Raw genomic sequence first — 57671 nt, forward strand, 5'->3', positions numbered from 1 at the left:
GGCCGGCCGCTTGGACGCGGTGGCTCACTGTCCGGTGGTGGCAAGTCGTCATCCGACTCGATGTCGTCTTCGTCATCCATTGGCGACTCGAGATCGAACACCATGCCCTGACCGTTCTCCCGGGCGTAGATCCCGAGAATCGCACTGATCGGCACGTACAAGCTGTGCGGAACACCACCGAAGCGACCTTCGAAGGTCACCACGTCGTTGTCCATGTGCAGATGACGCACGGCGCTCGGCGAGATGTTCAGAACAATCTGCCCGTCACTGGCGAAACCCTGCGGCACTTGCACCGCCGGGAATTCGGAATTGACCAGCATGTGCGGGGTGCAATCGTTATCAACAATCCACTCGTAGAGCGCGCGGACCAGATAAGGTCGACTGGAGTTCATAGCGGCTCCTTAAGCCTTAGCGCATATCGCGTTCGACACCAGACAGACTCGCCTGGAAAGCCTCACGCGCAAACGAGCGCTCCATATAATCAAGCAGCGGCTTGGCTGGCCGCGGCAGTTCAATACCCAGAATCGGCAGACGCCAGAGTATTGGCAATAGGCAGCAATCCACCAGACTTTGTTCCTCACTGAGGAAAAATGGCTTGTCGGCAAACAGCGGCGACACGCCCGTCAGGCTTTCACGCAATTCCTTGCGCGCCACGACTCGCGCGGCCTCTTTGCTTTTCGGATCCAGGATCAGATCCACCAGACCACACCAGTCACGCTGAATACGGTGAATCAGCAGACGGCTGTTGGCACGCGCCACCGGATAAACCGGCAGCAATGGCGGGTGCGGGTAACGCTCATCCAGATATTCCATCACCACGGTCGACTCCCACAACGCCAGGTCACGATCGACCAGCGTAGGCAGACTTCCGTAAGGGTTCACCTCAATCAGTTTAGGCGGCTGGCGACCAGCTTCCACATAAATGATTTCGGCGCTGACACCCTTCTCTGCAAGCACGATGCGCACTCGGTGGGAATAGTGGTCGGCGGGGTCGGAGTAACAGGCCAACCGATTGGTCACGCCCATGGCGATCCTCCTCGCTTGTTGAATTTGTCGGAACCGGAAAAACGCGCGCGCCCAGAGGGCGCCTCCCGCAGCACCTGGCGAACCAGACGCTACGTTATTGGAGGCGCCCTTGGGCGCGCGCGATTAACAGCAATGCTTGAAGCGTATCAGTGCACGTCTTTCCAGTATTCACGCTTGAGCAGGTAGGCGAACACAAAGAAGAACGCCAGGTACAGCAAGACATAAGTACCGATGCGCTGATGTTGCAGCTTAACCGGGTTAGCCGAGTAAGCCAGGAAGGTTACCAGATTCTTGACCTTCTCATCGAACTGCTCTGCATTCAGAGTACCGGTCTTCGGCACGATGGTCAGCTGATCACACGCTTCATGCGTCAAAGGCGTACCGGTCAGCGGATCGTATTGCTTCTTGCCGTCCTCGACGATCTGCACCTGCTTGCAACCGACGACCTGACGACCTTGCAGGCCGACCAGTACGTTCGGCATGCCGACGTTCGGGAAGACCTTGTTGTTCACCCCCCAAGGACGTGCCGGATCTTCGTAGAACGAGTGCAGGTAACCGTAGAGCCAGTCGGTACCACGAACGCGAGCCACCAGGGTCAGGTCCGGTGGCGCCGCGCCGAACCAGGTCTTGGCGTCGGCCGGCTGCATGCCGATGTTCATGTGATCGCCGATCTTCGCGCCGGTGAACACCAGTTTTTCCAGCATCATTTCGTGCGGGATACCGAAGTCATCGGCAACCCGCTCGTAACGCTGGAACTTGGCACTGTGGCAACCCATGCAATAGTTGGCAAAGGTCCGCGCGCCATCCTGCAGGGCAGCCTTGTCGGAGACGTCGATGTCGACTTTTTCCAGTTCCGGACCACCATGCTCGGCAGCGAAAGACAGGACAGGCAAAGCAGCGAAAATCAGAGCAAAAAATAACTTTTTCATCAGCCAGTCACCCTTTCCGGAACCGGTTTGGTCTTCTCGAGCCTGGTGTAGAACGGCATCAGAATGAAGTAGGCGAAGTACAGGAAGGTGCAGACCTGCGATACCAGAGTGCGCTCCGGCGTCGGGGCCAGTACGCCCAGAATGCCGAGGATCACGAACGAAATGCAGAACACCAGCAGCCAGATTTTGCTCATCCAGCCTTTATAGCGCATCGACTTGACCGGACTGCGGTCCAGCCATGGCAGCACGAACAGCACCGCAATCGCCGCGCCCATGGCGATGACGCCCATGAGTTTGTCGGGGATCGCCCGCAGGATTGCGTAGAACGGCGTGAAGTACCAGACCGGCGCAATATGCTCTGGCGTCTTGAACGGGTTGGCTTGCTCGAAGTTTGGTTTTTCGAGGAAGTAGCCGCCCATTTCCGGAAAGAAGAACACAATAAAGCAGAAGATAAACAGGAACACTACGACACCGACAATGTCTTTCACGGTGTAGTACGGGTGGAAGGCAATGCCGTCCAGCGGGATGCCGTTTTCGTCTTTGTGCTTCTTGATGTCGACGCCGTCAGGGTTGTTCGAACCGACTTCGTGCAGCGCCAGAATGTGCAGCACCACCAGGCCGAGAATGACGATCGGCAGAGCGACGACGTGCAAGGCGAAGAAGCGGTTGAGGGTAATGCCCGAGATCAGGTAGTCACCACGGATCCACTGAGTCAGGTCGTTACCGATGACCGGTATCGCACCGAACAGCGAGATGATCACCTGGGCTCCCCAATAGGACATCTGGCCCCATGGCAGCAGGTAACCCATGAAGGCTTCGGCCATCAGAGCCAGATAAATCAGCATGCCGAAGACCCAGACCAGCTCACGCGGTTTCTGGTACGAACCGTAGAGCAAGCCACGGAACATGTGCAGATAAACCACGATGAAGAACGCCGAGGCGCCGGTCGAGTGCAACAAACGCAGGATCGAGCCGTACTCGACGTCGCGCATGATGTATTCGACGGAAGCGAATGCCTCTTCTGCCGACGGCGTGTAGCTCATCGTCAGCCAGACACCGGTGACGATCTGGTTGACCAGCACCAGCAACGCCAGGGAGCCGAAAAAGTAGAAGAAGTTGAAGTTTTTTGGCGCGTAATACTTGCTGAGATGGTCTTCCCACATTTTGGTCGCGGGAAAGCGCGCATCAACCCAATCCATGAACTTGCTCATCACGCTTTCTCCGTATCGACGCCAATGACAATCAGGTCATCGGTCTCATAGGAATGCGGGGGAACTGGCAGGTTCAAAGGCGCAGGTTGCGACTTGTAGACGCGGCCAGCCAGATCGTAGTGGGAACCGTGGCAAGGGCAGAAATAACCGCCTACCCAGTCTTTACCCAGATCCGCAGGTGCCACTTCGGGACGGAAGGTTGGTGAGCAACCCAGGTGTGTGCAGATCCCGATCAGCAGCAGAATTTCCGGCTTGATCGAACGCACTTCAGGATCGACATAGGTGGGTTGCGTGGAGTTTTTGGAATCCGGATCGGAGAGCTGGCCCTCGATCTTTTTCAGATTATCCAGGATTTCCTTGGTACGGCGGACAATGAACACCGGCTGGCCGCGCCACTCAGCAATCATCTGCTGTCCTGGCTCGATCTTGCCGACATTCACTTTCACCGGTGCACCGGCGGCTTTCGCCTTGGCACTGGGAAACCATGACCCCACGAACGGGACCGCAGCCCCCACCGCTCCTGCAGCACCCACCACGGATGTGGCTGCTACCAAGAAGCGACGCCGGCCTGCATTCACGCCGTCATTGCTCATTCAGTCCTCTCCCATCAGCTTTGTGGCCTGTTAAATCAGGCATCTACTAAATAAATCAATGTTACTTATAAAAATTTTGCCGAATGGTAATGAAAAGCCCCAATTCTGACAAGGGAATTACCCGGAGCTCTCACCCTCAAGCCTTGCAGTATAGGGGGTCTACGAATGTGGCAAGTTGTCACAGCGCAATTCTTTTGATAAATCGCAGGCATAAAAAAACGCCCGCTTCCGTGAGGAATCGGGCGTTCTTTTTGAACGTGGAAGCGGAATTAACGCTTCGAGTACTGCGGACGCTTACGCGCTTTACGCAGACCAACTTTCTTACGTTCAACTTCACGGGCGTCGCGAGTAACGAAGCCAGCTTTGCGCAGAGCGCCACGCAGGGTTTCGTCGTAGTCCATCAGAGCGCGAGTGATGCCGTGGCGGATTGCGCCAGCTTGACCACTTACACCACCGCCGATCACGGTGACGTAGATGTCGAACTTCTCGACAGTCTCAGTCAGCTCCAGCGGCTGGCGAACTACCATGCGGGCAGTTTCGCGGCCGAAGAAGTTTTCCAGCGAACGGTTGTTGATGGAGATGTTACCAGTACCCGGACGCAGGAAAACGCGTGCGGTTGCGGTCTTGCGACGGCCAGTGCCGTAATTTTGAGTCGCCGACATAATGTACTATTCCGTTAAAACTTCAGTTCTTGGGGCTGCTGAGCAGTATGTGGGTGTGCAGCGCCCGCATAGACTTTCAGCTTACGGTACATGTCGCGACCCAGTGGGTTTTTAGGCAGCATGCCTTTAACCGCGGTCTCGATCACGCGCTCAGGGGCTTTAGCGATCAGCTTTTCAAAGTTGATCGACTTGATGCCGCCCGGGAAACCGGAGTGGGAGTAGTACATTTTGTCAGTGGTTTTAGCACCGGTAACACGAATCTGCTCAGCGTTGATTACGACGATGTAGTCGCCGGTGTCAACGTGAGGAGTGTACTCAGGCTTGTGCTTGCCACGCAGACGGCTCGCGATTTCGGTGGCCAGACGACCCAGGGTCTGACCAGCAGCGTCGACGACAAACCAGTCGCGCTTTACTGTTTCTGGTTTAGCAGTAAAAGTTTTCATTCTTTATAGCCTCAGGGGCCGCCCTGTAAATTAGACGGCGGATCTTACTGAATAGTGCGTACTTTGACAAGTCAAAGGCAGCCGGATACAGACGCTTTCGGGGGCTCGGGTCGGCGCGTCCGTTCAACGGCAAGATTCTTCGGCGGCGGCGCATCACTTCCACTGCAGAAAGAGGTCGGCAATTATGCAGATTGCGAAAAATATTTCAACCTGCTTTTATGATTGTTTTGCCCAAGGAGCATCCGATGGACTATCGCCAGCTAGGCCGTACCGACCTGAACGTGAGTGCAATCTGCCTCGGCACCATGACCTGGGGCGAGCAAAACACTGAAGCTGAAGCCTTCGCCCAGATCGAACGGGCCAAGGAAGCCGGGATCAACTTCATCGACACCGCCGAGATGTACCCGGTGCCGCCAAAAGCCGAAACCTACGCCACAACCGAGCGCTACATCGGCAATTACTTCAAAAGCCGCGGCGACCGCGCCGACTGGATCCTCGCCAGCAAAATCGCCGGCCCCGGCAACACCATCGACTATATCCGCGACAAAAACCTGCGCCACAATCGCCAGCACATCACAGCTGCGGTGGATGCCAGCCTTGAGCGCCTGCAGACCGATTATATCGACCTGTATCAATTGCACTGGCCGGAGCGCAGCACCAACTTTTTCGGACAGCTGGGCTACAAGCACAAGATCGAAGCCAATCTCACTCCGCTGGAAGACACTCTTGAAGCGCTCGACGAGCAAGTGAAGGCCGGCAAGATTCGTCACATCGGCCTGTCCAACGAAACACCGTGGGGCACCATGCGTTTTCTCGCGCTGGCCGAAGCCCGTGGCTGGCCGCGTGCGGTGTCGATCCAGAACCCGTACAACCTGCTCAACCGCAGCTTTGAAGTCGGCCTGGCGGAAATCGCCATCCGCGAACAATGCGGCCTGCTCGCTTATTCGCCGCTGGCGTTTGGTTTCCTCTCAGGCAAGTACGAAGGTGGCGCGCGTCCGCCGAAAGGCCGCCTGAGCCTCTACAGCCGCTTCAGCCGCTATTTCAACGCGCAATCGGAAGCAGCGTGCAGCCGTTACGTCGCGCTGGCCCGTGAACACGGTCTGGATCCGGCGCAAATGGCGTTGGCGTTTGTGACCCAGCAACCGTTCGTCACCAGCAACATCATCGGGGCGACGACGCTTGAGCAACTGGACAGCAACATTGCCAGTTTCGATCTGCAGCTCTCCGATGAAGTACTGGCAGGGATTGAGGCGATTCACAAGGATCATCCGAACCCAGCGCCTTGATTGACCGCTAAAAGCTTCGCGAGCAGGCTCGCTCCCACAGGTACGGTGCTCCCCTGTGGGAGCGAGCCTGCTCGCGAAGAGGCCAGCCAATGCAGCGAAGATCAAAGCGACCGCGCAATGATCTCCTTCATGATTTCATTGGTGCCGGCATAAATCCGCTGCACTCGCGCATCGGCCCACGCCCGGGCCACCGGGTATTCCCACATGTAGCCGTAACCGCCATGCAACTGCACACACTCGTCGAGGACCTTGCATTGCAGATCAGTGCCCCAGTATTTCGCCATCGCCGCCGTCGGCACATCCAGCTTGCCTTGCAGATGTAATTCGAGACATTTATCGACAAACACCCGACCGATCTGAATCTCGGTGGCCATCTCCGCCAGCTTGAAACGGGTGTTCTGGAAGTCAGCAATCGCTTTGCCGAACGCCTTGCGATCGCGGGTGTAATCCAGCGTCCACTGCAACGCTGCCTCGGCTGAAGCCAGCCCCCCAATGGCCACGGTCAGACGCTCCTGCGGCAACTCCTGCATCAGATAGGCAAACCCTGCTCCCGCCTGCCCCAGCAGGTTTTCCTTGGGTACACGCACGTCCTGGAAAAACAATTCCGAGGTGTCCTGCGCCTTCATGCCGACCTTCTCCAGGCGCTTGCCCTTCTCGAAGCCCGGCGTATTCGCTTCAACCAGAAACAGGCTGGTGCCTTTGGCGCCGGCTTTCGGATCGGTTTTGGCGACGACGATCACCAGATCTGCCAAGAAGCCGTTGGTGATGAAGGTTTTCGAACCGTTGATCACGTACTCGTCACCGTCCAGCACAGCGGTGGTTTTCACGCCTTGCAGGTCGGAGCCCGCACCCGGCTCGGTCATGGCGATGGCCGTGACCATCTCGCCCGAGACCAGTTTCGGCAGGTATTTGTGCTTCAGTGCCTCGCTGCCGTAATGCAGGATGTACGGCGCAACAATGTCCGAATGCAGCGAGAAACCGATCCCGGTCAACCCCAGTCGACCGACCTCTTCGATCACCACGGCGCTGTACAGAAAGTCCGCCCCCAAACCGCCGTACTCTTCCGGCAGGTGCGAGCAAAGCATCCCCGCCTCCCCCGCCTTGTTCCAGAGCTTGCGGTCGATATGGCCTTGTTTCTCCCATTGAGCGTGGAACGGCACAGCCTCTTTTTCGAGGAAGGTTCGTACGCTGTCGCGGAACAATTCGTGCTCGGAGCTGAACAAGGTTCTGGGGATCATGCGGCACCTTTCTTTGTTGTTGGAGGGGGATGACCTTCAGAGACTAAGCGCCACCGGCGATACAGGACACTGGACACATCCGACAAAAAATAAGACGATCCAGCCGTCTGGTGACCACTTCCCCTTATAAAAACAAAACAAAAGTTGAATTATGTCCAAGCAAGTCTCCACGCCCTTGCGGCGCGTCAGCATCCTGGCGATTGACCGGGTTTTCGCATCCACTCTCATGCAGGCCAAGGATTTTTTCCATCTGGCCAGCCTGCGTTACGGCAAGCAACTGGGCCACGGCCTGACTCCGGCGTTTGAAACGCGCCTGGTCAGCCCCGACGGCAAACCGGTGAACAGCTTCAGTGACGTGGTCATGCCGGTCGACGGCGGCCTGGAAAACGCCGACGTGATTATCCTTCCGGCGTTCTGGGACGATTTCGATACGCTTTGCAGCCGTTATCCCCAGGTCTTGCCGTGGTTGCGCGAACAGCACGCGCGTGGCGCGGTGTTGTGCGGCGAAGCCACCGGGGTGTTCTGGCTGGCCGAGGCCGGCCTGCTCAACGGCAAGGAAGCGACCACCTACTGGCGGTTCTTCAATGCGTTCGCCGAGCGTTTTCCGCGGGTTTACCTGAATCAGGACAAACACCTGACCGACGCCGATAACCTCTACTGCGCCGGCGGCACCACTTCAGCCTGCGATCTCTATATCTATCTGATCGAACGCTTCTGCGGGGCAAACGTCGCGCAAGCCGTGGCCCGCGACATCCTCTACGAAGTGCAGCGCAGCTATTCGCCGGGACGCATCGGTTTCGGTGGGCAGAAGCTGCATCAGGATGTGATCATCCTGCAGATCCAGCATTGGCTCGAAGAGCACTTCGCCGACAAGTTCCGCTTCGAAGACGTCGCCCGCGAGCACGGCATGAGCATCCGCAATTTCATGCGGCGCTTCCAGACGGCCACCGGTGACAAACCCCTGCATTACCTGCAACGGCTGCGGATCGAGACTGCGAAAGGCTTGCTGTCCGGCAGCCGCAAGAGCATCAAGACCATCAGTTATGAGGTCGGCTACGACGATGCGAGCTTCTTTGCGCGGCTGTTCCGCCAGCATACGGAGCTGTCGCCGAACCAGTATCGACAGCAGTTTCAGCAGGCTGCCTAAAAACAAAAGATCGCAGCCTGCGGCAGCTCCTACAGAATGGCGTACACCTGTAGGAGCTGGCGAAGCCTGCGATCTTTTGATCTTCAGCGCATAAAAAAGGGCCTGCAATTGCAGGCCCTGTTTATTTGGCGAACTGTTTAAGGCTTGTGCGCCCGCGACAGGAATTCGTGCGATTGCATCTCCAGCAAGCGGCTCAGCGTGCGCTGGAACTCGAAGTTCAAACGGCCGCCGGTGTACAGATCCTTCAGCTCGACTTCCGCCGAAATGATCAGCTTGACGTTACGATCGTAGAATTCGTCGACCATGTTGATGAAGCGACGGGCGATGTCGTCGGTGGTGACGCTCATCTGCTCGACGCCGCTGAGCAGCACGGCGTGGAAGATCTTGCCCAGCTCGATGTAATCGTTCTGGCTGCGCGGGCCGTCGCACAGTTCGCGGAAATCGAACCAGGCCACATCGTCACAAGTACGCAGGGCACGGATCTCGCGGTTCTCGATCATCAGCACGTCGTTCTCGACCGCAGCGGTGCATTCCGGCGTCAGCGCGCGGAAGCTTTTGCGCAGGCTTTCGTGGGACGCTTCGTCGAGCGGAAAGTGGAACAGCTCCGCTTGTTCGAGGTGACGCAAACGGTAGTCGACGCCGCTGTCAACGTTGACGATCTCGGTGTTCTGCTTGATCAGCGCAATCGCCGGCAGGAAGCGCGCGCGTTGCAGACCGTCCTTGTACAGACCGTCCGGGACGATGTTCGAGGTCGCGACCAGGGTCACGCCATTCTTGAACAATTCTTCCATCAACGTGCCGAGGATCATCGCGTCGGTGATGTCGGAAACGAAGAACTCATCGAAGCAGATTACCCGCGACTCATCGGCAAAACGTTTGGCGATAAGGGTCAGCGGGTTTTTCTCGCCACCGAGGGTTTTCATCTCTTCGTGCACACGCTTCATGAAGCGGTGGAAGTGGGTGCGGGTCTTTTCCTTGAACGGCAGCGCTTCGAAGAAGGTGTCGACCAGGTAAGTTTTACCGCGACCCACGCCGCCCCAGAAATACAGGCCCTTGACCGGCGTCTGATCTTTTTTGCCGAACAGCTTGCTCAGCAGACCCGGTTTGTTCTGATCGGCGGCGATCAGATCCTCGTACAAACGCTGTAGATGACGCACAGCAGTTTCCTGCGCGGCGTCATGGAAGAAGTCCGGGCGTTTCAGATCAGCTTGGTATCGTTCTAGGGGCGTCATAATTCGTTAGCAAGGCAACAAAAACGGGCCGTCACTGTAGCGACGGCCCGTGGGAATGGCAATCGGCCCTTGGTCGGACCGTGCCGCCGATTAGTCCTGAACCGGGGTCAGCGCGATGCGCAGCGCCTCGATGGCCGCGTCCCGCGCAACCGTGTCGGCGAACGCCGGGCTATCGCCAACGCAATCACCTTCCAGCCAGACGCTGAAGCTCAGGTCTTCGCTGCGCACGTCCAGCGGCTGGCCGGATTGCAGCTGTTTGGTCACTTGGCCTGCGGTTTTGCCGTCGGCGAAGTTACGCGACAGCAGCAGTTGCTCGCCATCGGCCGCCAGCAGACGGAAACGGAAGCTGCCGTCGTCTTCGCGGAAGCTGACGAAACGTGCGGCTTTCGCGGCTTTCTTCTTGGTGGTTGCGGCAACCTGAACCTGATTGACGAAAGAACGCAGGCCAACGGCTTCGCGCAGTTCGTTAAGGAACGGCGTCGCCACGGCACGGGCCTTTTTCGCACCGATCTGCAGGATGTCTTCCAGATCCGCCGGACGTTCGATCAACTGGTGATACTTGTCGCGCGCCTCGCCGAGATCGTTGTCGAGCAACTGGAACAGACGGTTCTTCGCCTCACCCCAACCCAGACCACCGAGCAGTTCGCTGCGGAACTCACCAGCCTGCGCCGGCGTGGCGAACGCCTGGAACAGGGTGAACAGGTGCGAGTTGTCCGGATCCTTGGCTTCGCCTGGCGCTTTGGAGTCGGTGACGATCCGCGAGATCGCGTCCTTCATCTCCTTGGCGCTGGAGAACAACGGGATGGTGTTGTCATAGCTCTTCGACATCTTGCGACCGTCGAGGCCCGGCAACGTCGCCACGCTTTCTTCGATCAGCGCTTCGGGCATGGTGAAGAATTCTTTGCCCTGACCGAACAAGTGGTTGAAGCGCTGGCCGATATCACGGGCCATCTCGACATGCTGGATCTGGTCACGACCGACCGGCACCTTGTGCGCGTTGAACATCAGGATGTCCGCCGCCATCAGCACCGGGTAGCTGTAGAGGCCCATGGTGATGCCGGCGTCCGGGTCTTCGCCGGTTTCGACGTTCTTGTCTACCGAGGCCTTGTAGGCGTGGGCGCGGTTGAGCAGGCCCTTGGCGGCAACGCAGGTCAGCAGCCAGGTCAGCTCGGGGATTTCCGGGATGTCGGACTGGCGGTAGAAGGTCACGCGGTCGACATCGAGGCCACCGGCCAGCCAGGTCGCGGCGATTTCCAGACGCGAGCGCTGGATGCGCAGCGGGTCATCGCATTTGATCAGGGCGTGGTAGTCGGCCAGAAAGTAGAACGAATCGGCATTGCTGTCGCGGCTGGCAAGGATCGCCGGGCGGATGGCGCCGGCGTAGTTGCCCAGGTGCGGCGTGCCGGTGGTGGTGATGCCGGTGAGGATTCGGGTACGGTTCGTCATGGGTAATCGCTTGTCAGACTGCAATCAATTCGAGAGACGCGGCAGGATCAGATCCTTGAGATCGGTCAGCTTGCCATGAAAAAAGTGTCCGCATTCTGCCACTTTCAACAGCTCATGGGGGCGCTGGAGTTTTTCCGACCAGTCGTAAACCAGCTGAGGCTCGATGACTTCGTCGGTTTCCGGCTGGATCACCGTGAGTTCGCCGTGTTGCGGCAGTTGATCCTGCTCGCCCAGACGCATGACCGCCGGCGCGACCATGAACAGGTGCTTGAGCTGCACGCCTTGCGCTTCAAGACGGCCGCCGAGACTTGCTGCAACAAATCCGCCGAAGGAGAAACCGAACAGGGTCATCGGCAGATCCGGGTGTTTTTCCCGCAGCCATGCGGCGGCAGCCTGGGCGTCATCGACTTCGCCGGTGCCCATGTCATGCGAACCTTCGCTGGCACCAACGCCGCGATAGTTGAAGCGCAAGGTAATCAGGCCGGCGTCGCGCGCGGTGCGCTGCAGGGTCGAGACAACCTTGTTGAGCATGGTGCCGCCCTGCACCGGGTTCGGGTGGCAGATCAGCGCGATGCCGCGCGGCTGCTCGTTATCCAAGCTCTTGTTTTCGAGAAGCAGAGCTTCGATTTGGCCGACTGGGCCATCAATCACAACGGGGGTTTCACGCATCAGCAAGGAAGGAACTCCGTGACCTCGAATCGGGTCGACTCGTCTAGCAAATTGTCTGTGCCAATCTATTGCGAGTGAATCGCGGTATACAGCGCAGGTTCGAGCCGTTAACGTAAAGCAAAGCCGTTTATAGAGGAAGGACTCGTGGAACACTCGCTCTTAGTTTGGTTGTTACCGACTCTTGCCCTGGTTGTGGGTGTCGCCATTGGATTCCTGATCGCGCGCGTTGCGCCGAACGCCGCACCGAGCCGCACGCAGCGTCAACTGGATGATATTCAGGAACGCTTCGACAGTTATCAGAACGAGGTGGTCACCCACTTCAACAGCACCGCGATGCTGGTCAAGAAACTGACCCAGAGCTATCAGGAAGTGCAGGACCATCTCGCCGAGGGTGCCAATCGTCTGGCCCTGGACGAGCAGACCCGCCAGCGCCTGATCGCCGCCCTGCATGCCGACGCGGCAGTGGCACCACGCGAACGCCTGACGCCACCGCGCGATCAGGAGCCGCCACGCGACTACGCACCGAAGACCCCGAACTCGCCGGGCATGCTCGATGAGCATTATGGTCTGAAGAAGTAATCAGCCTTCGCTGAAAACAAAAAGCCCCCGGACAGTGATGTGTCCGGGGGCTTTTTTGTGCCTGATAGTTTTGTGGTGCCGATTTGATCGCCATCGCGAGCAGGCTCACTCCTACATTTTGAAATGCATTCCCCTGTAGGAGTGAGCCTGCTCGCGATGAGGCCATAACCGGCCACACAAAAAAATGCCCGATCACAGGATCGGGCATTTCTTCATTCAGGCAATCGCTTACGGATACTGCTGAACCGTACCCGGCTGCTGTTGCTGCTGACCACCATACTGCTGGCCCGGGATCGCCTTCAGGTTGACTTCAACCCGGCGGTTCTGCGCCCGGCCATTGACGTCACCGTTGCTGGCAATCGGATTATCGGGACCGGCACCACGGGCCGTCAGGTTGGCACCGCCGACACCCTGCGAGGTCAGGTAGGTCGCCACGCTCTGCGCACGACGCTGCGACAGGTCCATGTTGTGCTGGCGGCTGCCAGTGCTGTCGGTGTAGCCGACGATTTCGATCTGGTTCTGGTTGAACTCTTTCAGCGAGTTGGCCAGGTTGTTCAGCGGTTGATAGAAGCTCGATGCAATGTTCGCCGAATCGGTGGCGAAGGTGATGTTGCCCGGCATGATCAGTTTGATCTGGTCGCCCTGACGCTGCACTTCAACCCCGGTGTTGGCCATGCTGGCACGCAGCTTGGCTTCCTGTTTGTCAGCGTAGTAACCGTAACCGGCCGCCGAAGCACCCACCACAGCGGCGCCGATCAAGGCACCCTTGCCGCGATTGTTATGGTCGATGGCAGCACCGGCCAAAGCACCGGCCAGAGCGCCGAGACCACCGTACTTGGCGGTTTTGCTCATGCCTTGAGAGCCACCGTCGGCCTGGCCCTGATTGTCATACGGGTTAGGCGAGGCGCAGCCGGACAGCAAGGCCACGGCAGTAGCGACAATAATCAAACGACGCTTGGTGAACATGGAGAGCTCCTGGTTTTTCGCATTCTGTGGTGCAGCGGCCACTGGGTAAAATGGACCTGCGCGGGCGTTGGATCATGACAATGCACAAAAATTCCGCCGGGCACTCGTGACAAAATATTTACGCCCGCACAAACGGGTTTTCGCGCATTTCGTCACCCAGTCGCGTATCCGGACCATGCCCGGTCACCACCGTTGCATCTTCGTCCAGGGTGTACAACCGCTGCTTGATCGACCGCACGATGGTTGCCTGATCGCCGCCCCACAAATCCGTGCGCCCTACGCCGCGACGAAACAGCGTGTCGCCGGCAATCAACAGCTTAGCCTCGGAAAACCAAAAGCTCATGGAACCGGGCGTATGACCCGGCGTATGCAGCGCCACGCCGCAGCCACAGGCGAGTTCTTCATCGTCGCTCAACCAGCGATCCGGTGCCGGCACCGGGGTGTAGGGCACGCCGAACATCTGGCACTGCATCTCAAGGTTGTCCCAGAGGAACTGGTCCTCCTTGTGCAAGTGCAGGGTCGCACCGGTTTTCTCTTTCATCTGGCCGGAGGCGAGGAAGTGATCGAGATGGGCATGGGTGTGGATGATGCTGACGACTTTCAGACCATGAGCATCGAGGCGCGCGATGATCAGGTCAGGATTGCCACCCGGGTCGACGACAATGGCCTTTTTGGTGATCGGGTCGCCGATGATGGTGCAGTTGCACTGGAGTGGGCCGACGGGGAAGGTTTCGCGGATAAGTTTGGGAGCAATGACGGTCATGAGTGATCCTGGGCAAACACTGAAAAGCTGACTTCAGAAGTCTACTTCAACAGCCGATACAGGTTGCCAATCGGATATCTGACGAACAGCTCATAAAAATGATGGCCATATGATGCCAATCGTATTCATTCTGATGCAAAATCAACATTTTGTAGCGGCCGCATTCAGGAAGGGCCACATCATACCCAGGAACTCAAATGCCCACTCCAACTGGCTCTACGCTTAGCTTCAATTCCTCGCTGACCGGCGTCAAACCTGTAGACAGCCTATTGTCCGGGTCTTATTGGGCAGGATCCAACTGGCCTCTGGGCGGGACCACCAATCTGACCTATAGCTTCGTCGCGTCGGGTACTTCCTACTTCGCGACCAACTACAGTGCCGACAATGAATACAAAGCCATGTATGACCTGTCGACGTCTCAGCAAGGCGGAATAATCAGAGCGTTAGCCACCTGGAGTTCGGTAGCCAATATTTCATTCACCAAAACCACCGACGATATTTCCAACGTCGGCGACTTGCGTTTTGGTGGCTATGCGTTGATGAAAGACCAGGCCGCGGCCTGGGCTTATACGCCATCCAATACGCCCAAGGGTGGCGACGTGTGGATTGGCGATCCGGCCAATGAGTTCCCGATCAATGGCTCCTACGATTACATGACTTACATTCATGAAATCGGTCATGCCATCGGACTGAAGCACCCGTTCTCTCCGAACGCGGTGAACTCGACGATTCTTGATGCGTCGCTGGACGATGTCCGTTACACGGTCATGAGTTACAACAACAATTACTCCTACCAGCCAACGACTCCCATGCTCCTGGACATCCTCGCGATCCAGGCCCTGTACGGTGCCAATACTCAGTGGCAAGCCGGAGACACCGTCTATAGCTGGAAACAGTACGACAAGATTTTCGAGACCATCTGGGACTCCGGTGGCAACGACACCATCGACGCCAGCAACCAGTTGAATTCGGTCAGCCTTGATTTGAACGAAGGTGCGTTCAGCTCGATTGGCATCGGTTTCTTCTACAACTCCACTAATTTTTTCAACAGCGGCCTGGCGATTGCCTATGGCGCCAAAATCGAAAATGCCATCGGTTCGACCTTCAACGACCAGATTCGGGGCAATGCCCTGGACAACGTCATTGATGGTCGTGAAGGTGCCGACTACATGGTCGGTGGCGCAGGCAACGATACCTACTATGTCGACAACAAAGGCGATGTGATCGTCGAGACCGGAACATCGCCGACGGAAATCGATTCGGTTTTTTCTACCGTCAGTTATGACCTGTTCGGCAGTGAAAACGTCGAGAACCTGACGTTGCTGACCAACGGCAATCTCAACGCCTATGGCAACTCGTCGAACAACGTGATCGCGGGTAATGCCGGCAACAACATTCTCGACGGTCGCGGCGGCACTGACCTTCTCATCGGCGGCGCAGGCAATGACACCTACATCGTCGACAACGTCGGTGACGTCGTCGTTGAGTCCAGCACTCTGGCCAGCGAAATCGATAATGTGCAGGCATCGGTGTCTTACACCCTCGGCGCTAACCTGGAAAATCTCACGCTGACCGGCACGGCCAACATCAATGGCACCGGCAACACCCAGAACAACGTGATCACGGGCAACGACGCCAATAACCAATTGAACGGTGGCGCCGGCGTCGACACCCTGATCGGTGGCAAAGGCAACGATGACTACAGTCTCGATCAGTCTGATGAACTGGCTCTCGTTCAGGAAAAGGCCAACGAGGGTAACGACACCCTGCACATCAGCTACGACGCCACCGCGCAGACCAGTGTCATCGACCTGAGCCAGAACAATCTGGTGAACTTTGAAAACGTACAGGTTCTGGGCAGCGGCGCGTTCAATGTGATCGGCAACAGTGCCAACAACACGTTGAGTGGCAATGCCTCCGCCAACAACCTTCAGGGTGGGGTCGGCAACGACTACCTGGACGGCGGCGCTGGTGCCGACACACTGGTTGGCGGTACGGGTGACGACACTTATGTGATTGATCGACTCGACGATACGGTCGTTGAGCTTGCCAACGAAGGTCGTGATCTGGTTCGCACCAGCGTCAGCTACACGCTCGGCGCCAATATCGAAAACGGCGAACTGCTGGGTACTGCGGCGATCAACCTGACCGGCAACGAATACAACAACGTGCTGACCGGTAACTCGGGCAATAACGTCATCGATGGCGGCGCAGGCGCCGATACGATGATTGGCGGCAGCGGCAGCGACACTTACTACGTCGACAACAGCGCTGACGAGATCATTGAAAACTGGTCCTACGACCACGATCTTGTCTACGCCTCCGTCAACTACACACTCGGCAACTACATCGAGACTCTGACGCTTACCGGCAATGCCGACCTGAACGGCACTGGCAATTTCATTGACAACCGTATCAATGGCAACAACGGCAACAATATTCTCGATGGCGGATCCGGGGCGGACTGGCTCTGGGGCCGCGCAGGCGATGACGTTTACATCATCGACGACGTCAATGACCGAGTCATGGAGTTCAACGGTGACGGTCACGATCAGATCCGCACGACGGTCAGCTACACCCTCTCCAGCAACGTGGAGGATGGCGTACTGCTGGGCTCGGCATCCATCGACCTGACCGGTAATGAACTGGTCAACGTGTTGACCGGCAACAGTGGCAACAACGTGCTCGATGGCGGCGCTGGCGCTGACACACTCATCGGCGGCGCCGGCAACGACACCTATGTCATCGACAACATCGGCGATGTGATCACTGAGACCAGCACCCTGGCCACTGAGATCGACACCGTTCGCGCTTCGATCAATTACACCCTCGGCGCCAATCTGGAGAACCTGACCCTCGTTGGGATAGCCAATCTCAACGGCACCGGCAATGCCTTGAACAACGTCATTACCGGCAACGACGGCGATAATGTCCTCGACGGGGGCACCGGTGCCGACACGTTGATCGGTGGAGCCGGCAACGACACCTATATTGTCGACAACGTCGGCGATGTAATCAGTGAAACCAGCATCCTGGCCAGCGAGATCGATACCGTAAAGGCTTCGGTGGACTACGTCCTCAGCGCTAACCTGGAAAATCTCACGCTGACCGGCAACGCCAATATCTATGGCATCGGCAACACCCAGAACAACGTCATCATCGGCAACGACGGTGACAACCAGCTCAATGGCGGCGCCGGCCTCGACACGCTGATCGGCGGCAAGGGCAACGACGTCTACTTCCTTGATCAGGCGGGTGAACTGGCGCTGGTGCAAGAAAACGCCAACGAGGGCAACGACACGCTGAATGTCGTTTACACCGCCACGGCGCAGAACAACCTCGTCGACCTTGGCCTGAATAATCTGCAAAACGTCGAAAACCTCACCGTGCTCGGCAGCGGCGCGTTCAACGTTACTGGCAACAGTCTCAACAACACCCTGACCGGCAACGTCTCCGACAACGTGCTCGACGGTGGCGCAGGCGCCGACACGCTGATCGGCGGTGCTGGCAACGACACTTATGTGGTCGACAACATTGGCGACGTGGTCAGTGAAACCAGCGACCTGGCCAGTGAAATCGACACCGTTCGCGCTTCCATCGACTACACCCTCGGCGCCAACGTGGAAGTTCTCTCGCTGATTGGCAACGCCAACCTCAATGGCACCGGCAATGCCTTGGACAACGCCATCAACGGCAACGCCGGCGACAACATCCTGGACGGCGGCAGCGGTGCGGACCTGATGGTCGGCGGGCTGGGCAACGACACTTACATCGTCGACAACGTCGGCGATGTGGTCAGCGAAACCAGCACGCTTGCCAGTGAGATCGATACCGTCAAGGCCTCGGTCGACTACATCCTTGGCGCCAACCTGGAAAACCTCACCCTGACCGGCAACGCCAATACCTATGGCATCGGCAACGCGCTGAACAACATCATCATCGGCAACGACGGTGACAACCAGCTCAATGGCGGCGCCGGCCTCGACACGCTGATCGGCGGCAAGGGCAACGACGCCTACTTCCTCGATCAAGCGGGTGAACTGGCACTGGTGCAGGAAAACGCCAACGAAGGCAGCGACACCCTGAACCTCACTTACACCGCGACGGCACAGTCCAGCCTCATTGATCTGAGCCTGAGCAACCTGCAGAACATCGAAAACCTCGCGGTGCTCGGCAGCGGCGCGTTCAACCTGACCGGCAACAGCCTCAACAACACCCTGACCGGCAACGCCTCCGATAACGTCCTTGATGGCGGCGCGGGCGCCGACCTGTTGATCGGCGGGGCTGGCAACGATACCTACGTGGTCGACAACGTCGGCGATGTGGTCAGCGAAACCAGCACTCTGGCTGGCGAGATTGACACCGTTCGCACGTCGATCGACTACACCCTCGGCGCCAACGTGGAGATCCTCACGCTGACCGGCACGGCCAACCTCAACGGCACCGGTAACGCCTTGGGCAACGCCATCAACGGCAACGCCGGCGACAACATTCTCGATGGCGGCACCGGTGCCGACCTGTTGGTTGGCGGCTTGGGCAACGACACCTACATCGTCGACAACGTCGGCGACGTGGTCAGGGAAACCAGCACCCTCGCCAACGAGATCGATACCGTCAAGGCGTCGGTCGACTACATCCTCGGCGACAACCTGGAAAACCTCACCCTGACCGGCAATGCCAACACCTACGGCATCGGCAACGCCCTCAACAACGTCATCACCGGTAACGACGGCGATAACCAGCTCAATGGCGGCGCCGGCCTCGATACCCTGATCGGCGGCAAGGGCAACGACGCCTACTACCTCGACCAAGCAGGAGAACTGGCGCTGGTGCAGGAAAACGCCAACGAGGGCATCGACACGCTGAACCTCGTTTACACCGCCACGGCGCAGAACAACCTCGTCGACCTGAGCCTGAGCAATCTGCAGAACGTCGACAACGTAACGCTGCTGGGCGCAGGTGCCTTCAACATTACCGGTAACAGCCTCAACAACACCCTGACCGGCAACGCTTCCGATAACGTCCTTGATGGCGGCGCGGGCGCCGACCAGCTGATCGGCGGAACGGGCAACGACACCTACGTGGTCGACAACGTCGGCGACGTGGTCAGCGAAACCAGCACTCTGAGCAGTGAGATCGACACCGTTCGCGCCTCGATCGATTATATCCTCGGCGCTAACCTGGAAAACCTCACGCTGACCGGCAATGCCAACCTCTATGGTATCGGCAACGCGCTGAACAACGTCATCATCGGTAACGACGGTGACAACCAACTCAATGGTGGCGCCGGCCTCGACACCCTGATCGGCGGCAAGGGCAATGACGCTTACTTCCTCGATCAAGCGGGCGAAGTGGCGCTGGTGCAGGAAAATACCAATGAAGGCAACGACACGCTGAATGTCGTGTATGCCGCCACGGCACAAAGCAGCCTCATCGACCTGAGTCAGGCCAACCTGCAGAACATCGAAAACCTGACGGTGTTGGGCAGTGGTGCCTTCAACCTTGTCGGCAACAGCCTGAACAACACCCTGACCGGCAATGCTGCTGACAACGTACTCAACGGTGGTGCCGGTCTCGATACCCTGATTGGCGGCAACGGCAACGATACCTACGTCCTTGACCAGGCCGGTGAACTCACGCTGGTGCAAGAAAATGCCAATGAAGGTAACGACACGTTGAATGTGGCTTACAACGCCACCGCACAGGAAAACCTGATCGACCTGAACCTGGGCAATCTGCAAAACGTCGAGAACGTAGCGTTGCTGGGCAATGGCACTTTCAACATTACCGGCAACAATCTCAACAACATGCTGACCGGCAACGCTTCCGACAACATCCTCGATGGCGGCGTGGGCGCTGATTTGATGGTCGGCGGGCTGGGCAACGATACCTACATCGTCGACAACGTCGGCGACGTGATCCGCGAAACCAGTACCTTGGTGAGCGAGATCGACACCGTTCGCGCCTCAGTCGACTATATCCTCAGTGCCAACCTGGAAAACCTCACCCTGACCGGCACTGCCAATACCTATGGCATCGGCAACGCGCTGAACAACATCATCATCGGCAACGACGGTGACAACCAGCTTAATGGTGGCGCCGGCTTCGATACCCTGATCGGCGGCAAGGGCAACGACGCTTACTTCCTCGATCAAGCGGGCGAGCTGACACTGGTGCAGGAAAACGCTAACGAAGGCAACGACACGCTGAATGTCGTGTATGCCGCCACCGCACAAAACAGCCTCATCGATCTGAGCCTGAGCAACCTGCAGAACATCGAGAACCTCGCGGTGCTCGGCAGCGGCGCGTTCAACGTGACCGGCAACAGCCTCAACAACACCCTGACCGGCAACGCCTCCGATAACGTCCTTGATGGCGGCGCGGGCGCCGACCTGTTGATCGGCGGGGCTGGCAACGATACCTACGTGGTCGACAACGTCGGCGATGTGGTCAGCGAAACCAGCACTCTGGCTGGCGAGATTGACACCGTTCGCACGTCGATCGACTACACCCTCGGCGCCAACGTGGAGATCCTCACGCTGACCGGCACGGCCAACCTCAACGGCACCGGTAACGCCTTGGGCAACGCCATCAACGGCAACGCCGGCGACAACATTCTCGATGGCGGCACCGGTGCCGACCTGTTGGTTGGCGGCTTGGGCAACGACACCTACATCGTCGACAACGTCGGCGACGTGGTCAGGGAAACCAGCACCCTTGCCAACGAGATCGACACCGTCAAGGCATCGGTCGACTACATTCTCGGCGACAACCTGGAAAACCTCACCCTGACCGGCAACGCCAACATCTACGGGATCGGCAACGCCTTGAACAACGTCATTACCGGCAACGATAGTGACAACCAGCTCAATGGCGGCACCGGCCTCGACACCCTGATCGGCGGCAAGGGCAACGACGCCTACTTCCTTGATCAAGCGGGTGAACTGACACTGGTGCAGGAAAACGCCAGCGAGGGCATCGACACGCTGAACCTCGTTTACACCGCCACGGCGCAGAACAACCTCGTCGACCTGAGCCTGAGCAATCTGCAAAACGTCGAAAACGTAACGCTGTTGGGCAGTGGCGCGTTCAACCTGACGGGTAACAGCCTCAATAACACCCTGACCGGCAACGCCTCCGACAACATCCTCGACGGCGGCAGCGGTGCGGACCTGATGGTCGGCGGGCTGGGCAACGACACTTACATCGTCGACAACGTCGGCGATGTGGTCAGCGAAACCAGCACGCTTGCCAGTGAGATCGATACCGTCAAGGCCTCGGTCGACTACATCCTTGGCGCCAACCTGGAAAACCTCACCCTGACCGGCAACGCCAATACCTATGGCATCGGCAACGCGCTGAACAACATCATCATCGGCAACGACGGTGACAACCAGCTCAATGGCGGCGCCGGCCTCGACACGCTGATCGGCGGCAAGGGCAACGACGCCTACTTCCTCGATCAAGCGGGTGAACTGGCACTGGTGCAGGAAAACGCCAACGAAGGCAGCGACACCCTGAACCTCACTTACACCGCGACGGCACAGTCCAGCCTCATTGATCTGAGCCTGAGCAACCTGCAGAACATCGAAAACCTCGCGGTGCTCGGCAGCGGCGCGTTCAACCTGACCGGCAACAGCCTCAACAACACCCTGACCGGCAACGCCTCCGATAACGTCCTTGATGGCGGCGCGGGCGCCGACCTGTTGATCGGCGGGGCTGGCAACGATACCTACGTGGTCGACAACGTCGGCGATGTGGTCAGCGAAACCAGCACTCTGGCTGGCGAGATTGACACCGTTCGCACGTCGATCGACTACACCCTCGGCGCCAACGTGGAGATCCTCACGCTGACCGGCACGGCCAACCTCAACGGCACCGGTAACGCCTTGGGCAACGCCATCAACGGCAACGCCGGCGACAACATTCTCGATGGCGGCACCGGTGCCGACCTGTTGGTTGGCGGCTTGGGCAACGACACCTACATCGTCGACAACGTCGGCGACGTGGTCAGGGAAACCAGCACCCTCGCCAACGAGATCGATACCGTCAAGGCGTCGGTCGACTACATCCTCGGCGACAACCTGGAAAACCTCACCCTGACCGGCAATGCCAACACCTACGGCATCGGCAACGCCCTCAACAACGTCATCACCGGTAACGACGGCGATAACCAGCTCAATGGCGGCGCCGGCCTCGATACCCTGATCGGCGGCAAGGGCAACGACGCCTACTACCTCGACCAAGCAGGAGAACTGGCGCTGGTGCAGGAAAACGCCAACGAGGGCATCGACACGCTGAACCTCGTTTACACCGCCACGGCGCAGAACAACCTCGTCGACCTGAGCCTGAGCAATCTGCAGAACGTCGAAAACGTAACGCTGTTGGGTGGTGGCTCCTTCAACCTGACCGGTAACAGCCTCAACAACACCTTGACCGGCAACAGTGCCAACAACGTTCTCAATGGCGGTGCCGGTACGGACACCCTATTCGGCGGTGCAGGTGCGGACACGTTCGTATTCGGTGCTGTCAACGAAACAGGGACGGGGGCCAATCGCGATGTCATCAGCGATTTCAGCAGCCTGCAGGGCGACAAGATCGACCTCAGTCATTTTGATGCCAACCTTCTGGTAGCGGGCTTCAACGGCTTTACCTTCATTGGCGCAGGCGACTTCACAGGAGCCGGACAGCTGCGTTTTGTCGACCACATTCTTTCGGGCAATGTCAGCGGCAGTGCCACTGCAGACTTCGAAATCCAGTTGGTGGGGGTCAACAGTTTCAGTGCCAATGATCTGCTGGTCTGATGGCTGGACCATGAGACCGAATTCAGGACGGTGATTCAGTCCGGATGAAAAAACGCCCCGATTGCTTCGGGGCGTTTTTCGTTGTTCGTTACCGTCACACTGCGGCTATGCCAACACTCCCAATTCCTTGGCCCTCGCCACTGCCTGCGTACGCCGCTCGACGCCCAGTTTGCTGTTGATGTGGCTGGCGTGGGTTTTCACGGTGTGGAGCGAGATGAATAGCTGCTCGCTGATTTCCTGATTTGAACAGCCTTGAGCGATCAGGCGCAGGACAGCCAGTTCGCGGCTGCTGAGTTGTTCCGCCGCTGAGCATTCGGCCACGGCACGCACAGCAACATGCGGCATGTGTCCGAGTAATTGCTGGCCGATAAGGGTAGACGCGTTCGGCGCCAATTGAGCGCGCAACCAATCCGTCTGCCCTTTGATCAACGCGTCGAACGGCTGCAGCACGCCGCCGCTCGCGGCTTCCAATGCTTGATTTAGAGCCTTGCGCGCTTCCGGCTCGCGCCCACCGGCCAGCAACAACGTCACTTTCTGCGTCAGAGCCATCACACTGAGCAACTGTCGCCCGGTTTGCTGACCATTTTCATGCAACACGTTCAAACGCCCTTCAGCGAGCATCGGCTGGCCCTGAATCATGTCGAGCAATGCCTGCTGCAATTCAACGTGCAACGGCAGTTGCGGATGAAATTCCGGTGGCGCGGCGGCTTTTTCACCGGTGTAAGTCTGGCCCAATCGCGCCAGCCAGGCCTCGGCCAGATCGGTGCGGCCCTGCGCCAGCCACAGTTCACATTTGACCAGGGTGATCATCGCCAGATAGTAGATCGGCGGCACGTCCCAGATGTGCATCAGGCGTTCGGCTTCGGCGAGTTCGGCGAAGGCCTTGGCGAACTCGCCGCTGCTGCCATCCAGACGCGCGATCACGCAATGACCGATCAATACGCTGATATCGCGACAGGCCCGTGCCTCGGCGATCCCGGCCAACAACCGTACGCGTGCCGCTTGTGGCTGCAAGCGCATCGCCAATAGAAAACCCTCGTACAGGGTCAGCCGCGCGCGCACCGCATACAAACGTTGCGGCGACAGGCCGCTCAGGCGCTCCAAGCCCTGATGGACTTCATCGAGTGCGCGCAGAATTTCACCGCGTGCCTGCAACACCCGCGCACGATCGTAGTGCGCCAACGCTTCGAACAACGGGTTGCCGACGCGCTGCGCCAACTCCAGCGACTCTCGGTTAAGGCCACGGGCGCGCCATAGGTCACCGTCGGCAATGGCCAGATTGGACAGGGTCGACAGGCACATCAGCCGCTGGCCGTAGCGTTTGGCGGGCAGGCTTTCCAGAGCTTCGCTGCAATACCTGAGCGTCAGTTCACGGTGGCCGCGACCACGGGCAATGATCCCGCTCAACGCCAGCCATTGCGCCAGCATCGACTTTTGCGCAGTGGCCGAAGGCGCTGGCAGAAAGCGGCTCAAATGGCTGGACAACTCTTCGGCGGCATCGAGCTGGCAAGCCAGCCCCAGCGCCCAACTGTAGAGGACGATCAAACGCGGCGTGCTGATCAGCAGGCTGTCGGGCAAGTCCATTTTCCAGCGCAGCAACATGCCGACGTTCTGTTCGGCCAGCAGTTGTTCTTCAGAAAGGTTTTGCACCAGATTCGCGGCCACATCAAGGTGGCCGGCACGCAACGCCTGCTCCACGGCCTCATCGAGCAGCCCCTGCGCATTGAACCAGCGACAGGCGCGCAGGTGCAGTGTCGCGGTCGGCACCATCGCCTGCGCAATCGGGCGACTGCGCAGCAGATCAGAAAACAGATGGTGATAGCGATACCAGTGACCGTGCTCATCCAGCGGCACCAGAAACACCTGATGCGCCAGCAGGAAACGCAGGATCTCGGCGCTGTCATGGGACTCGCGGACGGCATCGCACAGTTCGCTGCAAAAGCGTTCCTGAGGCGCCGTTTCGTAGAGAAACGCCTGCACTTCGGGGGGCAGGCAATCGATGACTTCTTCGAGCAGGTAATCGCGGATCAGCCCTTCCCCGCCGTTCAACGCTTGCGGCAAGGCGGCGTCGCTACCAGCTTCAGCCACTGCCAGCAGCCAGAAACGTAGCCCGGCTACCCAGCCTTCGCTACGTTGGATCAGGCTTTCCAGCGCTTCGCCGCGCAGTGAGCTGCTGTGGCGATCGAGCAAGGTCAGAGCTTCGTCGTGGGTCAGCCGCAGATCCTGTTCGTGCAGTTCGAGCAGTTGCCGAGACAGGCGCAAGCGCGCCAGATGCCAGTCCGGACGCTGGCGACTGGTGACCATGACCAGCAAGCCGTCCGGCAAATGATTGAGGAAGAATTGCAGGCAGCGATCGAGTACCGGGCCTTGCGCCAGATGATAATCGTCGAGCACCAACAGCAGCGGCGCCGCTGGATCAAGGTGCAGCGCCAGCTCATCGAGCAGGCCGTCGAGCCATTCTTCAAACGCAAACGGCTGATGACGCTGACGCATTTTCAGCAGCCCCAGTGCACGGCTGCCCAATTGCGGAAAGTCGTCCTGCAAACCTTCCAGCAAACGCTCGAGGAAGCGCCCGGGGTCACTGTCGCGCGGGCTCAGGCCGAGCCACAGACTTTGCCACTGCGCCGGCAGACTCTGGCAGAACTCCACCGCCAGCGAACTCTTGCCAAACCCGGCCGGGGCACTGACCAGCAATAGCCGTCCACCGAGCCCGGCTTGCAGGCGCTCGCACAGGCGCGGTCGCAGCACGTAGCCCTCGGGCAACGGCGGGCGAAAGAAACGCCCGTCGAGTGCCGCGACGGCAACGCTTGCAGGACCCGGAAGTGGGGACAGATCAGTCATGGCCGGCTCTTGTTTGAATGGCTATTGGCGGCATTGCAGATGTCCGCAGACTAGCCTTAAACGAAGAGGTAATGAAGGTTGCTGCTACAAATGGCTACAAAAAAGCTACACAGCGCCGACAAAATCCGCCATCACCGCTACATCGCGCCTTGTGCTGAATCCGTGTAGGAGCTGCCGCAGGCTGCGATCTTTTGACCTTGGTTTTTTACAATCAACAACAGGATCAAAAGATCGCAGCCTGCGGCAGCTCCTACATGAGCGGTGAGGTGGGAAACGCGCAAAAAAACGCCCCGAACCAGTCGGGGCGTTTTTCACGAGGATGCGGCCTCGGGTTTACAGCGGTTTAGCGAACACCGTCCTGACGCAGAGCGGCCGGAGTGAAGTCGCTGGTGGTGGCGGTGAAACCGAAGTCATACGCCTGTTTCTCTTCGTTCTTCATGCCCAGCGCCAGATAACGGCCAGACTGCAGGTCGTAGAGGGTTTCCAGGGCGTACCACGGCACTTGCTTGTCGTAGTAGTCCTCGGCATGCGCCTCGGCTACACGCCACAGCTGACCACGACCGTCGTAGTGGTCGATCACCGCCGCTTGCCAGGTGTCTTCATCGATATAGAAGTCGCGCTTGGCATAGATGTGGCGCTGACCTTCCTTCAGGGTTGCAACCACGTGCCAGACGCGACGCAGCTCGTAGCGCGCCAGGTCCTGGTTAATGTGGCCGGCCTTGATGATGTCGGTGTACTTCAGTTTCGGATCGTCGAGCTTGTAGCTGTCCGAAGCGATGTACATCTCTTTCTTGCCTTCGAGTTTCCAGTCGTAACGATCCGGTGCACCGTTGAACATATCGAGGTTGTCGGAGGTACGCAGGCCATCCGCCGCAGTACCCGGGCCGTCATAGGACACTTGTGGCGCACGGCGCACACGACGCTGACCGGCGTTGTAGACCCACGCCGAACGCGGTTCCTTCACTTGGTCGAGGGTCTCGTGCACCAGCAGCACGCCACCGGCCAGACGTGCCGGCGCAGTCACTTTCTGTTTGAAGTAGAACAGGATGTTGCCCGGATTTTTCGGGTCGTAGTCCTTCATCTTGTCGCGGAACACGAACTGATCCTGGAAGTACACCAGGCTGAACGAGCCGTTCGGCTGTGGCGTCGCCTGGGTCACCAGACGGGTCACGCTGCCGCCGCGATAGCGGGTGATGTGGTTCCAGATGACTTCCACACCGCTTTTTGGAATCGGGAACGGTACAGCGGTTTCGAAGTTTTCCAGACCGTTGCCGCCGGACACCAGATTGGTGGTGGTGGCGTTTTTCTTGATGGCGGCGAACACGTCATCCGGCACGGTCGCACCGCGATGGGACGGGTAAACCGGCATTTTGAAGGTGTCCGGATAACGCTTGAACATCGCGTACTGGCCCGGTGCAAGTTTGTCCTTGTACTTGTCGACGTCCTTGGCGGTGATGATGAACAGCGGCTTTTCACTGGCGTACGGGTCAGACAGGAAACCCTTGCTGTCGACGGTGCCGGCATTCTTCGGCAGTGGTTTCCACGCCGGGATCGAACCGTCGGCGTTACCAGCCATTTCAGCGCCCATCGGGGTCAGGCTCTTGCCCAACTTGTCGGCTTCAGCAGCAGGCACAGCGGCCATGACACCGGTCGCCAACAGCGACAGACCCAGAACACCGGCGTGGAACAGACTCTTTGTTATTTTCATATGTGTGTTCGTCCTGAAATGCAGTGCTTAGAAGTTCACGCCGAAGCTGAGCGCAACGAAGTCGCGGTCATCCACGGTGGTGTACTTGCCGTCGAAGAAGTTGGTGTAAGCCAGGCTCGCGGTGTAGGTGTTCTGGTATTCAGCGTCGACACCGAGGCTGACCGCTTTGCGACCTTCCTCGAAGTTGCCGCCAGGGCCTGGCGAGTAACCGCTGACGTCGTGGGACCAGGCCACGTTCGGCTTGAGGTTGACGCCGGCGAAGACGTCGTTGTATTCCCAGATGGCGCGACCGCGGTAGCCCCACGACACTGATGTGGTGAAGCCGTCATTGTCGCAATTGCGGCTGCGGTTGTTCTGCGGCGACCCAGGCCCTGCACCGTTGATGGTGCTGGCGTTGAGAATGTTGGCGCAGGTATTGATACCGCCAGTGGCTGGCAACTCACCCGGGCCAAACACCGGATCGCGGCCATAACGCATGTCGGAACGGCTTTCCAGGCCGCCGACATAAGTCGCGCCGACTTCGCCAACCAGGGTCAGACGGCTGGCGCCCATGACCTGATCGAAGAAGTGCGTGAACGTTGTCTGGATCTGGGTGATTTCCTTGCGCTCGTAACCATGCAGGTCCTGACCCGGCACACCGTTGAGTATCGAAGCGTTGGTCAGTGCACCCCCGAGCGGACGTACACCGGCGAACAGAATGTCGGTGGAGTTCAGTTGCACCGGCGCGTTCGGACGGTAGCTGATCTCACCGCTCCACGCCGTACCGGTAGGCAGGGTGGTGGAGAAGCTCAAGCCGTAGAGGCGGATGTCTTCAGGGTATTCAATGAAGTATTGCGAGTTACCCGCGACCAGCAGGGGGCCAAGTGCCGCAAAAGGCCCCGGCAGCGCGCGCGCCGTGTTGTAGACCGATTGCGGCGCACCGGTGGCGCTGAAGATCGGCGCACGGCTGTGGTAGTTCATGAAGTAGGCACCGAACTCGGTGTCCAGCGGTTCGTACATGTACTTGAAGGACGCGCCCCACTGGCCGCTGTCACGGGCATCACGGTCGCCGCCACGGCGCACCAGAACACCTTCTTCGTTGACGTTGACACCGTTGGCAGCCAATGGCCCCAGAGCAACGGCCGGAATTTGCGAACGTTTGTTCAGCACACGCAGGTTGTCGTTGCAACCGTCGGCAACGATGTCCGGCTGCGAGAAGAACGTACCGCAGTTGTCGACAACCGTCTGGTCCCATTCCAGCTGATAGAACGCTTCGGCCGAGAGGTTTTCGGTCAGGCTCTGCGACACGTAGAACATGTTGACCGGAATCAGACCTTCCTTGATCTCGGCACCCGGACGGCGGAACGCGGAGACGTCGATCGGGTTGATCGAGTTGATGCCGCCGCCGATGAAAGTACTTTCACCCCAGCTCACTACTTGCTTGCCGAGACGCACGGAGCCCGGCTCATCGGCAACCGAATAGTTGTGATACACGAAGGCGTCGAGGATCTGCCCGCCGGACGACTTGGCGCCTTCCTTGCGGTTGTTGTCGCTGATGTCCTTGAACGGACGGCTTTCGTCCTTGAGTTCAAAGTCGTACCAGTATTTGCCACGCACGAACACGCCGGTGTCGCCGTATTTCAATTCAAGGTCGTGGATACCCTTGAAGATCTTCGAGAAGGTTTCGCCGCTTTTGAAGTTCAGGTGGCCGTCGTCGGAAGTCTGCGAGAGGCCGTGACCACCATTGTTGACGCCGATGAGGTTCTTGTTCGGTTGCTGAGTAGACCAACTGGCACCGATCGACAGGGACGAGTCGAACTGGCCTTCGATTTCACCGACGTTGAAATTGACGCCGAATGCGGGCCCGGCGAGCGAAGAGGCAATGCTGACCGCCAGAGGCAGTTTCGCCCGGCGCCAGAACTGGTTTACTGAGGTCATCGACGCTACTCCATGTGCATTATTGTTATGGCAGTGAGTACTTTTAAAAACGCTGTGGAGGGACCGGGCGCCAGGGCTGCCCGAAATCACGCCAAAGTTGCTCGCCCCGTTTAGTGCGTGTGCTCCGTTCTTAAAAATCCTTGAGCGGACTATAGCCAGCAGGTAGTACTGCTTGATCCCTCTAAAGTGTGATTTGCAGCTGCCGGCCACTCTGGAACAGTCCTTTCGCCAGTCCGACACATGTCGGCACGGCAAGGATGGCTGAATTTTTCGATTTCACAAGGCAAGCGCTTGCTTGGTGGGTCTGGCGCGCCGTTTTCGGCGCGCCAGCAGACACTTAAAGTGTCGAGAGGAAGGTGCTGTTGTTGGCCTGCCATTCGGTGATGTCGAGGCGGATGCGCTTCTTGTCGAGTTTACCGACACTGGTCTTGGGAATTTCAGTAACAAGGGCGATCTGGCTTGGAATCGCCCACTTGCTCAGGTGCCCCAATTCCACGAATGGCTTGAGGTGCTCCTTAAGCTCGCGCGCCCCGATCACGTGCCCTTCACGGATGACCAGCAAGGCAAACGGGCGCTCGCCCCACTGCGGATCGGCGATGCCGACCACTGCTACTTCGCGTACCGCGACGTGGCGGCTGATCAGGTCTTCGAGGTCCAGCGAGGAAATCCACTCGCCACCGGTCTTGATCACGTCCTTGATGCGGTCGCGAATATCGATCACGCCCATGCTGTCGAGCGTGGCAACGTCACCGGTGTGCAGCCAGCCGCCGGCCCACAGCTCAGCACCCTTCTGCGGTTCGTTGAAATAGCCTTCGGTGAGCCAGGGTGCGCGCAGCACCAGTTCGCCCTGGGTTTCGCCGTCGGCCGGAAGGAAGTTGCCCTCGGCGTCGACGATCGCCGCTTCCACCAGCGGCCCCGGCACACCGGCCTTGATCCGGTAGGTGGTGCGTTCGTCCTCGCTGCCGGCCATCAGCTCATCATTGAGATGCGCACAGGACACCAGCGGCCCGGTTTCCGACATGCCATAGGCGGCGGTGAGTTGAATGCCGCGCGTCTTGGCAGTTTCGTACAGCGTGCGATTGAGTGCACTGCCACCGATGACGATTTTCCAGCCGCCGAAATCGGTGCCCTGCGCGCCTTTGGCGTTGAGCAGCATTTGCAGGATGGTCGGTACGCAGTGGGAGAACGTGACCTTTTCCTTGCGCCACAACTCGACGAGAAACTCTGGATCGTAGCGCCCCGGATAAACCTGCTTGAGCCCGAGCATGGTCGCCACGTACGGCAATCCCCAGGCATGCACATGGAACATCGGCGTGATCGGCATGTACACATCGTTGGTGCCGAGCAGGCGCACGCTGTCGATGGAGCCCATGATCGTCGACACGCCCATGGTGTGCAGCACCAGTTGCCGATGGGTGAAGTACACGCCTTTCGGGTTGCCGGTGGTACCGGTGGTATAGAACGTGGTGGCGACCGAGTTTTCGTCGAAGTCCTGGAAGTCGTACTGCGGACTGGCGGCGGCCAGCAGTTGCTCATACTCGCCGACCAGATTCGGCAGGTCGGCAGTCTTCTCCGGCAGATCCGTCAGCAGCAGGGTTTTCTCGACAGTGGTCAGATGTGGTGCAATCGCTTGATACAGCCCGACGAACTCACTATTGACCAGCACAAAGCGGTCTTCGGCGTGGTTCATGGTGTAGAGAATCTGCTCGGGCGACAGGCGCACGTTGATCGTGTGAATCACCGCGCCGATCATCGGAATGGCAAACATGCATTCCAGGTAACGATGGCTGTCCCAGTCCATCACCGCCACCGTGTCACCGGCCTTGACGCCGGCAGCCGTCAGCACGTTGGCCAGCCGCGCAACGCGCTCGATCAGGGTCGGATAGCTGTAGCGCAACTGGTCACGGTAGACAATCTCGCGGGTTTTCTCGTAACGGGCGCCGGACATCAGCAGCCGCTTGATCAGCAATGGATACTGGTAGGCCCCATCGGCCGGGGGAATGACGCGAGTCTGCAACATATGAATCCCTTTTCTGGCTGCACGGTGTTGGCGTAAAGATTTGTACTGTAGAACCCTTATACGCCAGCCAAATCAGCCAAAGGAATGATTTGCAAAGCCGTACAAATGCTAGCTTTGCGCCAGCATTTGCAATCGCAGGACGAGCCTCAACTCCCTGAGCAAGTGCATCGCACTCGTGTAGGAGCTGCCGAAGGCTGCGATCCTTTGATCCTGTTTTTAACGACCAAGATCAACAGATCGCAGCCTGCGGCAGCTCCTACAGGGAAGATCAGTGCATTTCGGTGAAGGCGATTTTCACGCCGAGAGCGATCAACACCGCGCCCATGGTGCGATCGAACCAGTGACCCATGCGAGCAAAACCGGCGCGGACACGTTGCTGGCTGAACAGCATCGCCACCAGGCAGAACCAGATCGCGGTCGCCACGGCGAGGTAAACGCCATAACCGGCCTGCACCGCCAGTGGCGTGTGCGGGTTGATCACTACGGTGAACAGCGACAGGAAAAACAGCGTGGCTTTCGGGTTCAAGCCATTGGTCACGAAACCCGACGTGAACGCGCCGCGCGCCGTACGTACACCCGCTTCCTTGTGCAGATCATCCGTCACGGTTTTCGCCGGTTGCGCGCGCAGGGCTTTGAAGCCGATGTACAACAAGTAAGCGGCAGCCGCCCACTTCAACGCGTTGAACAACACAATCGACTGCGACACGATCAGGCCGATACCGAGCAGCGAATAACCGACATGCAGGAAAATCGCCGTGCCCACGCCCAGTGCCGTCCAGGTGCCAGCGCGGCGACCATGGGTCACGCTCTCGCGCACCACCACGGCAAAGTCCGGGCCGGGGCTGGCGACGGCCAGCAAGTGGATCAGTGCAACGGTCAAGAACTCGGTCCAGTACATGGGCGCTCCTTTCAATAGAGTCAAAACAATTGTGGCGAGGGGGCTTGCCCCCGTTCGGCTGCGCAGCAGTCGTAAAATCATCGCCAGCGCTCTGCCTGATGCATCCAGACAGTAATTTCGGGGCCGCTTCGCGACCCAACGGGGGCAAGCCCCCTCGCCACAGGGTTATCCGTTCGCATAAGACTTTCGTGCGTTGCGTAACGATTTGTTTCATCTGGTAGGCTCGGCAGATTACGCCCTACGCTCAAAGCCTAAAAGGTACAGTTGATGACGAACACGCGCCGCGCGGTATTCCTTGACCACCCTTCACTGGATCTTGGCGATCTGGATCTCAGTCCCTTGCGTGAATGTTTCAGCGATCTGCAACTGTACGCCCAGACCTTGCCCGAACAAGTGGCCGAGCGCCTGCAAGGTGCGACCGTGGCAATCTCCAACAAGATCCTGATCGACGCCGCCGCCATGGCTGCCAACCCCGATCTGAAACTGATCCTGATCACCGCCACCGGCACCAACAACGTCGACCTCGCCGCCGCCCGCGCCCACGGCATCACCGTGTGCAATTGCCAGGGTTACGGCACACCGTCGGTGGCACAACATACGATCATGCTGCTGCTCAACCTCGCCACACACCTGGCCGATTATCAGCAAGCCGTAGGCGAAGGTCGCTGGCAGCAGGCGAAACAGTTTTGTCTGCTCGACTACCCGATTGTCGAACTGGAAGGTAAAACCCTCGGTCTGCTCGGCCACGGTGAACTCGGTGGTGCCGTAGGGCGACTGGCCGAAGCGTTCGGCATGCGTGTGCTGCTCGGACAAATTCCGGGCCGCCCTGCCCGCCCGGATCGTCTGCCACTGAACGAACTGCTGCCGCAAATCGACGCGCTCACCCTGCACTGCCCGCTCAACGAGCACACCCGCCACTTCATCGGCGCACGCGAACTGGCGTCGATGAAACCCGGCGCTTTCGTGGTCAACACCGCGCGTGGCGGCTTGATCGATGAGCAGGCGCTGGCCGATGCCTTGCGCAGCGGTCATCTCGGCGGCGCGGCCACCGACGTGTTGAGTGTCGAGCCACCGACTCAAGGCAATCCGCTGCTGGCCGCCGACATTCCACGCCTGATCGTCACGCCGCACAACGCTTGGGGCAGTGTTGAAGCGCGGCAGCGCATCGTCGGCCAATTGACCGAAAACGCCGAGGCGTTCTTCAGCGGTAAGGCGCTGCGGGTCGTCAGTTGATAGACTGCGGCACTTTTTTTTGAGGAGCAGTTATGGATCCGCGCAGTGAAGTACTGCTTCGTCAGCCCGAATTATTCCAGGGTTCGTTGTTGCTGGCCGGTTTGCCCGCCGATGACTTGCTCGGGCGCCTGCCGAACGCGTTCGGCTGGTGCTGGCACGCTGGCGATCAAGCCGCGCTGGACGCCCGTTTCGAAGGCCGCAGCCATTTCGGCGTGAACGTCCCGGAACGCGAGTTTGATAGCGCCGTGGTGTTCCTGCCCAAATCCAAAGACCTGACCGATTACATCCTCAATGCCGTGGCCTCGCGCCTGGCCGGTCGCGAGGTGTTTCTGGTCGGTGAAAAACGCAGCGGCATCGAGGGCGCCTCCAAGCAGCTCAATCCGTTCGGCAAGCCACGCAAGCTCGACAGCGCGCGTCACTGCCAACTCTGGCAAGTGACCGTGGCCAACGCCCCTGAAGCAAAATCGCTGGAAAGCCTGGCGCAGACTTATGAGTTGCCACTGGCGGAAGGCCCGCTGAAAGTCATCAGCCTGCCGGGCGTGTTCAGCCACGGTCGCCTCGATCGCGGCAGCGCTCTGCTGCTGGAGCATCTGGACAAACTGCCAAGCGGCCATCTCCTCGACTTCGGTTGCGGCGCTGGCGTGTTGGGGGCTGCGGTCAAACGTCGCTATCCGCACAATCAGGTGACGCTGCTCGATGTCGATGCATTCGCCGCCGCCAGCAGCCGTCTGACGCTGGCTGCCAACGGTCTGGAAGCTGAAGTGCTGACCGGGGATGGGATCGACGCTGCGCCGATGGGTTTGAACGCGATTTTGAGCAACCCGCCGTTCCATGTCGGCGTGCACACCGACTATTTCGCTACCGAGAACTTGCTGCGAAAAGCAGCAAAACATCTGAAAAACGGCGGCGAACTGCGTTTGGTCGCGAACAGTTTCCTGAAGTATCAACCGCTGATCGAGGAGCATCTCGGCGTCTGCGCAATCAAGGCCGAAGGCAATGGTTTCCGCATCTACCGGGCCAAGCGCGGCTAAAACTTCTTTTAAAAAAGAGGCTTGCTCAATCGGTTTTGCGAAGGCAGAATCCGCTCCGTCCTAGGGGAGTAGTCTCCCACGAGCGCCATGCTCGTCCGGCATACGTCAACATACTTGATCCTCAGATCATGGCGTATGCGACCCAAGCGTCCGCAACAGACGGATCGCAGGGTTTGACAAGACCTATGACACGCACACCTTACCCGGGGCGGGAAGGCTGTACGTGTCATAGCCGTGTCGACCCGCCCCTTAGGAAATCCTGATGCTGGACTCGTTACTCGTTCCCACCGCAATCGTTGCCTTGGCCGAAATCGGCGACAAGACGCAACTGCTCGCGCTGATTCTCGCCGCTCGCTTTCGCAAACCCTGGCCGATCATTGCCGGTATTGTCGCCGCGACCCTGGCCAACCACGCAGCAGCCGGTGCGGTAGGCGCCTGGTTCGGCAGCTTCTTCTCGAATGCAACGCTGCACTGGATCCTCGCCGCGAGCTTCACGGCCACGGCGCTGTGGACGCTGGTGCCGGACAAAATGGACGACGATGAAACCAGTACCGCACGCAAGTTCGGGCCATTCCTGACCACGCTGATTGCGTTCTTCCTCGCCGAAATGGGGGACAAGACGCAGGTCGCGACGGTGATGCTCGCCGCGCAATACCCGGATCTGTGGCTGGTGATTCTCGGCACCACCGCAGGCATGTTGATCGCCAACGTACCAGTGGTTCTGGCGGGTAACTTTGCCGCAGACAAACTGCCGCTGACCCTGATCCGTCGCCTCGCGGCTTCGGCGTTCATGATTCTGGCAATCGTCGCGGTGTACAAAGCGATGCAGAGCAGTGGCTGGGTTTAACGGCGTCAGTCGATAGACAGCGTCATCGTTCTTCGCGAGCAAGCCCGCTCCCACAGGTTGAATGCATTTCAAGTGTGGGAGCGGGCTTGCTCGCGAAAGGGCCATCAGCCCCCCCCCAAATCCTCAGGATTTCGGGGCTTTTTCGTACAGCGGCATGACCTTCGGAATCGCCGCCTGCAACGAGGCAATACGGCTGGCCGATGCCGGGTGAGTGCTCATGAACTCTGGCGGTGAGCCTTCCGAAGCCTTGCTCATCTTGTTCCACAAGGTGATCGCCGCGTTCGGGTTGTAGCCGGCACGGGCCGCGAGTTCGAGGCCGATCAGGTCGGCTTCGTTTTCGTTGGCACGGCTGTTGGGCAAGGTCATGCCGTAGTTGGCCACGGTGTCGGCCAGCGCCAGACTGTCCTGACCCAGACCGAGCAACGCACCCGCGCCCTGCTTGGCCATTTCAATGCCGTAGGCCTTGGACATCGCTTCACGACCGTGCTCGCGCAGGGCGTGGGCGATTTCATGGCCCATGACGGCGGCGATTTCATCGTCGGTGAGCTTCAGGCTGTCGATCAGCCCGGTGTAGAAAATGATCTTGCCGCCAGGACCGCAGTTGGCGTTGAGTTCGTCGCTCTTGATCAGATTGACTTCCCACTTCCACTGCGCAGCATCCGGACGGAAGTTCGGTGCCTGGGCGATCAAACGGTCAGCAATTGCCTGAACGCGTTTGGCGTCACTGCTGGTCTTGTCCAGCACACCTTTGCTGGAGGCTTCGCCGACGGTCTTTTGATAGGACTGGGCATACATCTGGTCGACCTCTTGCGAGGACAGCATGCTGAACATGTACTGCTTGCGCTCCACACCCACGGCGCCGCCGCTTGTGGTGTTGACCGACTGACAACCGGCCAGCAACAGCGCCGCGCTCAGTGCACTTACAACCAATGTCTTGTTCATTCAAAAGCTCCCTGAAAACATGCCGCGTATCCTAGGCGGGTAATTGTATCGGCGCCAGATACAACAGACGTGCAGTAGCTACTTTCAGAAAACACCCGCCACATCTGTAGAAAAAAATTCACACACCCGCACAAGCCCTGTGCCACTGCGTCATGCAGCGATCCGTTTACGACATCCCCGCGCAATTGCCCCGCGCACCACTCATGGCGCAATGCCTGCTGCCGATACATCAGCGCAGACGTCCTCTCGCGTGCGGAGCTCCCATGAAGTTCAAGTCGATCCAGTTTTCCGTTGCCGCCCTCGCCGGCGCCATCGTCCTTAGCGTGGTGGCAGCGCTGGTGCTGTACGCGCTGTTTGCCGGCGCGCGCACGCAAGAGATGGTGCAGCAACGCACCCAGGCGCAGTTCGAGCAGGTCATCGAACAACGCCTGACTTCGCTGGCACAGACCCAGGTCAGCCAGATCCAGCGCGAACTCGAAGCGCCGCTGCTGATTGCCGGCGGACTGGTACGGGTCAACGCCCTGCTCGGCACGCCGGGCGCCGATGGCCAGCCGCGCCTGACCGTCAGCCGCGAGCAGTTGATCAGCCTGATCAAAGAGAACGTCGAAAAGAACCCGAAGATTCTCGGCACCTACATCGGCTGGGAAAAAAACGCGCTGGACCACAATGACGCGGCTTACGTCGGCACCAGCGTGGTCGGCATCGATGCCGCCAACGGGCGCTTTCTGCCGTGGTGGTTCCGCAATGACGACGGCACCCTCGGCCTGGACAAACTGGTCGACGTCGACGATCAGAAAACCCTGTCCACCGGCGTGCGCGCCAGCGAGTACTACCTGTGCTCGAAAGAGAGTAAAAAATCCTGCGTGATCGATCCGGCGCCGTACAAGGTCGGCGACAAGATCGTCATGCTCGCCTCCTTTATCGAACCGATCATGCTCAATGGCACGTTCCAGGGCATCGTCGGCGCAGACCTGTCGGTGAACTTCATTCAGGAAATGCTCCTCGCAGCCAACCAGAAACTCTACAGCGGCGCCGGGCAGATGGCCCTGATCGGCGGCAATGGCCGGATCGTTGCCTACACCAAGGACCCGAGCAAATTCGGCGAGAAAGTCAGCGACATTCTCGACGCTGAACAGACGGCCAACATGGCCAATCTTAAACGCGGCGAAGTCACTTACTCGGTCAACAAGGACAAAGGCCGCATCGAGCTGTACCTGCCGTTCGGCATCGGCCAGACCGACGCGCGCTGGACGCTGATGCTGCAATTGCCGCTCAACGCGGTGATGGCCGATCTGCAAGAACTGCAGGGTGATCTCGATGCCCAGCGCAAATCCGACACCTTCGGCATGGCCATGGTCGGTCTGCTCATCGCCGGCATTGGTTTGCTGGTGATCTGGCTGGTCGGCCACGGCATTGCCCGGCCGCTGAAGCAGATGGTCGCGATGCTCAATGACATCGCTCAAGGTGAGGGTGATCTGACCCGCCGCCTGAGCAGTGATCGCAGCGATGAACTGGGCTCGATCGCCAAGGGCTTCAACACCTTTCTCGCCAAGTTGCAGGCGATGATCACGCAGGTGGTGACGTCGGTGCAGAGCGTCAGCGATTCTTCGGAACACACTGCCGACATCGCCATTCGCACCAACATTGGCATCCAGAAACAAATGGCCGAGATCGATCAGGTCGCCACAGCGGTGCAGGAAATGACCGCCACCGCCCAGGACGTTGCGCGCAATGCGACGCAGGCGGCGCAAGCGGCCAGCCATGCCGATCAGGCGGCCAGTCAGGGCATGCAGATCGTCCGCGATACGTCGAACTCGATCGGCGTACTCGCGCTGGAAATCGGCAAGGCTGTGGGTGTGGTGCAGACGCTGGCCAAGGACAGCGAGAACATCAACGCGATCCTCACAGCGATTCGCGGGATTGCCGAGCAGACCAACCTGCTGGCGCTGAACGCCGCGATTGAAGCGGCCCGCGCGGGCGAGCAGGGTCGTGGTTTTGCCGTGGTGGCGGACGAGGTGCGCAATCTGGCACAGAAGACCCAGAAGGCTACCGAAGAAATCCAGACCATGATCCAGCAACTGCAACAGGGCACGCGCGACGTGGTGCGGGTCATGGAAGACAGTCAGAACCGTACCGACGAAAGCGTGCAGCACGCGGCGAAAGCGGCCGAGGCGCTGGAGACGATTACCCAGGCGGTGTCGGTGATCAACGACATGAACACGCAGATTGCCAGTGCGGCGGAGGAGCAGAGTGCGGTGGCCGATGACATTAACCGCAACGTGATCAACATTGGTCAGGTGGCGAACGAAGTGGCGGGCGGTGCGGATGAGTCGAGCTCGGCGAGTGCCGATTTGACCAAGTTGGCGGAGCAGCAGCGGCGGTTGATCAATCAGTTCAAGGTCTGAAAAGCGAAAAGCCCCTCACCCTAACCCTCTCCCATAGGGAGAGGGGACTGATTGGGGGATGCTTAAGGAATACGCCGACCTGAACGTTTTGCCTTGAATCCATAATCGACTCGATTTCTCAGGTCGATGGATAGGGCAAGACGGCTCGGTCAGTCCCCTCTCCCTACGGGCGGTCCGACGTTTCGGGAGGGCTAGGGTGAGGGTTTTTTGATCTGCAGGCTTTAACCCGGGGTCAGGCACTCGGGGCCATTGAGCTTCGGATCATTGATCAGGTTCGCCAGCACTCGCTCACGCAATGCGACCGGTTCGCTGGCGAGCAAGCCTTGCAGCACATGCAACGGTGTCTCCGGATCAAGCCATGCCGCCTGCCCTGCCTCATCAAGAATCAACGGCCGGCGCTGACTCGACGCCGCCTGCGTGATCACCGCCGTACTCAACCAGACCTGCTCCTGCACCGGATAAGCCTCCCAGATCGCCGCGAAGAACAGCGATGAGCCCTCCCCCGGCGTCAACCAGAACGGGCGCTTGCGCTGGGTTCCGCGCCATTCGTAAAAACCATTCGCCGGTAGCAGGCAGCGACGCTGACGCAGCGCCTCACGGAACATCGGCTGCTCGGCCACGGTTTCCGCGCGGGCATGCGCCGGGGTTTTCGACAGATCGGTCAGCCACGGCGGCGTCAGCCCCCAACGGGCGCGGGCCAGCGTGCGTTCACCGGCTTCACCGGCACGCAGCATCAACACCGAATCATTGGGGGAAATGTTCCACTGCGCCTGTTGATCGGCGGGAAAACCTGGCAGGGCCGCGAAATCGCGGTTCCAGCGAAACAGGGCATAACGTCCACACATGGGGCAACACGACTCTGAAGTAAAACGAAGCTCAGCCTAACAGACCAGCGTCCCCGGAAAGCTCTCCGGTTCATCGCCGGGCAGCGGCAGCGCGGCATTGTACGCGGTGATCAACTCGCGGGCGTACTCGGCCTGGTCATTCTCGACCGACAAGCCCAACAGGCCGAAGATCGGCAGCTCACCGGTACCGCCAAGCAAATCGCGGCCCACCAGGTGCGCCTCGATACCTTCGCTGGCGAGCATGCCCTTGAGCATTTCGCCTTCCATCAGGTTTTCCGGATCGTAGATTCGCTGCATGGGCGCGCCTCACTCGTTTTCGCTGAAGACTTCCAGAAACCAATCCTCGCCATGGACCTGCAAGACGAACGTGATCGGCCGACAACACACCTGACAATCTTCGATATAGGTCTGATCGCCACCGGACAGGTCCACTGACGTCTCGACCATTTCCCCACAATAAGGACATTCGTATTCAGCAGGTTCCAGCATCGCGGTCTCCCAAGTGACTTGTGCGTATAATCGCCGGTCTATTTGCAGGGCTATTTTTGTCTGGCTACCTTTTTCAGACCGTGCCCCGTTGGTTTTCGATCAAAACCTTTACTTACCCTAGCCGTTTCCAACAAGAGAGCATGATGGGCGAATTCGATGCCATCCGACCTTACGACGACAGCGAAGTACCTGTGGTACTGGCAAGACTGCTCGCCGACAAGGCGTTTCTAGATATCCTCACCCACTTCCGCTTCCCGCGTTTTGCCGGAGCCTTCGGCTGGATGCTCAAACCACTTATAGCCCATCGGCTGCGTCGTGAGTTCGCCGACGTGACCTCAGTGGCGACGTTGCAGGACAAGGTCGAGTCCTACGTCGACCACACCATCGAGCGCGCCACCGACGGCGTGACCTACACCGGTGTCGAGCAATTCAAGTCGGGCAGCGCCTATCTGTTCATCGCCAACCACCGCGACATCGTCATGGACCCGGCCTTCGTCAACTACGCCGTGTACCACGCCGGCCTGCCGACGCCGCGCATCGCGATCGGCGACAACCTGCTGCAAAAGCCGTTTGTCAGCGATCTGATGCGCTTGAACAAGAGTTTCATCGTTCACCGCTCGATCACCGGCCGCCGCGAAAAAATGGCCGCGTATCAGCTGCTGTCGGCGTACATCAACCACTCGATCCGCAACGATTGCGCGTCGATCTGGATCGCTCAGGCCGAAGGCCGCGCGAAGGACGGCGACGACCGCACCGAGTCGGCGATCCTCAAGATGTTCCACATGAGCCGCAAGGACGAGCCGTTCGGCGAAGTCATTCGTTCGCTGAACGTTACCCCGGTGTCGATCAGCTACGAATACGACCCGTGCGACCAGGCCAAGGCCCGCGAGCTGTACATCCGCGCCACCACCGGCACTTACGCGAAAGCGCCGGGCGAGGATGACGTGAGCATTGCCAAGGGCATCACCGGCTACAAGGGCCGCGTGCACGTCAACTTCGCCGCGCCGATCAGCGAGCTGTTCGAGGACACCAAGCAATTGGCGGTCGAGATGGACAAGCAGATTCTGGGCGGTTACCGGTTATTCCCGGTGCATTACCTGGCGTACGCACAGTGGGCCGATGCGGATGCGCAATTGAATGTACCGAAGGCTGCCGAGGTGTTTGCGGCGGATGAGCTGGCCAAGGCGCAGGAAGAGTGGCAGAGCCGGCTGGACGCGTGCCCGGTAGAGCATCGTCCGTATCTGGTCCTGCAATATGCGACGCCGGTGCGCAATCAATACCGGGTGAAGGCTGGGTTGCCGCTGTAAATTTTCAGAGCAAGATCAAAAGATCGCAGCCTGCGGCAGCTCCTACAGTGGATTCATGCAGGAGCTGCCGAAGGCTGCGATCTTTTGCTTTTAGTAACGCGTGCTGATCCACGAGACGATCAGGGCCAGAGCCAGGCAGGCAAACCCGAATCGATAGAAAAACCGGTTCATGCGCAACGTCGCCCAATCGAGGATCGGCTCGGCATTCGGTTGCGCTTGGCGCTGTGCGGCGATACTGGCCATCGCCCGCTGTTCACGGCGGCGGGTTGCGTGCAGCAGCCAACTGCCGGGAAACGCCAACAGCAGCGCCAGCAGGTTGATCAATTTGGCGGGATGGGCGGTAAACAGCGTCATCAAGTGCAGCGACATCACAGACCTCTATCTAAACCGGTGTGGCAGGCGCCAGACCGACGACCGCGGCGCGGATTCTACCGAAACCTGACTGCCCTGCCCCAGCCTTTGCGAAAAATTACCTGACAATCGACCGATGGCTGCCCTGTGTCACGGCTTCGTCATGTGGATGCAGCACCATGCGCGCCTCGAAACGCACATGGAACGCGACATGCTTCACGCTGAAAACCAGGATCGCCTGTACCTCATCACCCCTTACGACGAACAGCAAAGCCTCGTCGGCAGCCTCGCCTTCAATGTTCAGGATCGCCACTGGCTGGTGTATTGCGCCCTCGGCGGGCATCAACATGCCGATTTGCCCGAGACCGACCTGCTGACCGGCGTCAGCGTGCTCGACTTCTACTCCCAGGCCGCCTGAGTCAAGAGCCCCTCACCCTAGCCCTCTCCCAGAGGGAGAGGGGACTGACCGAGCTGTTTGGTCGAGGTGCATCGACCTGAAAGTCCGAGGTGAATGTATATCTCAAGAACAACTCAAATCGACCTGAACCCCCGAGATGAATGCAGTTCTCAAGAACAACACCGATCGGCTCCCTTCCCCCTCGCCCCCTTGGGGAGAGGGCTGGGGTGAGGGGGTGCGATTTCATGCCCCATAAAAAAGCCCGGAACCATCACTGGCCCCAGGCTTTTTTGCATCTGCCGACAGCCTACTCGGCGAGAACCTGACCCACAGTCGGATCCTTGAACAGACGCGTCAACGCATCACTCAACACGTCGCTCACCAGTTTGGTATTGGTTTCCTGGTTCGGCGCCATGCCGAAACGCTGGTCCAGCGACGCACCGTAACGGCCGCTGTAACGGCGGTTGGCGTTCTGCACGTCGGAGCGGAAGGTCGCGCCGATGGTCGCCTCGGTGACGTACATGCCTTCTTTCGGCGACTGGTACTTCAGCTCGGCGAGGGTCACGGTCAGCTGTGGCGCGTTCGGCGCATTGTTGGTCGGAGTGAAACCGAGCAGACGCACGGCGGCTTCAGCCTGCGCCTGCAACTTCGGCAGGATCTGCTCGCGCTGCACGGTGATGGCACTGGTTTCCGGGTACAGACCGCCACGGGTGCCGAGGGTTGGCGACGGACGACCGTCGACTACACGCACCACCACCGGCTGGCCACGACCGACCGGCGCCAGTTGGGTGGTCAACTTCGGCTCCGGACTCAGTTGTTGCGGGCTGTGGGCGCAGCCGGCCAGGGTCAAACCGGCCACAGTGATCAAACCGAACAACAGGCGTTGCAACATGCTCTTCTCTCCAGAATCAGGCACAAACAGGCCGGCAGTATAGCGGTGGGCCACTGCGGGTCACCAGCGTCACGCGGTGAATACTGCAATGTCTGACCCAGCCGCGTCAGGCCGGTTCCTGTCATGCATCCGTCACCCCACGGACATGTTCACGTCACGGCCTGCTGGCAACCTGAAAATCAGTCCTCCAACAAGGTACTCGCCATGCGTTATCTGATCTCGTTGTTTGCGCCACGCCCGCTGCATCGCAGCTTTGCCCTGCTCGACCGCGACGGCCATTGCCAGGCATTCAAGCAGTGCAGCCTGCAGCCAATGGGTGACGGCTGGGTGGAAATCGAAGAAATCCGCCTCAACTGGTTGCACCAGCCACTGCCCGCCAGCGCCCGCGTCATAGCGTCGCAGCCCCGCGCACGGGTGCAGGCGATGTTGAGCATCTGACCGGATGCCTAATAAAAGTCATTAAACACGAGCAACTGCCCGCATTTCTTCGATACAATCTCCCCCCGATTATAAGGACGTCTCCTGATCGGGCCCCGCAACAGCGTCAATGCGCTTGCATCGACATCAAAATCGCCCACAGAGAGCCGCCCACACAGATCGAGTGAAGTTGGCGCGCTTGCCTGTTCTTCCGGCAAAAACCCGCTTTTCGCGAATCTGCAGAGCTGTCATCAGGCTCGGCCACCGCGTTGTTTTGCCCTTGCGGGCACGGTGCCAGGCTCCGACAGCCCTTTTTGAGGTTCACGTCTTCAAAAGAGCGTGAAAAAAACGGGTTTTCACAACTTCACAAGAGTGTGGCGAGCAAATGAATAGTTTTGCGTCTGAACATGCACCATTAGCGTCTGAAACAGCCCAACGACACAGGACCGGGTATACCTCGAATATCGGAGCCTGAAGCCTGTCCGCTACGGATTTGGTTGCACAAAAACGGATGTCTCGACCATAAGTCGAATTGCCAGCTGCGTGCTGAAATGAGTTCATGGAGCTCTTGAAAGCCAAGCCGCATACATCCGTCGAAGTTGCGAAAAATTGCGAAGATTCGGACATGGCGAACCTGACCACGGATAGCCCGGACATCAATGACCTGTCCCGGAACGCCTGGCAGCCATGCCGACAATTTGGTGCTGCAGATTTTGGAGACGCGTTAAATGGCGCATAACGAAGCAGTCGACGTAGTACTGGTTGGGGCCGGCATCATGAGTGCCACCCTTGCCGTACTGCTCAAAGAGCTCGACCCCGCGATCAAGCTGGAAGTCGTCGAGCTGATGGATTCCGGTGCTGCGGAGAGTTCCAACCCGTGGAACAACGCCGGTACCGGTCACGCTGGCCTGTGCGAGTTGAACTACACGCCGCAAGCCGCCGATGGCACCGTCGACATCAAGAAAGCCGTGCACATCAACACCCAGTTCGAGGTGTCGAAGCAGTTCTGGTCGTACCTGACCAAGAAAGGCACGTTCGGCTCGTGCAAATCCTTCATCAGCCCGGTGCCGCACCTGAGTTTCGTCCAGGGCGACTCAGGCGTGTCCTTCCTCAAGGATCGCTTCGACGTGCTGCACAAGCATCACGCCTTCGCCGACATGGAATACACCGAAGACAAGGCCAAAATGGCCGAGTGGATGCCGCTGATGATGCCGGGCCGCTCGCCGGACGAAGTCCTCGCCGCGACCCGCGTGATGAACGGCACCGACGTCAACTTCGGCGCCCTGACCAATCAGTTGCTCAAGCACCTGACCAGCGCACCCGACACCCAGGTCAAATACTGCAAGCGCGTCACCGGCCTCAAGCGTAACGGCAACGGCTGGACCGTCAGCATCAAGGACGTCAACAGCGGCAGCACTCGTGAAGTCGACGCCAAGTTCGTCTTCCTCGGCGCGGGCGGCGCGGCGCTGCCGTTGTTGCAGGCTTCGGGTATCGAAGAAAGCAAAGGCTTCGGCGGCTTCCCGATCAGCGGCCAATGGCTGCGTTGCGACAACCCGGAAGTGGTCAAACTGCACCAGGCCAAGGTTTACAGCCAGGCCGCCGTGGGTTCGCCACCGATGTCGGTGCCGCACCTCGACACCCGCGTTGTCGACGGCAAGAAATCCCTGCTGTTCGGGCCATACGCCGGTTTCACCACCAAGTTCCTCAAGCACGGCTCCTTCATGGACCTGCCGCTGTCGGTTCGCGCCGGCAACATCGGGCCGATGCTGGCGGTGGCGAAAAACAACATGGACCTGACCAAATACCTGGTCAGCGAAGTGATGCAATCGATGGAGCAGCGTCTGGATTCCCTGCGCCGTTTCTACCCGGAGGCGAAAGCCGAAGACTGGCGCCTGGAAGTGGCCGGCCAACGGGTGCAGATCATCAAGAAAGATCCGAAAAAGGGCGGCATCCTGCAGTTCGGTACCGAACTGGTGTCGGCCAAGGACGGCTCCCTCGCCGCCCTGCTCGGTGCTTCGCCAGGCGCGTCGGTGACCGTTTCGATCATGCTGGAACTGATCGAGAAATGCTTCCCGGCCAAGGCCAAGGGCGAGTGGGCTGGCAAACTGGCGGAGATCTTCCCGGCCCGTGAAAAGGTTCTGGAAACCGATGCTGCGCTGTATCGCAAGATCAACACGCAGAACAACATCGCGCTGGAACTGGTTGAAGAAAGCAGCGAGACACCAAGCTACGCTTGATCACGCCGCATAAAAAACGCCCCGATCGGGGCGTTTTTTTATGTCTGTCAGAAGCAAAAGATCGCAGCCTTCGGCAGCTCCTACACGGTCATGTAGGAGCTGCCGAAGGCTGCGATCTTTTCATCTTAATCGCGGGACTTTGCGATCAGCTCGATGTATTCCGGGGCATTGCGCTGATCGGCGATCAGCTCAACGAAAGTCTTGCCCTGCTCGTCCTTGCCATCAACGTCATAACCCGCCTCGACGAAGAAGCCCAGAAAGCGCTCGAAGTCATCGATGCGCAAGCCACGGTAAGCCTTGATCAGTTTGTGCAGCGACGGCGAAGTGGCGTCGACCGGCTCAAAATCGAGGAACAGCTTGATCTGCTCATCGCCGATCTCGTCACCAATCACTTGTTTCTTATCTTTACGCATTGCCGACTCCAGCTCGCAGACATGACACGGGGCGGGCAGTTTACCCCTGCCCGACGGCCAGGCTCAACGCGAACGCGTGCTGCCGGTGTGCAAATCGGCCCAGATGTGGCCGTTGGCGTAACTGAGGAACTGCACATACACGCTGTCGTTGCGCAGCAAGTCGATGACCACGCGGTATTGGGCCAGTGGATAAAACAGCGTCAGGGTTTTGCTCTTGTCGTCGTAAATCGGCTTTTTCAGGCTTTTGCTTTCGCCGTCAAAATTGACCAGTACTTGAGTAATCGTCGCGCCTTTGTTCAGGGACTTGCCCTTGAGGCGGATCATCAGCGGTGAGGTAACCGGGATCGGTTGCTGATTGGACTGGCGTTGCGCGCCCACCACTACGCAATAGTCGGTGACTTGCAGCAGTTGCTGCTGCTCAGGCTCGGCATCGCGCAGGGTCAGATCGTCCGGCGGCAGGAACTGGCTGTGCATCGGCGCGGCAAAAAGCGGCAGGCTGAAGGTCAGCAACAACGCGGCGAAACTGCGGATCAAGAGGCGCATGACAGGCTCCGGAGGGCGGGGCCGAGCACTCTAGCATGGGATTAAAAGCAAAAGATCGCAGCGTTCCGCAGCTCCTACAGGGTGTACATCAATCCCATGTAGGAGCTGCCGAAGGCTGCGATCTTTTGATCTTGCTTACATGCCTTTAACGGCAAAAATCCCGTTGGCGTTGCGCCAGTAGCCTTTGTAATCCATGCCGTAACCGAAGATGTAACGGTCGATGCACGGCAGGCCGACGAAATCGGCTTTCAGGTCAGGACGCGCCTTGCGGTCGTGATCCTTATCGATCAGCACGGCGGTGTGCACTTTGCGCGCGCCAGCGTGTTTGCAGAAGTCGATGATCGCGCCGAGGGTGTGACCTTCATCGAGGATGTCGTCGATGATCAGCACGTCGCGGTCGATGAACGAGACTTCCGGCTTGGCTTTCCAGAACAGGTCGCCGCCGCTGGTTTCGTTACGATAACGGGTCGCGTGCAGGTAAGACGCTTCCAGCGGGAATTGCAGATGCGTCAGCAGCTTGCCGGAGAAGATCAGGCCGCCGTTCATCACGCAGAACACCACCGGGTTGCTGTCAGCCAGTTGTTCGTTGATTTGTGCACCGACGCGGGCGATGGCGGCCTCGACTTCAGATTCGGTGTACAGGCAGTCAGCCTCTCGCATGATTTGACGGATATGCTCGAGATCAGCGGACATGGCGCTCTCCAGGGGGTTCGATTTCGGAAAAGCGGGCAAAGGTACGCATCCCGCGAGGTCGAATCAAGCATTTGTGGACTAACGTACAGAATGTCCTATAGGACATCACCCTCGGATAGATTAATCTAGGCCGGTTTTTTTGCCCGCCGCCGGAGTTTTTTCATGCCCATCCTCGAGATCCGCCATCCGCTGATCCGCCATAAACTCGGCCTGATGCGCCGCGCTGACATCAGCACCAAGAATTTCCGTGAGCTCGCTCAGGAAGTCGGCGCCCTGTTGACCTACGAAGCTACAAAAGATTTGCCGCTGGAATCCTACGATATTGAAGGCTGGTGCGGCACCGTGTCGGTCGAGAAGATCGCCGGCAAGAAGATCACCGTCGTGCCGATCCTGCGCGCCGGCATCGGCATGCTCGAAGGCGTGTTGAGCCTGATCCCGGGTGCCAAGGTTTCCGCTGTGGGTGTCGCCCGCAATGAAGAAACCCTGCAAGCGCACACCTATCTGGAAAAACTGGTTCCGGAAATCGACGAACGGTTGGCGATGATCATCGACCCGATGCTCGCCACCGGCAGCTCGATGGTTGCGACCATTGACCTGCTGAAGAAAGCCGGTTGCAAGGACATCCGCGCGATGGTGCTGGTTGCCGCGCCGGAAGGCATTGCAGCAGTGGAAAAAGCTCACCCGGACGTGACCATCTACACCGCGTCCATCGATGAGCGCTTGAACGAGCACGGCTACATCATTCCTGGACTTGGCGACGCCGGTGACAAGATCTTCGGCACCAAGCAGAAGGACGCGTAACCATGCAGCAAGAGTTCAACGATCCGCTCTGGCGCACGGTGCTGTCCGGCGCCCAGATGCTGTTCGTGGCTTTCGGCGCTTTGGTGCTGATGCCGCTGATCACGGGCCTGGACCCGAACGTGGCACTGTTTACCGCAGGTCTTGGGACGATTCTGTTCCAGATCGTCACCGGCCGTCAGGTGCCGGTGTTCCTCGCGTCGAGCTTCGCTTTCATCACCCCGATCATTCTCGCCAAGGGCCAGTTCGGCCTCGCCGCGACGATGGGCGGTGTGATGGCGGCCGGTTTCGTCTACACCTTCTTAGGCCTTGCCGTGAAGATCAAAGGCACCGGTTTCATCGACCGTCTGCTGCCACCGGTGGTGATTGGTCCGGTGATCATTTCCATCGGCCTGGCCATGGCGCCGATTGCCGCGAACATGGCGATGGGCAAGGCTGGCGACGGTTCGGAATTGATCCACTACCAGACCGCCATGATGATCTCGATGCCGGCGCTGCTGACCACGTTGATCGTCGCGGTGTTCGGTAAAGGCATCTTCCGTCTGGTGCCGATCATCTCCGGTGTGCTGGTCGGTTTTGGTATGGCGTTCTATTTCGGCGTGGTCGACACCGCGAAGATTGCCGCTGCGCCATGGTTTGCGATTCCGCACTTCACCGCGCCGGAGTTCAACTGGCAGGCGATCCTGTTCATCGTTCCGGTGGCGCTGGCTCCGGCCATTGAGCACATCGGTGGCGTGATTGCCGTGGGGAGCGTGACCGGTCGTGATTACCTGAAGAAGCCGGGCCTGCATCGCACCCTGCTCGGTGACGGCATTGCCACCACCGCCGCCGGCCTGTTCGGCGGCCCGCCAAACACCACCTACGCCGAAGTGACTGGCGCAGTGATGCTGACCAAGAACTACAACCCGAAAATCATGACCTGGGCGGCGGTCTTCGCCATCACCCTGGCGTTCATCGGCAAGTTCGGCGCACTGCTGCAAAGCATTCCGGTGCCGGTGATGGGCGGGATTCTGTGCCTGTTGTTCGGTTCGATTGCGGCGGTGGGGATGAACACCCTGATCCGTCACAAGATCGATCTGGGCGAGGCGCGCAATCTGGTGATTGTCTCGGTGACATTGGTGTTCGGCATTGGCGGTGTGCTGGTCGGCACCGGCACTGGCCCTGACGACTTCGGCCTGAAAGGCATCGCGCTGTGTGCGGTGGTGGCGATTGCGCTGAACCTGATCCTGCCGGGCAATGACGGCTGGAAGAACAAGAAGGCGGATGAGCCGCTGATCTAAATTTTTAGATCCTTGTTGTCTGATAGAGAGCTTTCGCGAGCAAGCCCGCTCCCACATTGGAATGCGTTCAAATGTGGGAGCGGGCTTGCTCGCGAAGCTTCTGGCTCTTAGAGGGCCAATGGTGCTCTTTCGCACAGGGTTGCCAACGCCTTCGCCCATTGCCGGTCGTCGTTCAGGCACGGCACCAGCACCAACTCCTCGCCCCCCGCTTCGCGGAACTGCTCCTTGCCGCGATCGCCAATCTCTTCCAGCGTCTCGATGCAATCGGCGACAAACGCCGGGCACATCACCAGCAGCTTCTTCACGCCGCTTTTACCCAGCTCATCCAGCCGCGCTTCGGTGTACGGTTCGATCCACTTCGCCCGGCCCAGGCGCGACTGAAACGACACCGACCACTTGCCGTCCGGCAGGCCCATGTGCTCGGCGAACAACGCCGCAGTTCGCAGGCATTGTGCGCGATAACAGGTGGCCATTACCGCCGGTGAAGCGTTCTTGCAGCAGTCGTCATTCTTGAAACAATGATTACCCGTCGGGTCGAGCTTGGTCAGGTGCCGCTCAGGCAACCCGTGGAAACTCAACAGCAGGTGATCGTAATCCTGCTGCAAGTGAGGTCTGGCGCTTGCAACCAGCGCGTCGAGATACTCCGGCTGATCGTAGAACGGTTGCAGCACCGACAACTGCACATTGAGCTTCTTCTCGCGGATCACTCGCTTGGCTTCTTCGATCACCGTGGTCGTGGTGCTGTCGGCGAACTGTGGATACAGCGGCGCCAGCGTGATGCGCTTGTGTCCCGCGGCCACCAGCTTCAGCAAACAGGTTTCAATCGACGGCTCGCCGTAACGCATCGCCAGTTCCACCGGGCCCTGAGTCCACTGCGCGTGCATCTGCTGTTGCAGGCGACGGCTGAGGACCACCAGCGGCGAGCCCTCCTCCCACCAGATCGACGCGTAGGCGTGGGCCGACTGTTCCGGGCGTTTGATCAGGATCAGCGACACCAGCAGACGCCGCACCGGCCATGGCAGGTCGATCACGTACGGGTCCATCAGAAATTGATTGAGGTAGCTGCGCACATCGGCCACAGAGGTTGAGGCCGGGGAACCCAGGTTGACCAGAAGCAAGGCGTGATCGGTCATGCAACGTCCTATTTCAGAGGCGGCTGGAGAGATCATCCAGGGCCGCGCGTAAATCCGTGAACTGGAAAGTGAAACCCGCTTCCAGCAAGCGTTCCGGCAAAGCCTTCTGGCCGCCGAGCAACAACAAAGACATCTCGCCGAGGCCGACCTTCAGGGCCAGGGTCGGCATCGGCATGAACGCCGGGCGGTGGAGAACGCTGCCCAGCGTCTTGGCAAATTCGCGATTGCGCACAGGTTTTGGCGCGCACGCATTATAAGGACCACTGGCCTGATCGCGGTGCAGAAGAAAATCAATCAGGGCGATTTGATCGTTGATATGAATCCACGGCATCCACTGCCGACCATTGCCCAGAGGCCCGCCGAGCCCGAGCTTGAACGGCAGCAACAACCGCGACAAAAAACCGCCCTCGGCCGACAGCACCAGCCCGGTGCGCACCAGCACCACACGGATGCCCTGCGCTTCGGCGCGCAGCGCGGTTTCTTCCCAGGCGATGCACAACTGACTGGCGAAGTCGTCGATCACCGGCGGCGAGGCTTCCGTCAGTTCGCGCTCGCCACCATCGCCGTACCAGCCGATCGCCGATCCGGAAATCAGCAACGCCGGTTTTTGCGCGCGGGTTTCCAGCCAGGCCAGCAAGGTTTCCGTGAGCGTGATCCGACTGCTCCACAGCAACGCCTTGCGTCGATGGGTCCACGGCCGGTCGGCAATCGGTGCGCCAGCAAGATTGATGATCGCGTCCACGGGTTCCTCGCCGAGGTCTTCGAGACGCGCAATGCCACGCACTTGCGCACCGCAGATTTTAGCGACTTTTTCCGCTTTGCGACTCCACACGGTCAGGCGGTGCCCCTGCCCTGACCAGTGCCGGCAAAGCTGACGTCCGATCAAACCAGTACCGCCGGTCAGCAATATGTGCATGACATCTTCCTCGCGTGGCGTTTTACCCTGATCACTAGTCTATTTTTATAAACAGGGATCTTTTCTAACGGGCAGGCTCTATTGTTTAACCATAGGCCAAGCTGTCAGAACGAGAACGCTAGAAGTTATACCAAAAAACAAAATTGTACAGGTTTCATCCACGGCGTAGTCTGTACAGAAAGGTAAACGAGGCCCCTATGACTGTACCTATCGCAATCATCGGCACCGGCATCGCCGGGCTCTCCGCCGCCCAGGCTCTGACAGAGACCGGGCATACCGTGCAACTGTTCGATAAAAGCCGCGGCAGCGGCGGGCGCATGTCGAGCAAGCGCAGCGACGCCGGCTCGCTGGACATGGGCGCGCAATACTTCACCGCCCGTGACCGCCGCTTCGTCACTGAAGTGCAGCGCTGGCAAAGTCAGGGCTGGGTCGCCGAGTGGACGCCGCAGCTCTACACCTATCAGGGCGGGCAACTGAACCTGTCGCCGGACGAGCAGACCCGTTGGGTTGGCGCGCCGCGTATGAGCGCCATCACCCGTGGCTTGCTTGGCGGTCTGGAAGTGCACTTCGCCTGCCGCATTACTGAAGTTTTTCGCGGTGAAGAGCACTGGCATTTGCAAGACGCCGAAGGCTTCACCCACGGTCCGTTCAGTCATGTGGTAATTGCCACGCCAGCACCGCAAGCCACGGCATTGCTGGCCGCCGCACCGAAACTCGCCGGTGCCGCCGCCGGGGTGAAAATGGATCCGACCTGGGCCGTCGCCCTCGCTTTCGATACACCACTGGACACGCCGATTGAAGGCTGCTTCGTGCAGGACAGCCCGCTCGACTGGCTCGCGCGCAACCGCAGCAAACCCGGGCGCGACAACACGCTCGACACGTGGGTGCTACATGCCACCAGCGCGTGGAGCCGGCAACACATCGACCTGTCCAAGGAAGCGGTGATCGAACAACTGCACGGGGCTTTCGCCGAGCTGCTGCACAGCGCCATGCCCGCCCCGACCTTCAGCCTCGCGCATCGTTGGCTCTACGCGCGGCCGGCGATTGGCCACGAATGGGGCACGCTGGCCGATGCCGATCTGGGCTTGTATGCCTGCGGCGACTGGTGCCTGTCAGGGCGTGTCGAAGGTGCCTGGCTGAGTGGCCAGGAAGCTGCGCGACGCTTGAACGAACACCTGCAATGAACCGCATCAATCCGCGTAAATTGCTGCTGTCGAAATGGACAGCAGCCCACCCGCAGAATCGTGAAAAGCATTTTCTGGTCACCGAGCTGTTCCGTGATGAGGACGGCACGGTGCTGGAAGTTGAATTGCAGGCGGTGCTGACCAAGCGCGCCGAACGCCTCGATTGGCAGACTCTGCAAAACAGCACTCACTGGAAAATCGGCTGGCTCATGTAGGAGCTGCCGAAGGCTGCGATCTTTTGATCCTGTTTTTAAAAACAACATCAAAAGATCGCAGCCTTCGGCAGCCCCTACAGAAACTTGTACAAACAATTTGACTTGTACACCTTTGAATCTATGCTAACCCAATGTTGTACAGAGATTGCTCTCTGTACAGGTTTAGATTCGAGGTGCTTATGTCCGTCCTTTCCCCGGCCAAACCGAAAATCGCCATCAGCGCCTGCCTGTTGGGTGCCGAGGTGCGCTTCAACGGTGGGCACAAGGAATCGCGCCTGTGTAGCCGCACCCTTACTGAATATTTCGATTTCACTCCGGTCTGCCCGGAGGTCGCCATCGGCCTGGGCATTCCCCGCGAGCCGATCCGCCTCGTCGGTGATCCAGATCATCCTGAAGCCATCGGCACAGTGAATCCGGCGATCAACGTCACCCGGCCACTGGCCGAGTACGGCGAGAAAATGGCCGCCGAACTCGATGACATCTGCGGCTACATCTTCATGCAGCAATCGCCGTCCTGCGGCCTCGAACGGGTCAAGGTCTACCACGCCAACGGCGCTCCGGTGAATGGTGGTGGACGCGGCATCTACGCCCAGTCCTTTTGCGCGCAACACCCGGACCTGCCGGTGGAAGAAGCCGGGCGTCTCAACGATCCGGTACTGCGCGAAAACTTCATCACCCGCGTGTTCGCCTACAGCGCCTGGCAGCAAGTGCTCGGCGAAGGCCTGAGCCGTCGCGCGCTGACCGAATTCCACTCCCGCTACAAATACCTGCTGATGGCCCACAACCCGCTGCAATACAAAGCGCTGGGCAAACTGCTGGGCAACATGGCGCACACCGATCCCGCCGAACTCGGCCCGCGCTACTTCAGCGAACTGATGGCGGCGCTGAAAAAATGCGCCACGCGCGGCACGCACTGCAACGTGTTGCTGCACATCAGCGGATATCTGAAACAGGTCATCAGCGCCGCAGACAAACAGGAAATGGTTCACGTCATCGACCAGTACCGTCAGGGCATCGTGCCGCTGGTGGTGCCGTTGACGCTGCTCAAGCATCACTTCCGCCAACATCCCGATCCGTATATCGCGCAACAGGTTTACCTGCAACCGCACCCGGAAAACCTCAGCCTGCGAAACGCCATCTGATGAACGACAAACCCGACTCCAGCGCCCAGGAAGACCTCGGTGCCGACTTCAAGAAAGCCCTCGACGAAGGCTGGCTGCCGATCCGCGAAGTCGCGCGGCAAACCGGCGTCAACGCGATCACATTGCGTGCGTGGGAGCGCCGTTACGGGCTAATCGTGCCGCAACGCACGCCCAAGGGCCATCGACTCTACAGCGCCGAACATGTGCAACGGGTTCTGGCGATCCTGACCTGGCTCAACCGTGGCGTCGCGGTCAGCCAGGTCAAGCCGCTGCTCGACACCCCGCAGGCTTTCAGCGAATCGGTGGAAAACGATTGGCAACGCCTGCGCCAGACCTTGCTGGCGGCCGTCACTCAACTCAATGAACGTGCGCTCGACGACAGCGTCAATCAGGCCATGGCGCTCTACCCGCCGCGCACCCTGTGTGAACAATTGCTGATGCCGCTGCTCGCTGATCTCGAACAGCGCTGGCAGGGCCAGTTCGGTGCGCAAATGGAACGCACGTTCTTTTTTTCCTGGTTACGCAGCAAATTCGGCGCCCGCATCTACCATAACAATCGTCAGTTACACACCGCGCCCTGGCTGTTGATCAATCAATCCGACCTGCCACTGGAACCTCATCTGTGGCTGTGCGCGTGGCTGATCAGCAGCGCCGATTGCCCGGTGCAAGTGTTTGACTGGCCTATACCGGCCGGTGAATTGGCGCTGACCGTCGAACACCTGCAAGCCCGTGGCGTACTGCTGTATTCCAGCAAAGCCATGAACCTTGCGCACTTGCCCAAGCTACTGAATGGAGTCAGTTGCACAAAAATGCTGGTCGGACCAACGGTATGCATCCACCACGCCGAGTTGTCCGTAAGAACTTCCGAGATCGCTGATTTGTACCTGGCTGAAGATCCGCTTTCGGCGCACCAGGCACTTGTTCAGCGTGGGCTGATTTAATGAACTCAGTGAATTCCGACATGCAATTGATCTGGCTGCGCAGCGACTTGCGCCAACACGACAACACCGCCCTTTCGGCTGCCGCAGCGCGCGGCCCGACGGTGGCCGTGTACCTGTTGAGTCCACAGCAATGGCTGGAACACGACGATGCACCGTGCAAGGTCGACTTCTGGCTGCGCAATCTCAAGGAGCTGAGCAAAAGCCTCGGCGAGCTGAACATTCCCTTGTTGATTCGCACCGCAGCGCATTGGGATCAGGCTCCGGCCGAACTGCTCAAGCTGTGCCAGCAACTGAAGATTGAAGCGCTGCACGTCAATGAAGAATATGGCGTTCACGAAAGCCGTCGCGATGCCGCCGTGGCCGAAACCTTGAAAGCCGAGGGTATCGAGTTTCACAGCTACCTCGATCAGTTGCTGTTCAAACCCGGCACCGTGCTGACCAAGACCGACACCTATTTCAAGGTCTTTAGCCAGTTCAGAAAGATCTGTTACGAGCGTCTGCATCGCTCGATGCCGGCGCGGGTCAAGGCACCCGGCAAGCAGGCGAAACTCAAGATCGACAGCGACCCGATTGCTGATTCGGTAGAAGGCTTCACTACCCCGAGCGAATCCCTGCAAGCCCTTTGGCCAGCGGGTGAAAAAGAAGCCCAGCGACGCCTCGACACCTTCGCTGACGCGCAAATCGACTACTACAAAAGCGAACGCGACTTCCCGGCCAAACCCGGTACCAGCCAGCTTTCAGCGTATCTGGCCGCCGGCGTGATCTCGCCGCGCCAATGTCTGCACGCCGCGTTGCAAAGCAATCAGGGCGAATTCGAGAGCGGCAAGGTCGGCGCCGTTACCTGGATCAACGAACTGCTCTGGCGCGAGTTCTACAAGCACATTCTGGTCGGCTATCCACGCGTCTCCCGCCACCGCGCCTTCCGCCCGGAAACCGAAGCGCTGGCGTGGCGTGATGCGCCGGACGAACTCGCTGCGTGGCAAGAGGCGCGCACGGGTCTGCCGATCATTGACGCTGCAATGCGCCAACTGCTCGAAACCGGCTGGATGCACAACCGCCTGCGCATGGTCGTGGCGATGTTCCTGACCAAGAACCTGCTGATCGACTGGCGCGAAGGCGAACGCTTTTTCATGCGCCACTTGATCGATGGCGACCTGGCGGCGAACAACGGTGGCTGGCAATGGAGTTCATCGACCGGCACTGATTCGGCGCCGTATTTCCGCATCTTCAATCCGTTGAGTCAGTCGGAAAAATTCGACAGCGAAGGCCTGTTCATCAAGCACTGGCTGCCGCAGCTCGCAGGTCTCAACAAGAAAGAAGTACATAACCCGGCCAGCGCCGGTCTGTTCGGTGCCGCCGACTACCCGGCGCCGATCGTCAACCTGAGCGCTTCACGGGAACGGGCGCTGACCGCGTTCAAGAACCTGCCCTCGCGTCAGGCTGCCGGAGACGATCATGAGTGAATTCCTGCAGCGCTTCGCCCGGCAATTTTCAGCGTTGAACAAAGACAACCTGCAACGCCTGGGCGAGCTCTACAGCGATGACATTCACTTCACCGACCCGCTGCACGAAGTTCAGGGCCTGGCGCAATTGCGCGATTACTTCAGCGAGCTGTACGCCAACGTCAGCGAACTGCATTTCGACTTTCACGGTTTCGACCAGATCAGCGAGGGCGAAGGCTACTTGCGCTGGGTCATGCGTTATCGCCATCCGCGCCTGGCCGGTGGCCGGGAGATAAGAGTCAGCGGCTGCTCGCACCTGCTGTGGCGCGACAAGGTTTATCGCCATCGGGATTATTTCGATGCCGGGGCACTGCTTTATGAACATTTACCCGTATTGGGCCGGGTGATCGCTTGGCTGAAAAGGAGAATGGGATGAGTCGTACAACTCCACGGCGTTATTGGTTGACCGGAGCCAGCAGTGGCATCGGCGCGGCGCTGGCTGAAGAGATATTGAAAACCGGTGCGCACCTGGCAGTCAGTTCACGCCAGATCGCACCGCTCAAAGTGTTGGCGCAACGCTATCCGGGACAGGTATTGGTGGTCCCGGGGGATTTGACCAACAGCCAGACCGTGCGCGAAATCGGCCAGCAGATCGCGGAGGACTGGGGTTCGCTGGACAGCGTCATCCTCAACGCCGGAACCTGCGAATACGTCGATGCCAAGCAGTTCGATGCCTCGATCATCGAACACGTGGTGCGCACCAATCTGCTCGCCAGCAGCTATTGCATCGAGGCCGCCCTGCCGCTGCTACGCCAAGGCACGGCGCCGCATCTGGTCGGCGTGGCCAGTTCGGTGACCTATCTGCCGCTGCCTCGGGCCGAAGCCTACGGGGCATCGAAGGCCGGGTTGCGTTACCTGTTCGAATCGCTGCGCATCGATCTTGCCGACGAAGGTATTGAAGTCACCGTGGTCAGCCCGGGATTTGTCGAGACGCCGCTGACCGCCAAAAACGATTTCCCGATGCCGCTCAGTTGGCCTGTGGATAAAGCCGCACGGCACATCTTTGCCAAGCTCAAGGATCGGCCACTGGAGATCGCTTTTCCGGCCCTGTTCATGGCGGCGCTCTGGCCGTTGTCGAAACTGCCCGCGCGCGTGCAACTGGCCATCGGCAAACGCATGGTGCGCAAACCACCACCACAA

General features: G+C 59.2%; 50 protein-coding genes, 1 pseudogene and 1 riboswitch (2 of these 52 only partly in view). Of the genes and pseudogenes, 22 read left to right on the forward strand and 29 right to left on the reverse strand.

The genetic code is table 11. From position 1 onward, the window contains the following. From C2E19_RS24485 to rplM, 7 genes are all read right to left on the reverse strand, one after another. Positions 1-392, reverse strand: the 5' portion of a protein-coding gene (locus tag C2E19_RS24485) for a ClpXP protease specificity-enhancing factor (protein ID WP_129395440.1). 22 nt of this gene lie to the left of the window's left edge; 392 of the gene's 414 nt are visible here — the first part of the coding sequence; the start codon lies at positions 390-392; the stop codon falls past the left edge of the window. 16 nt (positions 393-408) lie between these two features. Beyond that, positions 409-1026 (reverse strand): glutathione S-transferase N-terminal domain-containing protein, encoded by a 618-nt coding sequence (locus C2E19_RS24490; RefSeq protein ID WP_047303097.1) that lies wholly within the window; start codon positions 1024-1026, stop codon positions 409-411. Between the two features lie 146 nt (positions 1027-1172). Further along, positions 1173-1955 (reverse strand): cytochrome c1, encoded by a 783-nt coding sequence (locus C2E19_RS24495; protein WP_129395441.1) that lies wholly within the window; start codon positions 1953-1955, stop codon positions 1173-1175. Beyond that, complete coding sequence (locus C2E19_RS24500; RefSeq protein WP_129395442.1) at positions 1955-3166, reverse strand: cytochrome bc complex cytochrome b subunit; 1212 nt, start codon at positions 3164-3166, stop codon at positions 1955-1957. The genes C2E19_RS24495 and C2E19_RS24500 overlap by 1 nt, the downstream gene beginning before the upstream one ends. Next, positions 3166-3759 carry a ubiquinol-cytochrome c reductase iron-sulfur subunit gene (gene petA / locus C2E19_RS24505; RefSeq protein WP_129395443.1) on the reverse strand — a complete coding sequence of 198 codons (594 nt, stop codon included), beginning with the start codon at positions 3757-3759 and terminating at the stop codon, positions 3166-3168. Before petA ends, C2E19_RS24500 begins: the two co-directional genes overlap by 1 nt. Before the next feature lie 269 nt (positions 3760-4028). Next, entirely contained in the window at positions 4029-4421 is a 393-nt protein-coding gene (gene rpsI, locus C2E19_RS24510) for a 30S ribosomal protein S9 (RefSeq protein WP_008080273.1), read from the reverse strand. A 14-nt stretch (positions 4422-4435) separates the two neighbouring features. Then, positions 4436-4864, reverse strand: a complete 429-nt coding sequence (rplM, locus tag C2E19_RS24515) for a 50S ribosomal protein L13 (RefSeq protein ID WP_007917032.1) — start codon at positions 4862-4864, stop codon at positions 4436-4438. A 245-nt stretch (positions 4865-5109) separates the two neighbouring features. Here rplM and C2E19_RS24520 point away from each other — a divergent pair, with 245 nt between their 5' ends. Next, the gene (locus tag C2E19_RS24520) at positions 5110-6150 is read left to right on the forward strand and encodes an NADP(H)-dependent aldo-keto reductase (RefSeq protein WP_129395444.1); all 1041 of its coding nucleotides are present in this window, start codon (positions 5110-5112) and stop codon (positions 6148-6150) included. Positions 6151-6251: 101 nt separating this feature from the next. Here the strand turns inward: C2E19_RS24520 and C2E19_RS24525 are convergent, their stop codons facing one another. Further along, positions 6252-7388, reverse strand: coding sequence for an acyl-CoA dehydrogenase family protein (locus C2E19_RS24525; RefSeq protein ID WP_129395445.1), 1137 nt, complete (start codon positions 7386-7388; stop codon positions 6252-6254). 250 nt (positions 7389-7638) lie between these two features. Between C2E19_RS24525 and C2E19_RS24530 the strand changes: the two genes are divergently transcribed. Further along, complete coding sequence (locus C2E19_RS24530) at positions 7639-8535, forward strand: GlxA family transcriptional regulator (RefSeq protein ID WP_174823981.1); 897 nt, start codon at positions 7639-7641, stop codon at positions 8533-8535. Between the two features lie 137 nt (positions 8536-8672). Here C2E19_RS24530 and zapE read toward each other — a convergent pair whose 3' ends face one another. The 3 genes from zapE to C2E19_RS24545 form a co-directional block, all read right to left on the reverse strand. Continuing rightward, positions 8673-9767, reverse strand: coding sequence for a cell division protein ZapE (zapE, locus tag C2E19_RS24535; RefSeq protein ID WP_129395447.1), 1095 nt, complete (start codon positions 9765-9767; stop codon positions 8673-8675). A 90-nt stretch (positions 9768-9857) separates the two neighbouring features. Further along, positions 9858-11213 carry a tryptophan--tRNA ligase gene (locus C2E19_RS24540; protein WP_129395448.1) on the reverse strand — a complete coding sequence of 452 codons (1356 nt, stop codon included), beginning with the start codon at positions 11211-11213 and terminating at the stop codon, positions 9858-9860. A 24-nt stretch (positions 11214-11237) separates the two neighbouring features. Further along, positions 11238-11882 carry an alpha/beta hydrolase gene (locus C2E19_RS24545; protein WP_129395449.1) on the reverse strand — a complete coding sequence of 215 codons (645 nt, stop codon included), beginning with the start codon at positions 11880-11882 and terminating at the stop codon, positions 11238-11240. Positions 11883-12026: 144 nt separating this feature from the next. Here C2E19_RS24545 and C2E19_RS24550 point away from each other — a divergent pair, with 144 nt between their 5' ends. After that, positions 12027-12461, forward strand: a complete 435-nt coding sequence (locus C2E19_RS24550; protein ID WP_007917055.1) for a YhcB family protein — start codon at positions 12027-12029, stop codon at positions 12459-12461. A gap of 228 nt (positions 12462-12689) precedes the next feature. On the opposite strand, the gene C2E19_RS24555 is transcribed toward C2E19_RS24550, so the two are convergent. Further along, complete coding sequence (locus C2E19_RS24555) at positions 12690-13427, reverse strand: OmpA family protein (protein ID WP_129395450.1); 738 nt, start codon at positions 13425-13427, stop codon at positions 12690-12692. Positions 13428-13545: 118 nt separating this feature from the next. Next, complete coding sequence (locus tag C2E19_RS24560; RefSeq protein ID WP_129395451.1) at positions 13546-14190, reverse strand: MBL fold metallo-hydrolase; 645 nt, start codon at positions 14188-14190, stop codon at positions 13546-13548. 197 nt (positions 14191-14387) lie between these two features. Here C2E19_RS24560 and C2E19_RS29270 point away from each other — a divergent pair, with 197 nt between their 5' ends. After that, a complete protein-coding gene (locus C2E19_RS29270; protein ID WP_256661245.1) occupies positions 14388-22994 on the forward strand; it encodes a M10 family metallopeptidase C-terminal domain-containing protein in 8607 nt (2868 codons plus the stop codon). Positions 22995-23099: 105 nt separating this feature from the next. Here C2E19_RS29270 and C2E19_RS24570 read toward each other — a convergent pair whose 3' ends face one another. From C2E19_RS24570 to C2E19_RS24590, 5 genes are all read right to left on the reverse strand, one after another. Then, a complete protein-coding gene (locus C2E19_RS24570) occupies positions 23100-25835 on the reverse strand; it encodes a LuxR C-terminal-related transcriptional regulator (protein ID WP_129395452.1) in 2736 nt (911 codons plus the stop codon). A 343-nt stretch (positions 25836-26178) separates the two neighbouring features. Continuing rightward, positions 26179-27543, reverse strand: a complete 1365-nt coding sequence (locus tag C2E19_RS24575; RefSeq protein WP_129395453.1) for a DUF1329 domain-containing protein — start codon at positions 27541-27543, stop codon at positions 26179-26181. A 27-nt stretch (positions 27544-27570) separates the two neighbouring features. Beyond that, positions 27571-29460 (reverse strand): DUF1302 domain-containing protein, encoded by a 1890-nt coding sequence (locus C2E19_RS24580; RefSeq protein WP_129395454.1) that lies wholly within the window; start codon positions 29458-29460, stop codon positions 27571-27573. 337 nt (positions 29461-29797) lie between these two features. Next, a complete protein-coding gene (locus tag C2E19_RS24585) occupies positions 29798-31480 on the reverse strand; it encodes a fatty acid--CoA ligase (protein ID WP_129395455.1) in 1683 nt (560 codons plus the stop codon). Positions 31481-31748: 268 nt separating this feature from the next. Beyond that, complete coding sequence (locus C2E19_RS24590) at positions 31749-32378, reverse strand: LysE family translocator (protein ID WP_129395456.1); 630 nt, start codon at positions 32376-32378, stop codon at positions 31749-31751. Positions 32379-32645: 267 nt separating this feature from the next. Between C2E19_RS24590 and C2E19_RS24600 the strand changes: the two genes are divergently transcribed. The 3 genes from C2E19_RS24600 to C2E19_RS24610 all read left to right on the forward strand — a co-directional run bounded on the left by C2E19_RS24600 (position 32646) and on the right by C2E19_RS24610 (position 35489). After that, positions 32646-33611: a 2-hydroxyacid dehydrogenase gene (locus C2E19_RS24600; protein WP_129395458.1), complete on the forward strand. Its 966-nt coding sequence runs from the start codon at positions 32646-32648 to the stop codon at positions 33609-33611. 32 nt (positions 33612-33643) lie between these two features. Further along, positions 33644-34642, forward strand: coding sequence for a class I SAM-dependent methyltransferase (locus tag C2E19_RS24605; protein ID WP_102901153.1), 999 nt, complete (start codon positions 33644-33646; stop codon positions 34640-34642). A 51-nt stretch (positions 34643-34693) separates the two neighbouring features. Then, a riboswitch (yybP-ykoY riboswitch) is annotated at positions 34694-34816 on the forward strand. Positions 34817-34904: 88 nt separating this feature from the next. Then, entirely contained in the window at positions 34905-35489 is a 585-nt protein-coding gene (locus C2E19_RS24610; RefSeq protein WP_129395459.1) for a TMEM165/GDT1 family protein, read from the forward strand. A 123-nt stretch (positions 35490-35612) separates the two neighbouring features. Here C2E19_RS24610 and C2E19_RS24615 read toward each other — a convergent pair whose 3' ends face one another. Continuing rightward, positions 35613-36431, reverse strand: coding sequence for a M48 family metallopeptidase (locus C2E19_RS24615; RefSeq protein WP_129395460.1), 819 nt, complete (start codon positions 36429-36431; stop codon positions 35613-35615). Between the two features lie 1352 nt (positions 36432-37783). On the opposite strand from C2E19_RS24615, the pseudogene C2E19_RS29490 reads away from it, so the two are divergent. Both C2E19_RS29490 and C2E19_RS29495 read left to right on the forward strand, forming a co-directional pair. Beyond that, positions 37784-37981 (forward strand): annotated as a pseudogene (locus tag C2E19_RS29490) (HAMP domain-containing protein); the annotation flags it as partial. A gap of 111 nt (positions 37982-38092) precedes the next feature. Then, the gene (locus tag C2E19_RS29495) at positions 38093-38836 is read left to right on the forward strand and encodes a methyl-accepting chemotaxis protein (RefSeq protein ID WP_372238490.1); all 744 of its coding nucleotides are present in this window, start codon (positions 38093-38095) and stop codon (positions 38834-38836) included. 221 nt (positions 38837-39057) lie between these two features. Here C2E19_RS29495 and C2E19_RS24625 read toward each other — a convergent pair whose 3' ends face one another. From C2E19_RS24625 to C2E19_RS24635, 3 genes are read right to left on the reverse strand one after another with little or no spacing between them, the layout of a single operon-like run. Next, on the reverse strand, positions 39058-39681 hold the full coding sequence (locus C2E19_RS24625; RefSeq protein ID WP_129395462.1) for an SOS response-associated peptidase: 624 nt from the start codon (positions 39679-39681) through the stop codon (positions 39058-39060). Between the two features lie 36 nt (positions 39682-39717). After that, the gene (locus tag C2E19_RS24630) at positions 39718-39978 is read right to left on the reverse strand and encodes a putative signal transducing protein (protein WP_129395463.1); all 261 of its coding nucleotides are present in this window, start codon (positions 39976-39978) and stop codon (positions 39718-39720) included. Positions 39979-39987: 9 nt separating this feature from the next. Beyond that, the gene (locus tag C2E19_RS24635; protein WP_129395464.1) at positions 39988-40170 is read right to left on the reverse strand and encodes a CPXCG motif-containing cysteine-rich protein; all 183 of its coding nucleotides are present in this window, start codon (positions 40168-40170) and stop codon (positions 39988-39990) included. Positions 40171-40313: 143 nt separating this feature from the next. Here C2E19_RS24635 and C2E19_RS24640 point away from each other — a divergent pair, with 143 nt between their 5' ends. Continuing rightward, positions 40314-41477: a 1-acyl-sn-glycerol-3-phosphate acyltransferase gene (locus C2E19_RS24640; RefSeq protein WP_174823951.1), complete on the forward strand. Its 1164-nt coding sequence runs from the start codon at positions 40314-40316 to the stop codon at positions 41475-41477. A gap of 90 nt (positions 41478-41567) precedes the next feature. Here the strand turns inward: C2E19_RS24640 and C2E19_RS24645 are convergent, their stop codons facing one another. Then, the gene (locus tag C2E19_RS24645) at positions 41568-41846 is read right to left on the reverse strand and encodes a hypothetical protein (protein WP_034154337.1); all 279 of its coding nucleotides are present in this window, start codon (positions 41844-41846) and stop codon (positions 41568-41570) included. A 193-nt stretch (positions 41847-42039) separates the two neighbouring features. On the opposite strand from C2E19_RS24645, the gene C2E19_RS24650 reads away from it, so the two are divergent. After that, positions 42040-42246 carry a hypothetical protein gene (locus C2E19_RS24650; RefSeq protein ID WP_008083982.1) on the forward strand — a complete coding sequence of 69 codons (207 nt, stop codon included), beginning with the start codon at positions 42040-42042 and terminating at the stop codon, positions 42244-42246. A 286-nt stretch (positions 42247-42532) separates the two neighbouring features. On the opposite strand, the gene C2E19_RS24655 is transcribed toward C2E19_RS24650, so the two are convergent. Then, positions 42533-43117 carry a YajG family lipoprotein gene (locus tag C2E19_RS24655; protein WP_034154336.1) on the reverse strand — a complete coding sequence of 195 codons (585 nt, stop codon included), beginning with the start codon at positions 43115-43117 and terminating at the stop codon, positions 42533-42535. A 204-nt stretch (positions 43118-43321) separates the two neighbouring features. On the opposite strand from C2E19_RS24655, the gene C2E19_RS24660 reads away from it, so the two are divergent. Next, complete coding sequence (locus C2E19_RS24660) at positions 43322-43555, forward strand: hypothetical protein (protein ID WP_129395466.1); 234 nt, start codon at positions 43322-43324, stop codon at positions 43553-43555. Between the two features lie 707 nt (positions 43556-44262). Beyond that, positions 44263-45771, forward strand: a complete 1509-nt coding sequence (mqo, locus tag C2E19_RS24665; RefSeq protein WP_129395467.1) for a malate dehydrogenase (quinone) — start codon at positions 44263-44265, stop codon at positions 45769-45771. Between the two features lie 125 nt (positions 45772-45896). Here mqo and C2E19_RS24670 read toward each other — a convergent pair whose 3' ends face one another. From C2E19_RS24670 to C2E19_RS24680, 3 genes are all read right to left on the reverse strand, one after another. Then, a complete protein-coding gene (locus C2E19_RS24670) occupies positions 45897-46184 on the reverse strand; it encodes a PA4642 family protein (protein ID WP_129395468.1) in 288 nt (95 codons plus the stop codon). Between the two features lie 63 nt (positions 46185-46247). After that, positions 46248-46727 carry a hypothetical protein gene (locus C2E19_RS24675; RefSeq protein WP_129395469.1) on the reverse strand — a complete coding sequence of 160 codons (480 nt, stop codon included), beginning with the start codon at positions 46725-46727 and terminating at the stop codon, positions 46248-46250. A 135-nt stretch (positions 46728-46862) separates the two neighbouring features. Further along, on the reverse strand, positions 46863-47420 hold the full coding sequence (locus tag C2E19_RS24680) for a hypoxanthine-guanine phosphoribosyltransferase (RefSeq protein ID WP_016987197.1): 558 nt from the start codon (positions 47418-47420) through the stop codon (positions 46863-46865). Positions 47421-47582: 162 nt separating this feature from the next. Here C2E19_RS24680 and upp point away from each other — a divergent pair, with 162 nt between their 5' ends. Beyond that, entirely contained in the window at positions 47583-48221 is a 639-nt protein-coding gene (gene upp, locus C2E19_RS24685) for a uracil phosphoribosyltransferase (RefSeq protein WP_129395470.1), read from the forward strand. A gap of 2 nt (positions 48222-48223) precedes the next feature. Beyond that, complete coding sequence (locus C2E19_RS24690; protein WP_129395471.1) at positions 48224-49498, forward strand: uracil-xanthine permease family protein; 1275 nt, start codon at positions 48224-48226, stop codon at positions 49496-49498. A gap of 107 nt (positions 49499-49605) precedes the next feature. On the opposite strand, the gene hemH is transcribed toward C2E19_RS24690, so the two are convergent. Together hemH and C2E19_RS24700 are read right to left on the reverse strand one after the other, a co-directional pair. Beyond that, complete coding sequence (gene hemH, locus C2E19_RS24695; protein WP_129395472.1) at positions 49606-50631, reverse strand: ferrochelatase; 1026 nt, start codon at positions 50629-50631, stop codon at positions 49606-49608. A 13-nt stretch (positions 50632-50644) separates the two neighbouring features. After that, the gene (locus C2E19_RS24700) at positions 50645-51547 is read right to left on the reverse strand and encodes a TIGR01777 family oxidoreductase (protein WP_129395473.1); all 903 of its coding nucleotides are present in this window, start codon (positions 51545-51547) and stop codon (positions 50645-50647) included. A gap of 197 nt (positions 51548-51744) precedes the next feature. On the opposite strand from C2E19_RS24700, the gene C2E19_RS24705 reads away from it, so the two are divergent. The 7 genes from C2E19_RS24705 to C2E19_RS24735 all read left to right on the forward strand — a co-directional run. Further along, a complete protein-coding gene (locus tag C2E19_RS24705; RefSeq protein ID WP_129395474.1) occupies positions 51745-52731 on the forward strand; it encodes an NAD(P)/FAD-dependent oxidoreductase in 987 nt (328 codons plus the stop codon). Further along, entirely contained in the window at positions 52728-52946 is a 219-nt protein-coding gene (locus C2E19_RS24710; RefSeq protein ID WP_129395475.1) for a TIGR02450 family Trp-rich protein, read from the forward strand. The genes C2E19_RS24705 and C2E19_RS24710 overlap by 4 nt, the downstream gene beginning before the upstream one ends. A gap of 179 nt (positions 52947-53125) precedes the next feature. Further along, positions 53126-54088 carry a DUF523 and DUF1722 domain-containing protein gene (locus C2E19_RS24715; protein ID WP_129395476.1) on the forward strand — a complete coding sequence of 321 codons (963 nt, stop codon included), beginning with the start codon at positions 53126-53128 and terminating at the stop codon, positions 54086-54088. Further along, on the forward strand, positions 54088-55029 hold the full coding sequence (locus tag C2E19_RS24720; RefSeq protein WP_129395477.1) for a MerR family transcriptional regulator: 942 nt from the start codon (positions 54088-54090) through the stop codon (positions 55027-55029). The genes C2E19_RS24715 and C2E19_RS24720 overlap by 1 nt, the downstream gene beginning before the upstream one ends. Before the next feature lie 20 nt (positions 55030-55049). Further along, positions 55050-56492 carry a deoxyribodipyrimidine photo-lyase gene (phrB, locus tag C2E19_RS24725; protein WP_174823952.1) on the forward strand — a complete coding sequence of 481 codons (1443 nt, stop codon included), beginning with the start codon at positions 55050-55052 and terminating at the stop codon, positions 56490-56492. Continuing rightward, positions 56485-56907: a nuclear transport factor 2 family protein gene (locus C2E19_RS24730; protein WP_129395479.1), complete on the forward strand. Its 423-nt coding sequence runs from the start codon at positions 56485-56487 to the stop codon at positions 56905-56907. The genes phrB and C2E19_RS24730 overlap by 8 nt, the downstream gene beginning before the upstream one ends. Then, a protein-coding gene (locus C2E19_RS24735; protein WP_129395480.1) for an SDR family oxidoreductase crosses the window boundary here: on the forward strand, positions 56904-57671 show its 5' portion. 15 nt of this gene lie beyond the right edge of the window; 768 of the gene's 783 nt are visible here — the first part of the coding sequence; it begins with the start codon at positions 56904-56906; its stop codon lies beyond the right edge, outside the window. Before C2E19_RS24730 ends, C2E19_RS24735 begins: the two co-directional genes overlap by 4 nt.

The organism is Pseudomonas sp. DTU12.3 (genome assembly GCF_004124275.1).
Taxonomy (GTDB): Bacteria; Pseudomonadota; Gammaproteobacteria; order Pseudomonadales; family Pseudomonadaceae; genus Aquipseudomonas; species Aquipseudomonas helmanticensis.

Coding starts and splice junctions, on each gene's coding strand:
- C2E19_RS24490 (WP_047303097.1), bottom strand. CDS start 1,026: ATGGGCGTGACCAATCGGTTGGCCTGTTACTCCGACCCCGCCGACCAC.
- C2E19_RS24495 (WP_129395441.1), bottom strand. CDS start 1,955: ATGAAAAAGTTATTTTTTGCTCTGATTTTCGCTGCTTTGCCTGTCCTG.
- C2E19_RS24500 (WP_129395442.1), bottom strand. CDS start 3,166: ATGAGCAAGTTCATGGATTGGGTTGATGCGCGCTTTCCCGCGACCAAA.
- petA (WP_129395443.1), bottom strand. CDS start 3,759: ATGAGCAATGACGGCGTGAATGCAGGCCGGCGTCGCTTCTTGGTAGCA.
- rpsI (WP_008080273.1), bottom strand. CDS start 4,421: ATGTCGGCGACTCAAAATTACGGCACTGGCCGTCGCAAGACCGCAACC.
- rplM (WP_007917032.1), bottom strand. CDS start 4,864: ATGAAAACTTTTACTGCTAAACCAGAAACAGTAAAGCGCGACTGGTTT.
- C2E19_RS24520 (WP_129395444.1), top strand. CDS start 5,110: ATGGACTATCGCCAGCTAGGCCGTACCGACCTGAACGTGAGTGCAATC.
- C2E19_RS24525 (WP_129395445.1), bottom strand. CDS start 7,388: ATGATCCCCAGAACCTTGTTCAGCTCCGAGCACGAATTGTTCCGCGAC.
- zapE (WP_129395447.1), bottom strand. CDS start 9,767: ATGACGCCCCTAGAACGATACCAAGCTGATCTGAAACGCCCGGACTTC.
- C2E19_RS24540 (WP_129395448.1), bottom strand. CDS start 11,213: ATGACGAACCGTACCCGAATCCTCACCGGCATCACCACCACCGGCACG.
- C2E19_RS24545 (WP_129395449.1), bottom strand. CDS start 11,882: ATGCGTGAAACCCCCGTTGTGATTGATGGCCCAGTCGGCCAAATCGAA.
- C2E19_RS24555 (WP_129395450.1), bottom strand. CDS start 13,427: ATGTTCACCAAGCGTCGTTTGATTATTGTCGCTACTGCCGTGGCCTTG.
- C2E19_RS24560 (WP_129395451.1), bottom strand. CDS start 14,190: ATGACCGTCATTGCTCCCAAACTTATCCGCGAAACCTTCCCCGTCGGC.
- C2E19_RS29270 (WP_256661245.1), top strand. CDS start 14,388: ATGCCCACTCCAACTGGCTCTACGCTTAGCTTCAATTCCTCGCTGACC.
- C2E19_RS24570 (WP_129395452.1), bottom strand. CDS start 25,835: ATGACTGATCTGTCCCCACTTCCGGGTCCTGCAAGCGTTGCCGTCGCG.
- C2E19_RS24575 (WP_129395453.1), bottom strand. CDS start 27,543: ATGAAAATAACAAAGAGTCTGTTCCACGCCGGTGTTCTGGGTCTGTCG.
- C2E19_RS24580 (WP_129395454.1), bottom strand. CDS start 29,460: ATGACCTCAGTAAACCAGTTCTGGCGCCGGGCGAAACTGCCTCTGGCG.
- C2E19_RS24585 (WP_129395455.1), bottom strand. CDS start 31,480: ATGTTGCAGACTCGCGTCATTCCCCCGGCCGATGGGGCCTACCAGTAT.
- C2E19_RS24590 (WP_129395456.1), bottom strand. CDS start 32,378: ATGTACTGGACCGAGTTCTTGACCGTTGCACTGATCCACTTGCTGGCC.
- C2E19_RS24600 (WP_129395458.1), top strand. CDS start 32,646: ATGACGAACACGCGCCGCGCGGTATTCCTTGACCACCCTTCACTGGAT.
- C2E19_RS24605 (WP_102901153.1), top strand. CDS start 33,644: ATGGATCCGCGCAGTGAAGTACTGCTTCGTCAGCCCGAATTATTCCAG.
- C2E19_RS24610 (WP_129395459.1), top strand. CDS start 34,905: ATGCTGGACTCGTTACTCGTTCCCACCGCAATCGTTGCCTTGGCCGAA.
- C2E19_RS24615 (WP_129395460.1), bottom strand. CDS start 36,431: ATGAACAAGACATTGGTTGTAAGTGCACTGAGCGCGGCGCTGTTGCTG.
- C2E19_RS29495 (WP_372238490.1), top strand. CDS start 38,093: ATGGCCGAGATCGATCAGGTCGCCACAGCGGTGCAGGAAATGACCGCC.
- C2E19_RS24625 (WP_129395462.1), bottom strand. CDS start 39,681: ATGTGTGGACGTTATGCCCTGTTTCGCTGGAACCGCGATTTCGCGGCC.
- C2E19_RS24630 (WP_129395463.1), bottom strand. CDS start 39,978: ATGCAGCGAATCTACGATCCGGAAAACCTGATGGAAGGCGAAATGCTC.
- C2E19_RS24635 (WP_129395464.1), bottom strand. CDS start 40,170: ATGCTGGAACCTGCTGAATACGAATGTCCTTATTGTGGGGAAATGGTC.
- C2E19_RS24640 (WP_174823951.1), top strand. CDS start 40,314: ATGGGCGAATTCGATGCCATCCGACCTTACGACGACAGCGAAGTACCT.
- C2E19_RS24645 (WP_034154337.1), bottom strand. CDS start 41,846: ATGTCGCTGCACTTGATGACGCTGTTTACCGCCCATCCCGCCAAATTG.
- C2E19_RS24650 (WP_008083982.1), top strand. CDS start 42,040: ATGCTTCACGCTGAAAACCAGGATCGCCTGTACCTCATCACCCCTTAC.
- C2E19_RS24655 (WP_034154336.1), bottom strand. CDS start 43,117: ATGTTGCAACGCCTGTTGTTCGGTTTGATCACTGTGGCCGGTTTGACC.
- C2E19_RS24660 (WP_129395466.1), top strand. CDS start 43,322: ATGCGTTATCTGATCTCGTTGTTTGCGCCACGCCCGCTGCATCGCAGC.
- mqo (WP_129395467.1), top strand. CDS start 44,263: ATGGCGCATAACGAAGCAGTCGACGTAGTACTGGTTGGGGCCGGCATC.
- C2E19_RS24670 (WP_129395468.1), bottom strand. CDS start 46,184: ATGCGTAAAGATAAGAAACAAGTGATTGGTGACGAGATCGGCGATGAG.
- C2E19_RS24675 (WP_129395469.1), bottom strand. CDS start 46,727: ATGCGCCTCTTGATCCGCAGTTTCGCCGCGTTGTTGCTGACCTTCAGC.
- C2E19_RS24680 (WP_016987197.1), bottom strand. CDS start 47,420: ATGTCCGCTGATCTCGAGCATATCCGTCAAATCATGCGAGAGGCTGAC.
- upp (WP_129395470.1), top strand. CDS start 47,583: ATGCCCATCCTCGAGATCCGCCATCCGCTGATCCGCCATAAACTCGGC.
- C2E19_RS24690 (WP_129395471.1), top strand. CDS start 48,224: ATGCAGCAAGAGTTCAACGATCCGCTCTGGCGCACGGTGCTGTCCGGC.
- hemH (WP_129395472.1), bottom strand. CDS start 50,631: ATGACCGATCACGCCTTGCTTCTGGTCAACCTGGGTTCCCCGGCCTCA.
- C2E19_RS24700 (WP_129395473.1), bottom strand. CDS start 51,547: ATGCACATATTGCTGACCGGCGGTACTGGTTTGATCGGACGTCAGCTT.
- C2E19_RS24705 (WP_129395474.1), top strand. CDS start 51,745: ATGACTGTACCTATCGCAATCATCGGCACCGGCATCGCCGGGCTCTCC.
- C2E19_RS24710 (WP_129395475.1), top strand. CDS start 52,728: ATGAACCGCATCAATCCGCGTAAATTGCTGCTGTCGAAATGGACAGCA.
- C2E19_RS24715 (WP_129395476.1), top strand. CDS start 53,126: ATGTCCGTCCTTTCCCCGGCCAAACCGAAAATCGCCATCAGCGCCTGC.
- C2E19_RS24720 (WP_129395477.1), top strand. CDS start 54,088: ATGAACGACAAACCCGACTCCAGCGCCCAGGAAGACCTCGGTGCCGAC.
- phrB (WP_174823952.1), top strand. CDS start 55,050: ATGCAATTGATCTGGCTGCGCAGCGACTTGCGCCAACACGACAACACC.
- C2E19_RS24730 (WP_129395479.1), top strand. CDS start 56,485: ATGAGTGAATTCCTGCAGCGCTTCGCCCGGCAATTTTCAGCGTTGAAC.